The sequence below is a fragment of the Chitinilyticum litopenaei DSM 21440 genome (assembly GCF_000428145.1).
Lineage (GTDB): Bacteria > Pseudomonadota > Gammaproteobacteria > Burkholderiales > Chitinibacteraceae > Chitinilyticum > Chitinilyticum litopenaei.
This window is the reverse complement of the sequence record NZ_ATZJ01000033.1, coordinates 1-48,347: the sequence shown is the minus strand read 5'-3', so window position 1 is coordinate 48,347 and position 48,347 is coordinate 1. Positions and strand designations below refer to the sequence as shown.

General features: G+C 65.2%; 43 protein-coding genes, 1 tRNA gene and 1 riboswitch. Of the genes, 8 read left to right on the top strand and 36 right to left on the bottom strand.

From position 1 onward, the window contains the following. Positions 1 to 380 precede the first annotated feature (380 nt). Positions 381 to 2,342, bottom strand: coding sequence for a diguanylate cyclase domain-containing protein (locus C515_RS22620; protein WP_081686937.1), 1,962 nt, complete (start codon positions 2,340 to 2,342; stop codon positions 381 to 383). A gap of 156 nt (positions 2,343 to 2,498) precedes the next feature. Between C515_RS22620 and C515_RS22615 the strand changes: the two genes are divergently transcribed. Together C515_RS22615 and C515_RS0112525 are read left to right on the top strand one after the other, a co-directional pair. Next, positions 2,499 to 3,110: a hypothetical protein gene (locus tag C515_RS22615; protein ID WP_028455819.1), complete on the top strand. Its 612-nt coding sequence runs from the start codon at positions 2,499 to 2,501 to the stop codon at positions 3,108 to 3,110. A gap of 59 nt (positions 3,111 to 3,169) precedes the next feature. Continuing rightward, complete coding sequence (locus C515_RS0112525) at positions 3,170 to 4,066, top strand: TraB/GumN family protein (protein WP_028455818.1); 897 nt, start codon at positions 3,170 to 3,172, stop codon at positions 4,064 to 4,066. Positions 4,067 to 4,349: 283 nt separating this feature from the next. Here the strand turns inward: C515_RS0112525 and C515_RS0112520 are convergent, their stop codons facing one another. Continuing rightward, positions 4,350 to 4,817 (bottom strand): copper chaperone PCu(A)C, encoded by a 468-nt coding sequence (locus C515_RS0112520; RefSeq protein ID WP_028455817.1) that lies wholly within the window; start codon positions 4,815 to 4,817, stop codon positions 4,350 to 4,352. Positions 4,818 to 4,942: 125 nt separating this feature from the next. Continuing rightward, the gene (locus C515_RS0112515) at positions 4,943 to 5,326 is read right to left on the bottom strand and encodes a DUF2946 family protein (RefSeq protein WP_028455816.1); all 384 of its coding nucleotides are present in this window, start codon (positions 5,324 to 5,326) and stop codon (positions 4,943 to 4,945) included. 228 nt (positions 5,327 to 5,554) lie between these two features. Between C515_RS0112515 and C515_RS0112510 the strand changes: the two genes are divergently transcribed. Beyond that, positions 5,555 to 6,592 (top strand): aldo/keto reductase, encoded by a 1,038-nt coding sequence (locus tag C515_RS0112510; RefSeq protein WP_028455815.1) that lies wholly within the window; start codon positions 5,555 to 5,557, stop codon positions 6,590 to 6,592. Between the two features lie 112 nt (positions 6,593 to 6,704). Here the strand turns inward: C515_RS0112510 and C515_RS0112505 are convergent, their stop codons facing one another. Together C515_RS0112505 and C515_RS0112500 are read right to left on the bottom strand one after the other, a co-directional pair. After that, positions 6,705 to 7,463, bottom strand: a complete 759-nt coding sequence (locus tag C515_RS0112505; RefSeq protein ID WP_028455814.1) for an ABC transporter ATP-binding protein — start codon at positions 7,461 to 7,463, stop codon at positions 6,705 to 6,707. Then, positions 7,457 to 8,461 carry a FecCD family ABC transporter permease gene (locus tag C515_RS0112500; RefSeq protein WP_051304902.1) on the bottom strand — a complete coding sequence of 335 codons (1,005 nt, stop codon included), beginning with the start codon at positions 8,459 to 8,461 and terminating at the stop codon, positions 7,457 to 7,459. The genes C515_RS0112505 and C515_RS0112500 overlap by 7 nt, the downstream gene beginning before the upstream one ends. Positions 8,462 to 8,514: 53 nt before the next feature. Between C515_RS0112500 and C515_RS0112495 the strand changes: the two genes are divergently transcribed. Next, positions 8,515 to 11,427 carry an HD domain-containing phosphohydrolase gene (locus tag C515_RS0112495; protein ID WP_028455812.1) on the top strand — a complete coding sequence of 971 codons (2,913 nt, stop codon included), beginning with the start codon at positions 8,515 to 8,517 and terminating at the stop codon, positions 11,425 to 11,427. 73 nt (positions 11,428 to 11,500) lie between these two features. Here the strand turns inward: C515_RS0112495 and C515_RS0112490 are convergent, their stop codons facing one another. From C515_RS0112490 to C515_RS0112370, 23 genes are all read right to left on the bottom strand, one after another. After that, positions 11,501 to 11,914, bottom strand: a complete 414-nt coding sequence (locus C515_RS0112490; protein WP_028455811.1) for a hypothetical protein — start codon at positions 11,912 to 11,914, stop codon at positions 11,501 to 11,503. Positions 11,915 to 12,051: 137 nt separating this feature from the next. After that, positions 12,052 to 13,290, bottom strand: coding sequence for a beta-ketoacyl-ACP synthase (locus tag C515_RS0112485; protein WP_373277255.1), 1,239 nt, complete (start codon positions 13,288 to 13,290; stop codon positions 12,052 to 12,054). A 57-nt stretch (positions 13,291 to 13,347) separates the two neighbouring features. Continuing rightward, positions 13,348 to 14,079 carry a 3-oxoacyl-ACP reductase FabG gene (gene fabG, locus C515_RS0112480; RefSeq protein WP_028455809.1) on the bottom strand — a complete coding sequence of 244 codons (732 nt, stop codon included), beginning with the start codon at positions 14,077 to 14,079 and terminating at the stop codon, positions 13,348 to 13,350. Continuing rightward, positions 14,076 to 14,534 (bottom strand): hotdog family protein, encoded by a 459-nt coding sequence (locus tag C515_RS0112475; RefSeq protein ID WP_028455808.1) that lies wholly within the window; start codon positions 14,532 to 14,534, stop codon positions 14,076 to 14,078. Before C515_RS0112475 ends, fabG begins: the two co-directional genes overlap by 4 nt. Next, positions 14,534 to 15,715: a beta-ketoacyl-[acyl-carrier-protein] synthase family protein gene (locus C515_RS0112470; RefSeq protein WP_028455807.1), complete on the bottom strand. Its 1,182-nt coding sequence runs from the start codon at positions 15,713 to 15,715 to the stop codon at positions 14,534 to 14,536. Before C515_RS0112470 ends, C515_RS0112475 begins: the two co-directional genes overlap by 1 nt. Beyond that, entirely contained in the window at positions 15,712 to 16,218 is a 507-nt protein-coding gene (locus C515_RS0112465; RefSeq protein WP_028455806.1) for a DUF3261 domain-containing protein, read from the bottom strand. Before C515_RS0112465 ends, C515_RS0112470 begins: the two co-directional genes overlap by 4 nt. Beyond that, the gene (locus C515_RS0112460) at positions 16,215 to 18,563 is read right to left on the bottom strand and encodes an MMPL family transporter (RefSeq protein ID WP_028455805.1); all 2,349 of its coding nucleotides are present in this window, start codon (positions 18,561 to 18,563) and stop codon (positions 16,215 to 16,217) included. The genes C515_RS0112465 and C515_RS0112460 overlap by 4 nt, the downstream gene beginning before the upstream one ends. Continuing rightward, positions 18,560 to 19,168: an outer membrane lipoprotein carrier protein LolA gene (locus C515_RS22610; RefSeq protein ID WP_051304901.1), complete on the bottom strand. Its 609-nt coding sequence runs from the start codon at positions 19,166 to 19,168 to the stop codon at positions 18,560 to 18,562. The genes C515_RS0112460 and C515_RS22610 overlap by 4 nt, the downstream gene beginning before the upstream one ends. Next, on the bottom strand, positions 19,165 to 19,608 hold the full coding sequence (locus tag C515_RS0112445) for an acyl-CoA thioesterase (protein WP_051304900.1): 444 nt from the start codon (positions 19,606 to 19,608) through the stop codon (positions 19,165 to 19,167). Before C515_RS0112445 ends, C515_RS22610 begins: the two co-directional genes overlap by 4 nt. Next, a complete protein-coding gene (locus C515_RS0112440; protein ID WP_028455802.1) occupies positions 19,593 to 21,176 on the bottom strand; it encodes an HAL/PAL/TAL family ammonia-lyase in 1,584 nt (527 codons plus the stop codon). Before C515_RS0112440 ends, C515_RS0112445 begins: the two co-directional genes overlap by 16 nt. Next, positions 21,169 to 22,101 (bottom strand): lysophospholipid acyltransferase family protein, encoded by a 933-nt coding sequence (locus C515_RS0112435; protein WP_028455801.1) that lies wholly within the window; start codon positions 22,099 to 22,101, stop codon positions 21,169 to 21,171. The genes C515_RS0112440 and C515_RS0112435 overlap by 8 nt, the downstream gene beginning before the upstream one ends. Then, the gene (locus tag C515_RS20890) at positions 22,098 to 22,877 is read right to left on the bottom strand and encodes a glycosyltransferase family 2 protein (RefSeq protein WP_043649380.1); all 780 of its coding nucleotides are present in this window, start codon (positions 22,875 to 22,877) and stop codon (positions 22,098 to 22,100) included. The genes C515_RS0112435 and C515_RS20890 overlap by 4 nt, the downstream gene beginning before the upstream one ends. Next, positions 22,874 to 24,514, bottom strand: a complete 1,641-nt coding sequence (locus C515_RS0112425) for an ApeI family dehydratase (protein ID WP_028455800.1) — start codon at positions 24,512 to 24,514, stop codon at positions 22,874 to 22,876. Before C515_RS0112425 ends, C515_RS20890 begins: the two co-directional genes overlap by 4 nt. Next, a complete protein-coding gene (locus C515_RS0112420) occupies positions 24,511 to 25,065 on the bottom strand; it encodes a COG4648 family protein (protein ID WP_028455799.1) in 555 nt (184 codons plus the stop codon). Before C515_RS0112420 ends, C515_RS0112425 begins: the two co-directional genes overlap by 4 nt. 6 nt (positions 25,066 to 25,071) lie before the next feature. Next, a complete protein-coding gene (locus C515_RS0112415) occupies positions 25,072 to 25,314 on the bottom strand; it encodes an acyl carrier protein (protein WP_028455798.1) in 243 nt (80 codons plus the stop codon). An 87-nt stretch (positions 25,315 to 25,401) separates the two neighbouring features. Next, positions 25,402 to 25,671, bottom strand: a complete 270-nt coding sequence (locus C515_RS0112410; RefSeq protein ID WP_028455797.1) for a phosphopantetheine-binding protein — start codon at positions 25,669 to 25,671, stop codon at positions 25,402 to 25,404. Next, the gene (locus C515_RS0112405; RefSeq protein ID WP_028455796.1) at positions 25,664 to 26,425 is read right to left on the bottom strand and encodes a lysophospholipid acyltransferase family protein; all 762 of its coding nucleotides are present in this window, start codon (positions 26,423 to 26,425) and stop codon (positions 25,664 to 25,666) included. Before C515_RS0112405 ends, C515_RS0112410 begins: the two co-directional genes overlap by 8 nt. Then, on the bottom strand, positions 26,422 to 27,063 hold the full coding sequence (locus C515_RS20885; RefSeq protein WP_281170865.1) for a beta-ketoacyl synthase chain length factor: 642 nt from the start codon (positions 27,061 to 27,063) through the stop codon (positions 26,422 to 26,424). Before C515_RS20885 ends, C515_RS0112405 begins: the two co-directional genes overlap by 4 nt. 176 nt (positions 27,064 to 27,239) lie before the next feature. Further along, the gene (locus tag C515_RS0112390) at positions 27,240 to 28,304 is read right to left on the bottom strand and encodes a class I SAM-dependent methyltransferase (RefSeq protein WP_028455795.1); all 1,065 of its coding nucleotides are present in this window, start codon (positions 28,302 to 28,304) and stop codon (positions 27,240 to 27,242) included. 109 nt (positions 28,305 to 28,413) lie between these two features. Beyond that, positions 28,414 to 28,489, bottom strand: a tRNA-Thr gene (locus C515_RS0112385). Positions 28,490 to 28,508: 19 nt separating this feature from the next. Then, positions 28,509 to 29,081 (bottom strand): hypothetical protein, encoded by a 573-nt coding sequence (locus tag C515_RS0112380; RefSeq protein ID WP_028455794.1) that lies wholly within the window; start codon positions 29,079 to 29,081, stop codon positions 28,509 to 28,511. Further along, positions 29,065 to 31,701, bottom strand: coding sequence for a carbohydrate-binding protein (locus C515_RS22605; RefSeq protein WP_051304898.1), 2,637 nt, complete (start codon positions 31,699 to 31,701; stop codon positions 29,065 to 29,067). Before C515_RS22605 ends, C515_RS0112380 begins: the two co-directional genes overlap by 17 nt. A gap of 285 nt (positions 31,702 to 31,986) precedes the next feature. Beyond that, complete coding sequence (locus C515_RS0112370) at positions 31,987 to 32,865, bottom strand: LysR substrate-binding domain-containing protein (protein WP_043649374.1); 879 nt, start codon at positions 32,863 to 32,865, stop codon at positions 31,987 to 31,989. A gap of 105 nt (positions 32,866 to 32,970) precedes the next feature. On the opposite strand from C515_RS0112370, the gene C515_RS20875 reads away from it, so the two are divergent. Beyond that, positions 32,971 to 33,384 (top strand): HPF/RaiA family ribosome-associated protein, encoded by a 414-nt coding sequence (locus C515_RS20875; RefSeq protein ID WP_051304897.1) that lies wholly within the window; start codon positions 32,971 to 32,973, stop codon positions 33,382 to 33,384. A gap of 93 nt (positions 33,385 to 33,477) precedes the next feature. Here C515_RS20875 and C515_RS0112360 read toward each other — a convergent pair whose 3' ends face one another. From C515_RS0112360 to C515_RS22600, 6 genes are all read right to left on the bottom strand, one after another. Next, positions 33,478 to 34,371: a cobalamin-binding protein gene (locus C515_RS0112360; protein WP_245575032.1), complete on the bottom strand. Its 894-nt coding sequence runs from the start codon at positions 34,369 to 34,371 to the stop codon at positions 33,478 to 33,480. Beyond that, complete coding sequence (locus C515_RS0112355) at positions 34,346 to 34,789, bottom strand: YiiD C-terminal domain-containing protein (protein WP_211234049.1); 444 nt, start codon at positions 34,787 to 34,789, stop codon at positions 34,346 to 34,348. Before C515_RS0112355 ends, C515_RS0112360 begins: the two co-directional genes overlap by 26 nt. Further along, positions 34,786 to 35,388, bottom strand: a complete 603-nt coding sequence (gene cobO, locus C515_RS0112350) for a cob(I)yrinic acid a,c-diamide adenosyltransferase (RefSeq protein WP_028455790.1) — start codon at positions 35,386 to 35,388, stop codon at positions 34,786 to 34,788. The genes C515_RS0112355 and cobO overlap by 4 nt, the downstream gene beginning before the upstream one ends. A 255-nt stretch (positions 35,389 to 35,643) precedes the next feature. After that, entirely contained in the window at positions 35,644 to 37,638 is a 1,995-nt protein-coding gene (locus C515_RS0112345) for a TonB-dependent receptor (RefSeq protein ID WP_028455789.1), read from the bottom strand. 136 nt (positions 37,639 to 37,774) lie between these two features. Beyond that, a riboswitch (cobalamin riboswitch) is annotated at positions 37,775 to 37,984 on the bottom strand. A 125-nt stretch (positions 37,985 to 38,109) separates the two neighbouring features. Beyond that, positions 38,110 to 40,632 (bottom strand): beta-N-acetylhexosaminidase, encoded by a 2,523-nt coding sequence (locus tag C515_RS0112340; protein WP_028455788.1) that lies wholly within the window; start codon positions 40,630 to 40,632, stop codon positions 38,110 to 38,112. 264 nt (positions 40,633 to 40,896) lie between these two features. Then, a complete protein-coding gene (locus C515_RS22600; protein WP_158380819.1) occupies positions 40,897 to 41,625 on the bottom strand; it encodes a substrate-binding periplasmic protein in 729 nt (242 codons plus the stop codon). A gap of 35 nt (positions 41,626 to 41,660) precedes the next feature. On the opposite strand from C515_RS22600, the gene purL reads away from it, so the two are divergent. The 3 genes from purL to C515_RS0112320 all read left to right on the top strand — a co-directional run bounded on the left by purL (position 41,661) and on the right by C515_RS0112320 (position 46,959). After that, positions 41,661 to 45,611: a phosphoribosylformylglycinamidine synthase gene (purL, locus tag C515_RS0112330; protein ID WP_028455787.1), complete on the top strand. Its 3,951-nt coding sequence runs from the start codon at positions 41,661 to 41,663 to the stop codon at positions 45,609 to 45,611. 143 nt (positions 45,612 to 45,754) lie between these two features. Beyond that, positions 45,755 to 46,234, top strand: coding sequence for a hypothetical protein (locus tag C515_RS0112325; RefSeq protein ID WP_028455786.1), 480 nt, complete (start codon positions 45,755 to 45,757; stop codon positions 46,232 to 46,234). Continuing rightward, entirely contained in the window at positions 46,231 to 46,959 is a 729-nt protein-coding gene (locus tag C515_RS0112320) for an N-acetylmuramoyl-L-alanine amidase family protein (protein WP_028455785.1), read from the top strand. The genes C515_RS0112325 and C515_RS0112320 overlap by 4 nt, the downstream gene beginning before the upstream one ends. Before the next feature lie 79 nt (positions 46,960 to 47,038). Here the strand turns inward: C515_RS0112320 and C515_RS0112315 are convergent, their stop codons facing one another. Then, positions 47,039 to 48,058 (bottom strand): porin, encoded by a 1,020-nt coding sequence (locus tag C515_RS0112315; protein WP_158380818.1) that lies wholly within the window; start codon positions 48,056 to 48,058, stop codon positions 47,039 to 47,041. A 41-nt stretch (positions 48,059 to 48,099) separates the two neighbouring features. Next, positions 48,100 to 48,347 (bottom strand): transposase (locus C515_RS20865; protein ID WP_043649277.1); only part of this gene is annotated, 248 nt, incomplete at its 5' end.

Sequence of the window (48,347 nt, the reverse complement as noted above, 5' to 3'; positions counted from 1 at the left end):
TCAATCTGAGCCAGGATCAAACTCTTTCGTTTAATCACTGTTACTACTTAATTGCGCTCGCTTGCTTAAAACTCAGAATCAACAAGTGTGTACTTGTTACTTCTGTCTTTAAGTGCGAGTGCTGGTCAAACCAAGCACTCACACTCATCGGCTGTAGATTGTTAAAGATCGTTGCCCTGACGCTGCAAACTTCGCTAAACTTGTCGTTTCGCTTCGTTTCTTTCGCTGCGTCAGCAGCAGAGAGGCCGAACTATACGGCCCGAACCCGAACCCGTCAACACCCCGCCACAGAAAATCACCAGACAGTTCGATAAGTGCTTGATATTCAACAAGCGCAATCAGCGCCAAAACTCCAGAACACGCACTAGTGTCGTACAGCGTCAACCCCTGGCCCATTGAACGGCACGATTCTTGCCGCTGCGCTTGGCCTGGTACATCGCGGCATCCGCCTCGCGCAGCAGCTGGCCCGCATCGGCAGATGCATCCGTCGGGCTGACGGTGATGCCGATGCTGGCGCCAATCTGCGCTTGGCCCTGATCCAAATCGACGGGCTCAGCCAGCGTGGCCAGCACGCTTTCGGCCACCCGGTGAGCGGCGCGTTCCCCCGGCAGATCGGTCAGCAGGATCACGAATTCATCTCCTCCCAGCCGGGCCAGCGTGTCATTGCCCCGAATGCAGTGCTCGAGCCGTTGCGCCACGTGCCTGAGCAGTGCATCACCGGCTTCATGACCCAGACTGTCATTGACGGCCTTGAAGCCATCAAGATCAATGAAGAGAACCGCGCAAGTATGCTCGGGTGATGCCTCCAGCTCCGACTCCAGCCTGGCCTGGAAGGTACGGCGGTTGGGCAGACCGGTCAGTGCATCGTGTTCGGCCTGAAAACGCAAGCGTAACTCCTGCTGGCGGCGCTGGCTGATGTCGCGCAGAAACGCGCTATATATCATTTGCCCGTCGCTGCGGATGCAGCTCAGTGTCACCTCCACCGGCAGCAGCTTGCCACTAGCGGTTTGCAGCAACAGTTCGCTGCGCGTAACGGCATCGGGCTCACTGGCAGCCTGAGCGGCGAGCAAATCGGCAAAGGCAGCCTGTTGTCCGGATGGCAGTACGGTTTGCGCCAGCGGCCACCCCAGCATTTCAGCGGCCGACCAGCCAAAGACCAGGGCCGCCTGGCGGTTCCAGTCGGTGATCAGCCCCGCCGCATTGAGGCCGACAAAGGCTTCACCGGAACTGTCGATAATCAGCCGCGTGCGCGCCTCGCTGGCGCGCAGGATGTCTTCCGAGCGACGGCGGCGCTCGACCTCCAGCGCCAGCGCCTCCAGCGCTCGCGTGCGCTCGGCCAACAGACGCTGGTTGGTGTCGAATTGCTGCTGGCGACTGAAGGCTGCGCCAATGAGGCCGGACATCAGCTGCAGCGTTTGCAGGTCGGCAGTGCCAAACGCATGCGGCTGCCGGGACAGGATTTTCAGTACGCCCACCAGCCGGCCGCAGTCAACCAAGGGCGTGACCACCATGCTCGCCGCGCCGACCTTGGCGCACGCCACGCTATCCACGCGCGGATCAATGCTGGTATCCGGGCAATCGAGCATGCGTCGCTCTTGCACGCACAGCCCGGAGAGACTGCCTGCGCGCCGGATGCGCAAGCCGAGATAAGGGCGCACCGTGCCGCTGGCAGCGCGATAGACCATTTCATCGCCATCGACCATTTCCACAACGGCGCCGGTTGCCGGGGTCAACTTCAGCATGCGCTCGACCACGATCAGCATGAAGCCCTCGAGCTCCAGCTCGGCCTGGGCCAGATGCGATTGCGTGGTAATGATTTCGCCCAGATGCCGCGTCTGCAGTTCAAGCTGGGTCAGCACGGCGCTGCGCTCCTGCAAAACCCCCAGCAAATGCTCGTTGAGCCGGGCCATCAAGTCGTTCCATTCGCCGCCGCCCTCGTGCGCTGGCAGGCTCTGCTCCAGGTTGACGCTGGTGCCAAACCACTGGACTAGCCGGCCCTGCGCGTCGTACATGGCAACAGCATGGTGCAGATGGGGCACCCAGGCCCCTGTTGCCGCATGGCGCATGCGCGCAAGCGCCTCGAAGTCATGACCGGCCAGCGCCTGCTGCCAGGCTTCGGCCCAGCGCCCCAGATCATCGGGATGCAGGCTCTCGGTGAACCCGGCAGCACCAGACTCAGTCGCATGCGCCTGACAGAACGCCTGCCACACCCCGTTGGCATAGGCGATGCGCCCGTCCGGCGTGGCCGTCCATACCATTTGCGGCATCAGATCGGCGAGAGACTGAAACTGTCGGTCGGCACCGGCCAGGTCCGGAACACCGGGAGGGAGTGATGAAGACATGGTCTAGCCTTGCAAGAAATTGAACAGAAAGAGAGGCAACAACTACATGCCGGCCTGGCAGCAAAACCGACACACCTGCCGAGACTATTATCCTTGTCGCCATCCTGTCATCTGTAAAGCTTACACTGCAGCCCTGACCGCATGAGGGGACAGGCCATGACTGCACTTGATCAAGCCGCCGCACTGGTTCATCGCGTGTATTGCAAAACCGCCAAGGGCCAGCAGGAAATCTCGGAACGCCGCTTTGGCCTGCCGGCCCGTCTGCGGCGCGTGCTCATCCTGATTGATGGCAGCAAGTCGGTCGGCGCACTGGCTGCGCTACTGGTCGGACTGGAGATCATTCCGGCCATCCACGAACTGGAACAGGCCGGTTTTGTCAGCCCGGCCCCCGGCGGCCCGCACAGCCAGCATGACCGTCAGGCCGCTGCCGCAGCGACGCCCGTCACCCATGTGGCGGCAGCCCCGGCTGCCGCCGCACGCCCGGAGCCTGCGGCGGCGCCACCTCCCCCCGTAGCACACGCCCCCATTCCGCAAATCACGCTCAGTGCACACCGCATCCGCATGATCCGCATGCTCATGGAAGAAAGCTGCCAGCTCTATCTGGGCATCTTCGGCAAGGACCTGCTGCCGGAAATCCGGGCGATCGACGATGAAAAAAGCCTGCGCGGCACGCTGGCGCGCTGGCAGATCGCCATGCGCGAATCCCGACAGAGCGACGAACAGGCGCTGGCTCTGGTGGATGAAATCCGCACGCTGCTGCGCGCCTGAGGCGGCAGGCGCCTGCAGCGCCCTGCTATACTGTGGCCCTCTTTGAGGAGGACCCGAACATGTTGCACCGACTGCGTCCGTGGCTGCTGGCCACGGCCACCCTGCTGGCCCCCACCCTGCTGTTTGCCGTGCCGCCCAGCAAGACCGAGCAGACCTTGCTGTGGAAAATCGAAAAGAAAGGCGTGGCGCCGACCTGGGTCTACGGTGTGGCCTACGTCAGCGACACGCATGCCGTGGATTTCTCGCCGGCCATGAAAAAGGCCTTCATGGACAGCAAGCAGATCGGCACCGAGGTCAAGCAGGACTTCAACAGCATGATGGAAATGGGCAAGCGCATCCTCACGGCCGAGCCCAGCCTGCAGGGCAAGCTCGACGCCAAACACTACCAGCAGCTGGTCAGGGAAATGGACGCGCGCGGCTACCCCGAGGTCGCCACGGCCAAGATGAAGCCCTGGGGCGCGATCATGCTGCTGCAGATTCCGAAAAAGCAGACCGGCCAGATTCCGATGGACCTGCTGTTTTCCAAGATGGCGATCGAAAGCCAGAAGGATTATTTCGGCCTGGAACCCATCGACGCGCAACTGAAGCGCTTCGAGAGCATTCCCGAGGCCAAGCAGATTCCGCTGCTCTACGCCATCCTCGACCAGCAGGAACAGCTGGCCAAGAACGAACAGGCCTACATGGCCGGCTACCTGAAGCAGGACATCGCCCAGCTGCCGAAACTCGCCGAGGCGGTTCTGCCGACGCTGCCGGCAACGGAACAGGCCTGGTATGCGGCGTGGAAAAACCAGCAGCTGGCTGGCCGCAATGCCCAGCTGGCCGAGGCCATCGGCAAGCAGGCCAAACAGGGTGGCAGCTTTATCGGCGTTGGCGCACAGTATCTGTCCGGCGAAGCTGGCGTGCTGGCCAGGTTGAAGAAGGCCGGCTACAAGGTCACACCGGCCGCGCCGAAGTAAGTCCGGCCAAGCCACAAACAAGGGCAGCCCGCGGGCTGCCCTTGTTGTTGGTCACGATCACCGGCGAGGCCTGGGCACGCTTGCCAGAGGGCTTACGCTGACCATCTGACAGCAGCCATATACATCACCCCTCATCAAGCCACAGCCCTTTGCAGAAAAGGGTTGCATGCCCATACCCACAAGACCAGCTTCTGATGGACTAGTCAGGCTCGCGGCACACGGCGGAATCCGGCCTGTGCTTGCACCGTCATCGGGATGCCTGCAGGCAAGCACCCAGCGCGACTCAGTGATGCTCATGCTTGGCGGCAGCCGCCGGCTGGGCCGTCAGCGCATCCACCTGCACCTGCACTTCGGCGCGCCCGCCCTTGGCAAACGTCAGCACCAGCGGGAAACGCTCGCCTTCCTTGAGTTGCCGCTTCAGGCCGATCAGCATGATGTGATAACCGCCCGGGACGAGTTCCACCGTCTTGCCGGCTGGCAACTCCAGGGCCGGCAGCGGACGCATTTTCATGACATTGCCTTCCATTTTCATTTCATGCACTTCCACCTTGTCGGCCACCGGGCTGGCGACGCCGAGCAGCTGGTCGCCCTTGGCGCTGGTCAGCGTGAGGAAGGCACCGGCATTCCTGGCGGTCGCAACGGTCGCGCGCGCCCAGGGGTGGTCGATCCTGACGTCACCGGCGGTAAATTCATGCGCCTGGGCGGTCAGCGCGGCCAACAGCGCCGCAGCGCCGAGCAGAGATTTGAACATGATGACTCCTTGCCAGATTGGACTGGTCAGCAATAAGGGGATGAGACTGGCCACGCGGGCAGCCAGCCGACAGACAGGGAAAACAGGGCACGCCGCTCGCGGTCCGCCCGACGCTGGCGCAAGGCTCAGCAGGACAGGGCAGGCGGGGCGCGCCCGGGCGGCAGCCAGGCGACAGGAAGCGGGATAAAAAAGCCTGGCGCGCCGGCCGGCTGGAGCAGTCCGGCCATCTCGGGGCACGCAGGCAAGCCAGCAGGCGCCGGAGGCGGCGCCAGAATCTGGCCGGCGCTCGCCACACAAAGCGGGCAGCGCAGCATGACGAGCGTCTGTTCCCGTCCGTCCTGCGGCGCAGCCACCAGGTCGGCATTGCCGGCCACGCTGCAGACCGCCAGCACCGGCAAGCCGCTCGCGCCAAGGCGAGCAGCGGCATGCGCGTAGGGCAGCAGCAGGTGCAGACACAGCGCCAGCAGGGCAAGCCAGCAGCGTGCGGCATGGCGGCGGGAAGAAGACATCAGAGCCTATCGTCACGGAAAAGTTTGGCGCTGCGATTCTAGCCGAGTTTCATCGGTGCCGCAGCCATCCTCAGCCCTGCCGAGAAAAACCGGGTATATCAATCAAGATCAACACCGTTAATGGCTCTGCCCATATACAGCATACCGTATCAAAATAATCTGCGGATTTGCGACAAACGGCAGGGGCTCTGGCAAGATGCCAGTCCGACTTGCCGCAAGGAAAACGCCATGGATTACCGCACCCTGCCCCACACCGATCTGTCCGTTTCCACGCTGTGCCTGGGGACGATGACCTTCGGCGAGCAGAACGACGCGGCCAGCGCCCACGCCCAGCTCGACCTGGCGCTCGACGCCGGCATCAATTTCATCGACACCGCCGAGATGTACCCGGTGCCGGCGCGCGCCGAGACGCAGGGCGCCACCGAAACCATCGTCGGCGACTGGCTCGCAGGCCAGCAGCGCGACAAGCTGGTCATTGCAACCAAGGTCGCCGGCCCCAATCGCGGCATGGACTGGCTGCGCGGCGGCCCGCAATTCACCCGTGCGCAGATTCACGCCGCCTGCGATGCGAGCCTGGCAAGGCTCAAGACCGACTACATCGACCTCTACCAGCTGCACTGGCCGGCGCGCCATGTGCCGATGTTCGGGCAGACCTATTACGAGCCGGAGCAGGAATACCCGGATGCCCCCGGGCTGGCCGACACGCTGGCAGTGCTGGGCGAACTGGTCGCCGCCGGCAAGGTGCGCCACGTTGGCGTGTCGAACGAAACGCCGTGGGGCGTGATGGAATGCAAGCGCCTGGCGCGCGAGCTGGGCGTGCCGGTGATCAGCACGATCCAGAATGTCTACAACCTGATCAACCGCGGCTATGAACAGGGCCTGGCCGAGGTCTGCCACCGCGAGGACGTCGCACTGCTGGTGTACAGCCCGCTGGCCTTTGGCCTGTTGTCCGGCAAGTACGTAAGCAACCCGCACGCCGACGGGCGCATGACGCGCTTTGCCAATTTCGGCCTGCGCTACCTCAAGCCGCACGTCGGCGAGGCGGTGGCCGCCTACGCGGCGCTGGCGCAGGAATACGATCTGAGCCCGGCGCAGCTGGCGCTGGCGTGGGTGAAAAGCCGCTGGTTCGTTACCAGCACCATCCTTGGCGCGACCAGCACCGAGCAGCTGCAGGAAAACCTCTCAGCTCAGGATGTGGTGCTGACGGACGAGCTGCTCGCTGCCATCGAGGCCATCCACCGCCGCTGCCCGAGCCCGGCGCTATAAAAAACAAAGAGTATTGCCCTGCAGCCATTACCAAAAAACGGCTGCAGGGCAATACCCATAAAAGACCACAGAGCGGGTACGAAACGGCCGCAGAAGGGCCCCTGCCCGCCGCTCAAGCCGGCACGAACCAGCGTCCACCGTCGGCCTGCAGTGCGCGCACCGGGTGGTGGTACAGCGCGCCGAGATTCTCGGTGCTCAGCACGTCCGCCACCGGGCCGGCCAGCCAGCGGCCGTCGCCGAACAGCAGCAGCGCATGCGTGGCAAAACCGCGCGCATGATTGGGATCGTGGCTGACCAGCACCACGGCGCGCCCGCCGGCGACTTCTTCGGCCAGCACCTGCAGTGCCTGCTGCTGATGGCGCAGATCCAGCTGCGACAGCGGTTCGTCCAGCAAGAGGCAGTCGGCCTGCTGCACCAGCGCGGTAGCCATGGCGACGCGGCGGCGCTCGCCGCCGGACAGCGTCGCCAGATCGCGGCCGGCCAGCCCGGCCAGGTCCAGTCGCGCCAGCTGCTGCAGCGCCAGCGCATGATCAGCCGCACTCTCCCACTGCCAGTGCGTGCGATAGGGATAGCGGCCGGACAACACGCGCTCCAGCACGCTTTGCGGAAAGGCCTGCTCATCCTGCTGCGTTTGCCAGGCCAGCTGGCGCGCGCGCTGGCGGCGCGGCACGGCGGGCAGTCGCACGCCATCCAGGCGTACCTCGCCGGCGACCGGCAGATGCCAGCCGGCCAGCGCGGCGAGCAGCGTGCTTTTGCCGCTGCCGTTCTCGCCCAGAATCAGCCAGCCCTCACCGGGCGCGATCGCCAGCTCCAGCCCCGCCAGCAGGCCGCGTTCCCCCTGTTGCAGGGCAAGCCCGTGCGCGCTCAGCATGCCCGCCCCGCGCGCTGCTGCAGCAGCCACAGAAAGACTGGCACACCCATCAGCCCCATGACCGCCCCAACGGGTAGCTGCTGCGGCGCCAGGGCGGTGCGCGCCAGCAGATCGGCCAGCAGCAGCACCAGTCCGCCCCCCAGCGCGGCGGCCGGCAACAGCACGCGCAAATCCTGCCCCAGCCACAGGCGCAGGGCATGCGGCACGATCAGGCCCACGAAACCGATCATGCCGGCAGTGGTCACCGCGGCGGCGGTCGCCAGCGCGGCCAGACCGTAGACGATCCAACGCAGGGTATGCACACTCAAGCCCAATGAATACGAGTGCTGCAGACCCATACCCAGGATGTTTAGCGCAGGCGCCAGCCACAGCGCCAGACCGAGCACGCCAGCCAGCGCCAGTGCGGCCGACTGCCAGCCAGCCCCGGCCAGATCGCCCAGCAGCCAGAACACCATGCCGCGCAGCAGGCCGTCCGGGGCCAGGCTCAGCAGCAGCGAGCTCACCGCGCCGCAAAAGGCCGCCACAGCCACGCCAGTGAGCAAGAGCCGCGCCTGGGTCGTCGAATGGTCGCGCCCGGCCAGCGCGAACACCACGACAATGCTGGTCAGCGCGCCCAGGCCTGCCGCCAGATTGACCAGCAGGGCACCCGCGCCGAGCCACAGCGCCAGCAGCGCGCCGACGCTGGCGCCGCCCGAGGTGCCAAGGATGTAGGGATCGGCGAGCGGATTGCGCAGCAGCAGTTGCTGCAGGCAGCCGGCCAGCGCCAGCAGGGCACCCACCGCCAGCGCGGCCAGCGCGCGGGGCAGGCGCAAATCGACAATGACCGCCAGCAGCGCCCGGCGCTCTTCGTCCGCCCCCTGCAGCGCGGACAGCCCCAGCCCGCTGCTGCCGATGGTGAGGCTTGCCGCCACAGCCAGCAACAGCAGCAGCCCGAGCAAGAGCAGGCGCCTGATTCTGACCGGCAAAGCAAGATTGCCTGTAGCATTCTGGGCTGTCATGCAAGGCATTCCTTGCCTAGCATTAACCGTCGCAGGAATTCGTGAGCCCGGACATGACCATTCCGCCCCGCAAGCCGCATCCCATTCCGCTGTATATCCATATTTCCTACCTGTTCATCGGTTTGCTGCTGATTTACGCGATCGCCACCGGCTGGTACCAGTTCCGGCAAACCTCGCAATTACTGACCGACAATGCCAAGGGCCGCTTCGAGCAAATCGCGCGGCTGACTGCCAGCGAGGTGCAAAGCGCCTACTTTCCGGCGCTGACCACGGCGCAACTGCTGGCCAAGCAACGGCTGATGTACGCGGAAACGGTCGAGCAGCGGCTCGACAGCCTCGGCTTCCTCGTCACCGCGATCGAACGCCAGCCGGCAGTCAGCAGCCTGTACATGGGCTATGACAATGGCGACTTTTTCATGCTGCGCCCCTACCGCGACGAGCCGGTCTTCCGCGACATGTTCAAACCGCCCGCAGGCACGCGCTGGATTGTACAGAGCATTGCCAGCCAGGGTGAGCAGCGTGTCGGCGAATACCTGTTTTTCGACGCCAGCCTCACCCAGCTCGACCGCCGCCCAGCTGCCGAATACCGCTACGATCCGCGCCAGCGCAGCTGGTTTCAGGGCGCCACGGCCAGGACGTCGCCACTGGTGACGCCCCCCTACTATTTCTTTACCAGCAAGGCCGTCGGCGTCACTTTCGCCATGCGCACCGACAATCATGCCGGTGTGGCCGGTGTGGACATCGAGCTGCACGCCCTGGGCAAGCTGCTCCAGGAATTGCGCATGACACCGAACTCCAGCCTGGCCCTGCTTGGCCCCTCGGGCAGCATTCTGGCGTCGCATCTGGGCGAGGCGCAGATCGCCCGCGCAGCCGATGGCAAGGTGCGGCTGAAAACACTGGCCGAGAGCGGCGCCGCCGAACTGCGCGCCCTGCACCCGCAGACGGCCATGCCGGCCAATCAGTCCTTCGCCTTTCACAGCGACGGCGGCAACTGGCTGGCCATGCGCACGGAAATGCCCTTGCTGGACGGCCATACGCTGCAGCTGCTGATGGCCACGCCGGAAGCTGAACTGCTGGCCGAGGCGATCCGCATCCGCAATCGCGGCATCATCATCATGCTGATCAGCATCACGCTGGGCCTGCTGCAGGCGCTGTGGTTCGCCCGGCTGGCGGCACACCCGCTGGACGCACTGTCGGGCGAGGTGCAGAAGATCGAGCGCTTCCAGTTCGAAGAGCGGATCGAGCTGAAAAGCCACATCACCGAAGTGGCCCGACTTGGCAATGCGCTGGGCAGCATGAAGGACACGATACGCCGTTTCATGGAGCTCTCGCAGGCGCTGGCCAGCGAAACCAACTTCAGCCGCCTGGTCTCGCTGCTGCTGAGCGAAATGCAGGCCACCACCCAGGCTGCCGGCGGCGCCATCTACCTGCTCAAGGCCGACCATGCCACGCTGGAAGGGGCCGGCGCACGCTGGGATGGCCAGGAGCTGGTACTGGCGCAGGAAATCCGGCTCGATGCCGATCACCTGCTGGCGGCTGAGCTGCAGCGCAACCATCACACCACCACACTGTCCGCCAGTGACTTGGCGCAGGCCTTCCCCTGGCTGCCGCCGCTCGACGACCCGCACACCCTGCTGACGCTGCCGCTGAAGAGCCGCGACGGCGAGCTGCTGGGCGTGCTGGCCCTGCTGGTGGACGAGCACCAGCATCCGCTGGGCCCGGACCTGCTGGCCTTTGCCGAAGCGTTGTCGACCACGGCCGCCACCGCGCTGTACACGCAGCGGCTGATCAACGAACAGAAAATCCTGCTGGAAGCCTTCATCCAGCTGATCGCCGGAGCGATTGACGCGAAGAGCCCCTATACCGGCGGCCACTGCCAGCGCGTGCCCGAACTGACCAAAATGCTGGCCAGGGCAGCCTGCCGCCAGAGTGAAGGCCCCTTTGCCGATTTCCGCCTCAGCGAAGAACAGTGGGAAGAACTGCATATCGCGGCCTGGCTGCACGATTGCGGCAAGGTCACCACGCCCGAGTATGTGGTGGACAAGGCCACCAAGCTGGAAACGCTGTACGACCGCATCCACGAAGTGCGCATGCGCTTTGAAGTGCTCAAGCGCGACGCCGAAATCGCCTGCCTCAAGGCCATCGCCGCCGGCGGCGACGCCGCCACGCTGCAAGCCAGCCTGGACAGCACGCTGGCGGCGCTGGATGAGGAATTCGCCTTTATCGCCACCTGCAACGAAGGCGGCGAATTCATGGCGCCGGAAAAAGTGGACAGGCTCAGGGCCATCGCCGCGCGCACCTGGCAGCGCACGCTCTCCGACCGCATCGGCATCTCGCACGAGGAAAAGGAACGCAAGGCCACCACACCGGAACCCGCACTGCCAGTCACGGAGACGCTGCTGGCCGACAAGCCCGAACACATCATCGCGCGCGGCAACAGCGACTACCTGCAGCCGGGCAACCCCTGGGGATTCCGCGTTGACGTGCCCGAGCACCTCTACAATCGCGGCGAGCTCTACAACCTGGCGGTCGGGCGCGGCACGCTGTCGGAAGAAGAGCGCTTCAAGATCAACGAGCACATCATCCAGACCATCATCATGCTGGAAAAGCTGCCCTTCCCGCGCCACCTGCAGCACGTACCGGAGATTGCCGGCGGCCACCACGAAAAAATGGACGGCAAGGGCTACCCGAAACGCCTGACCCGTGCCGAGATGAGCGCACCGGCGCGCATGATGGCCATCGCCGACATCTTCGAAGCGCTGACCGCCATCGACCGCCCCTACAAAAAGGGCAAGACACTGTCGGAAGCCATCAAGATCATGGGCTTCATGAAAAAAGACCAGCACATCGACCCGGAGCTGTTCGAACTCTTCCTGCGCGAAGGCGTGTACCTGGAATATGCCCGCCGTTACATGCGCCCGGAACAGATCGACGAGGTGGACATCGTCAGCTTGCTCGGCCAGTAAGCACCCACCAATGCATAGGGCCGGCAACTGCCGGCCCTTGTTCATGCACTGCTGACTGCAAATGCGGCGGAGTTTATTGCTGCAGCTGGCGGTTCACGATTTCCTTGCCCAGATTGGTGATCCAGCGGTTGTAGTTCGGATGAATTTCGGCGGCACCGTCTACCACCTCGTAGTTCATGTTGAAGCTGTCAACGTAGCTGATCTGGAATCCCGCAGCGTCATAAGCAACGGCGATGGTAACGATATGCCTGCCATTCCCCTTGTCATAGCGCAGCGTGATCTTGCCCGGTTCGTCGCTGACTGCCTGCCAGCCAAAGCGGCTGCCCCCCTGCAGAATGGCGTTACGGGCGCGCACAATACTGGGAGTGGTATTTTCACTCTTCAGGAACTCGGTGCGGGCCGGCTGTTCCATCAACGCCTGACGGGCCAGCACCGGCGCGCTGCCCAGTGCGAGAAGCAGGCCGAGAACGGTCAGGATTTTCTTCATTGCTGACTCCATTGCTTGGGTAGATTAAAAGCCATACGCCGCAAGCTTGCCGGCACACGAAGCAAAGTGCAAGCCAGTAATGCCACTTGCTGACGATATCGCAAGCCAGGCCATCCGGCTGCAAAACGGCGACGTGTTCAGGACTCAGCGCGACGGAAGATCAGCGAGGTATTGATGCCGCCAAAGGCAAAGTTGTTGCTCATCGCATGGCGGCAATCAAGCCTGCGCCCGGCCACCGGCAGGTAGTCGAGCGCGCCGCAGGCCGGGTCGACGTGGTCGAGGTTGACGTTCCCCGCATACCAGCCGCCCTTCATCATCTCGATGGTCAGCCAGGCTTCGAGCGCACCGCAGGCGCCCAGTGTGTGGCCGAAATAGCCCTTGAGCGAGCTGACCGGAACATCGCCGCCAAACACGCGCCAGGTCGCCTGCGATTCGGCGATGTCGCCCTGCTCGGTCGCCGTCCCGTGCGCGTTGACATAGCCGATGTCAGCAGCGGAGAGGCCGGCGTCGGTCAGCGCCATGCGCATCGCGGTCTCCATCATCACCGTATCGGGCTTGGTGACGTGCGCGCCGTCGGAATTGCAGGCGAAGCCGACAATCTCGGCATGAATGGTCGCGCCGCGCGCCAGCGCGTGTTCGTAGTCTTCCAGGATCAGCGCGCCGGCGCCTTCGCCGATCACCAGTCCGTCGCGGTCGGTATCAAAAGGGCGAGGCGTCAGATGCGGCGTGTCGTTTTTCGTGCTGGTCGCGTAAAGCGTGTCGAAAACCATTGCCTCGGTCGGGCACAATTCCTCGGCGCCGCCGGCGATCATCAGCGTTTGCAGGCCGAACTTGATTGCCTCGTAGGCATAGCCGATTCCCTGGCTTCCCGACGTACAGGCGCTCGACGTGGGGATCACCCGGCCCTTCAGGCCGAAATACACGCCGATGTTCACCGCCGAGGTGTGCGACATCATGCGCAGATAGGAATTAGCGTTCAGCCCGTTGACGTCCTTTTCGATCAGCGCATGGCCGAATTCGCGGATCGACTCCGTGCTGCCTATCGACGAGCCGAAGGCCACGCCCATGCGACCGTCGCGGATCAGCTCATCGCCCAGCAGCCCCGCCGAAGCCAGCGCGGCCTCGGCCGCCGCGACAGAAAGCTGCGCCACGCGGCCCATCGAACGCGTGTGCTTGCGGGTGAAATGCGCGGGCATGACAAAATCGGGAATCGGTCCGGCCAACAGGGTATTGAGATCCCGGTACTGCGCCCAGGCCTCCATTCGGCGGATTCCCGTCCTGCCCGCTGCCATCGCACCGGAAACCGTTTCCCAGTCCGAACCCAGAGAAGAAATGCCGGCCATGCCGGTTACCACCACGCGCTTCATTATCACCAACCCACCATCCCTGACCCACGACCAGCCAACTGGCCCCAGCCCTTTTCACTGCCATGCTCAGCACAAGCCGCCGTTCACGCTGATGACCTGCCTTGTCGTATACGCCGCGCCATCGCTCACCAGATAGGACACGGCCGCCGCCACCTCGTCGGGCGTGCCGGCGCGCTGCATCGGAATCATTTTGCGGATTTCGTCCAGCGCCGGCAGATTTTCCGTCATGTCCGTCTCGATCAGGCCGGGTGCCACGCAATTGACGGTGATCCGCCGGCTGGCCAGCTCCAGCGCCAGCGCCTTGCAGGCGCCGATCAGCCCGGCCTTGGATGCGCTGTAATTGACCTGGCCGCGATTGCCGATCAGGCCGGAAACCGACGCGATCGCGACGATGCGGCCCGGACTGCGGCGGCGCACCATGGGCATGGTCAGCGGGTGGACGACATTATAAAAGCCGCCGAGGTTGGTCTGCAGCACGATATCCCAGTCGCCGTCCTCCATCGCCGGAAACGCGGCGTCGCGCGTGATGCCGGCATTGACGACGACGCCATACGGAGCACCGTGCTCCGCCACATCGGCTTCGAGCGCCGCGCGCGCGGCGTCGCGGTCACTCACATCGAAAGCAATCAGCCTGGCCTTTCTGCCTTGCGCGATGATATCCGCCTGCAGTGCGCGCGCCGCCTCTGCATTGCGGCGGTAATGCAGCAGCAGGTCAAAACCGTCGGCGGCGAGCCGCAGCGCGATCGCGCGGCCCAGGCCGCCGCTCGCGCCTGTCACCAGTATCGTTTCGTTCTTCATTGCTCTTCCTGTTGCCCAGCCAGAAAAGCCTGCGGATCGGCGGGCTGGAAACCGTTGATCTTTGCCGTCGCGAACACCGCCGTTTCGCACTCGATGCGGGCCTCGTAAACGGCCATGCCGTTCTCGCCACGTATCGCCTCGACGACGTTCACGCTCAGCACTTGCCCGGGGCGAAACACCGGAACCGCGCACGCATACTGCCTTGTTCCCAGCAGAAAGCCGATCTTCGGCGGCAGGCCGGCGTCGCGCCGCAGGCAACCGTCGAGCGCGGCGACGGCCTGCGCCATGTATTCGATGCCAACCCAGGCCGGAACGCCGCCGTGCTCCGGGTCGTTGAAGAGCCCCTCGGCCGGCACGGTCAGTTCGGCAGTGAGCCGCTCGGCGTCATAGCCGACGATGCGATCGAGCAGAATCATCGGCGCGGCGTGCGGCAGCACCTCGGCAAGGGAATGCATCAGGACGCGGCTCCATCGCGGCGTTTGAGAATGAGGCTGACATTGTTGCCGCCAAAGGCAAAGGAATTGCTCATCGCCGCGCGCACCGCATAAACCTCTCCCTGACGCGGCCAGTTCAGTGCCGGCAGCGTTTCGTCGGCACAGCCGTCGTTGACCTGAACCGGCAAGGCCGTGTGCGGATTTTGCAGCAAGAGCCAGCAAAACGCAGCCTCGATGGCGCCAGCGGCACCCAGCGTGTGCCCGGTCAGCGCCTTGGTCGACGAGGCCGGCGGCAGCGCCTCACCGAAGACCGCGGCAACGGCACGGCTTTCCATTGCGTCGTTCAGCGGCGTCGCCGTGCCGTGCAGGTTCAGGTAGGTGATGTCGGCCGGATCAAGCCTTGCATCCTGCAGCGCAGCCCGCATCGCGGCGATCGCGCCCAGCCCGTCCGGGTGCGGCGCCGAAATGTGATGCGCGTCGCTGCTGCTGCCTGCGCCGGCCAGGCCGACAGCCGCCGGCTCGCGGCTCATCACGAACAGCGCCGCGCCCTCGCCGATGCTGATGCCGTCGCGATTGGCGCTGAAGGGATTGCACGGCGTGGCGCTGACCGACTCCAGCGCGGCAAAGCCGTTGAGCGTCAGCCGGCACAGGCTGTCGACGGCGCCGCAGAGCACCGCGTCGGCGATTCCGAGCCTGAGCAGGCGTCGCGCGGCAATCAGCGCGCGCGCACCGGACGAGCATGCCGTCGAAATGACGTAGGCCGGCCCTTTGAGGCCGTGGAGTTCGGCCAGAAAGCGCGCCGGGTCGGCCATTTCCTGGCGCAGATAGCTGTAGCCGTCGGGAATGCGCCCCTGTTGCAGTTCGGGCATCGCCGCTTCGCTCTCGGCGACGCCCGAAGTGCTCGAACCGAGGACGACGGCGACGCGCGCGGCGCCAAGCCGTACGACCAGCTCGCGGATTTCCGCGTCGATCTGCCGGCTGGCGGCCAGCAGCAGGCGATTGTTGCGGCTTTCGAACTGCGCGAGTTCACGGGGAAGCTCGGGCAACTCGGTCGCCACCGCGCCGACCTGTGCCGGCCTGTCCAGCCAGCCTTGCGGCGCAGGCTGCAAGGCGACGCGCGCGGCGATGAGCCCCGCCAGATTCTCGCGCTGCCCGCACCCCAGCGGCGTGACGATTCCCAGTGCGTTCAGATAGGCCATCATTCCGGCAACACCTCGACGCTCAGGCGATAGGCAGGCCGGATCAACACGATGCGCCCGGTTTCGCGAACGAGCTTCGCCTCTTCCCTGCCCCGGTAAAACCAGGCGCTTTGCCCGTCCGGCAGCGCCATCCTTTTCCAGCCCGGCCTGGCCGTCACGGCCTCGGGCCGGGCGAGCATTTCCACATGCACCATTTCGATGTCCGCCCAGACCGCTTCCAGCGGCATCGCCGCCGGCCACAGCGGGCCGGCCTCGGCGTCCAGCTGCGCACCGTGGCGGCGCATCGCGAAAAGTCGCTGGCCGGTCGGCGTGATCGCCACGACGCGCAGCGTGTCGCCGTCGCTTTCCAGGCGGGCGGTAAACGCGAATTCGCGATCGCCGGCCACAAGCGTCACCAGCTCGCTTTGCGCGAGCACGCCCAGCTGGGCAACGGGAACCATGGGCGCCGGCGGCGGCGTGGCGCACGCGGCCAGCAGCATAGCGAGCAGCATCAGCCATCGTTTCATCGCGCCTCCTCCGCCCTGTCGCCTGGCCTGGCCAGCGGCGCAAGGACAAAGGCGAGCGAAATGCCGAACAGCAGCATCAGCCCGAAGGAGCGCGCGGCCGGCAGGCTGGACATTGCCAGCAGCCCGAAAGACAGCAGCGTCGTGCTCGAATCGAGCGCCACGCCAAGCATGGCCTGGCGGCTGTCCTCGCCGGACTCGCGGAAAAAGATCGCGTAATCGATCCCCAGCGCCAGCACCAGCAGCAGCGCGAACGCCGAAAAAATATTGAGCGCCAGCCCCAGCCAGCCAAACAGCGCCAGCGCGCCGCTTGCGGCGAGCACGGCCGGCAGCAGCACGAGCGCCGCGCCGCGCCAGCCGTGCCTGGGCGCGAGGATCATCAACATGACGACGAGAGCCGCCGCGCTCAAGCCCAGCGCCAGATTGCGCGAAGCAGCCATCAGCTGGGAGACCTCGGCGCTGCGGTCGACCCAGCTCACCCCCGCCAGCCCGGCCGATTCCGGCAAGGCGGCGAGCTCAGCGCGATCGCGGATTCCGGACAAGAGCACCAGCGACGCCTCCCTGTTTCCCACCCTGCCCAGCCACAGCACGCGGTCGGCGCGGCCCAGCGGGCTGGCGAGCCAGTCTTCCGGGCTCACCGCGGTGGCCAGCCGCAAGGCTTGCGCATCGGCGGCGATGGCCGCCGGCGGCACGCCCAGCTCATCCAGCCAGCGACGATAGGCGGGCTGCGCCAGCAGCGACTGCCACTGCGCGATGCGCTCGCGCTGCGTCGCCGTGTCGGGCAACAGCTCGGACAGGCCGCGAGCGCCGCCAAGCTGGCCGGATTGCCGCACGGTGCGCAGCGCCGCCAGCAAGGCATTCTCCCTTTGCAGGACTTCGTCGGCGCTCGCGCCTTCGACCAGGTAGAACTGGCTTTCCGGCGCGCGGGCAAACAGCGACTTGATCCGCGCATCGTCGGCGGCCAGGCGCGCGTCCTGGCTGTAAAAGCTGCGGATGTCGTCGCTGGCGCCCAGTTGCCAGAGCCCGGCAAGCACCAAGGCCGCAAGCGGCAACAGCGTCCAGCGCAATGCCTTGGCAGGTATAGCCTCATAAGGCCTCATGAAAAAAGCAGCCAGCGACATACCCCTGGTTGCCGGCGTGTAATGCCGCAGGATGGCCGGGAATGCCATCAGCACGGTCAGGAAGGCGGCCAAGAGGCCGAAGGACGAAAACACCGCCACCTCGCGCAGGCCCGGAAACGGCGCCAGCGCCAGCGCCAGATAACCGGTCACGCTGGTCAGCATGCCGTAGAACAGCGCGGGCCTGAGCTGGCGCACCGCCCGCGACATCGTCCAGTGCTCATCCGCGCCCAGGCTGTCGGCAAAGCAATGCGTGCCATAGTCGATGGCCACGCCGATCAGGCTGGCGCCGAACACCAGCGTCAGCACATGGATGCTGCCCATGATCTGCACGGTCGCCAGCGTGGCGGCCAGCGTGGCGATGGCCAGCGGCAACAGGCACAGCGCGATCGCGCTGAAGCGCCGGAAGGCCAGCCACATCAGCAGGATGGCGCCCAGCCAGGAACCGATGCCGATGCGGCTGATTTCGCCCTTGGCCTGCTTGGCTGCGGCGTCGGCGTGCAGCGCGATGCTGCTCGCCAGCACCTGGGCGTCGGGCCCCGCCGCCGTGCGCGCCGCGGCGATCGCCGCCGCAACCGGCGCCGGCCCGTCGCCGTGGTCGACAAAGGCGCCGCTGCGGTTGCGCGCCTCGAGCACGGCCCAGGCCTTGCCTTCACCATGCACGACGGCAATGCCCTGCTCGATATCGACGCCGGCCTCGCTGCGCCGCGCGAGCAGGTCGCCGGACAAGAACAGCGGATCGCGCGCGAGCAGCGCCGCACGCGGCCCGCCCAATGGGCCGAACAACTGGGCGGCGGCGTCGCCCAGCCCCGCGTCCAGATCGCTCTCGAGCGCGGCGAGCCGTTGCGGGTCGGCCAGTGCGTAGCGGAAAGCCAGCGCGCTCTTGAGGCCGTCAGCGAGATCGCGCTGCAGCGTCACGGCGCTGAAGGCGCCGCTGTCATTAAGCGCCCGGGCTGCACGGCGCGCAGCGGCGATGGCGCGATCCTTGTCGCTCGCGCCGACGAGCAGCACGCTGCGCTCGCCCAGCTGGCGATCGAGATGGCGGATCGCGGCCTGCGCGACCGGGTTGCGCTCGGTTTGCGGCAAGAGCGCCAGCAGGTCGGTCTGCAGCGGCAGGCCGCGCTGCGCGATCAGCCCCAGCCATGCAACTATTAGCAGCACGCCGGCCAGCCAGATCGCGAACAGCCGGTTCTCGGATGGCCGATTTTCGGTCGGGCTTGACGCGTTCATTTCAGCGCAAACCTGCTTTCTTCATCGGCGCTCAGCGCGCCCGCCTCGCGCACCTTGCTGAAGGTGTAGACGGTGCGGTCGCCGTTCTTCTCGGCGATGTCCAGCCGCTCGATCGCGCGCGACCCGGACAGCGTCAGCGTGCTGGCGAAACTGGCGAACAGCCCGCCCCGGGGGGTAAGCACCAGCTGCCAGCTCGCGCCGCTGACATTGCCGGCAATCATGAAATCCTGCTCCAGCGCCTTCCAGTCGTTGCCGACCAGCGCCATGAAAATCCGCGAGACCGCGCTGTACGCCGGCTGGGTCTGCGCATCGACCTTCAGCACCGTCTTGCCCCTGACCTGCTGCACCAGCGTGGTCGCGGTGATCGTCGCATCCGAGGCGTACGGCTGCTCGATGCGCCACAGGAGACCGCGCTCCTTCAGGTAAACGAACTGCCCGCTCGCGCGCAAGGGCTTGCTGAGGCTGGCGATGCGCTTTTCCTGGCTGAATTCGCCGCGCTGCGCGTCGCGCAGGCCGGTCCGCTCGCGCACCTCGTCGATCAGCCCGGCGTGCGCGGCGCCAACAAAGAAAACACTGGCAAGGACAAGAAAAGCGATGCGTGTCATGGCTTGGGCAACCCCAGTTTCTCGAAAAGCACGTCCGGCGAGACAAAGCACATCTCGCGCGTCGCGATGCTGACCGCGACCTGCGTCGTCGTCGCCTTGGTCAGCAAGGCGCCAGTCGCGGCGTCGTGGATGCGGTAAGCGATCTTCAGGCGGTTTTCCCACTCGACGATGGTCGCGCTCACGCGCAGGCGCTGGCCAAACGCGGTCGGGCGCGAATAGCGGATCGCCAGATCGATCACCGGCCAGGCATAGCCCGACTCGCGCATTCCCGGATAGTCGTAGCCGAAGCTCCCGAGCAAGGCGCTGCGCGCCAGCTCGAAATACTTGACGTAATGGCCGTGCCAGACGATGTCCATCGGGTCGATGTCGTGAAAGGCTGGAGTGAGCTCGATGCTGTGCGTCAGCCGCGCATCCTGGCCGGTGTTCAGGCTGGCTTGCATGTCGCCCCCGGCACGCTGAAGCCCCGGGCCTGGATGGCCGCGATCACGGCACGCAGGTCGCCATCCAGCGCGCGGTCCTCGCTCAAAGGCTCGGACAAGGCGCGCACTTCCTGCATCAGCGCGGCGACGCCGGCGGACAGCGGCGCGGCACTCGCTTCGCCCGCGTCCTGCCCGGACACCCGCAGGCGCAGCTCGACCCCTTGCACGGCGGCAAGCGCGTGCGCGGCGACGACCTGCTCGGTCAGCTGCAGCACCCGCAAGGCATCGCGCGCGGCGATGGTTCCCATGCTCACCTTGTCCTGGTTGTGGCATTCGGTCGAGCGGCTGAACACGCTCGCCGGCATCGTCAGCTTCAGCGCCTCCGCCGCCCAGGCCGACGCGCCGATCTGCACGGCCTTGAAGCCGTGGTTGATCGCGGCGCGCTCGCCACTCGCCCCGGACAGATTGCTCGGCAGGCCGTGGTTGTAGCGCGTGTCAACCATCAGCGCGAGCTGCCTGTCCATCAGGTCGGCCAGGTTGGCGACGCAGTTCTTCAGGCTGTCCATCGCAAAGGCAATGTGCCCGCCGTAGAAATGCCCGCCGTGCAGCACATGCTCACCCTCTCCATCAATGATCGGGTTGTCGTTGGCGCTGTTCAGTTCGTTCTCGATGAAAGACCGCAGCATCGGCAGCGCGTCGGCGAGCACGCCGATCACGTGCGGCGCGCAGCGTATCGAGTAGCGGTCCTGCAGGCGCAGTCCTTCGCGCGGCGCTTCGCCGGCCTGCAGGTCGTCGTGCACCCACGCGGCGACCGCGTTCTGCCCCGGATGCGGCTTGACCGAGAACAGCCGGGCGTCGAAGTGGTAGCTGTTGCCGTCGGTCGCCAGCGACGCGAGCGCGGTCAGGCGCGAGCACAATTTGACAAGGTATTCGGCGCGGCTGTAGGCAATGCACGCCAGCGCCGTCATCACCGCCGTGCCGTTCATCAGTGCCAGGCCTTCCTTGGGCGCCAGCGTCAGCGGCGCGACGCCCAGCTCGGGCAAGGCTTTCTCTGCAGGGTATAGCTCGCCAGCCCTGTAGACATAACGCTCACCGGCCAATACCGCAGCCACGTATGACAAGGGTGTCAGGTCGCCGCTCGCTCCGACCGAGCCTTCTTCCGGAATGAGCGGGACCAGATCCTCGTTGATCAGCATTGCGAGCCGCTCAAGCAGCAGCCAGCGCACGCCCGAATAGCCCTGTGCGAGCGACAGCAGCCGCGCCGCCAGGATGGCGCGGCCGGTGTAGGCGTCGAAGAAGGCGCCAAGCCCGCAGCCATGGTAGGTGTAGAGATGCCGGGGCAATTCGCCGACCAGCTGCCGGGGAATGCCCACCGTGCACGAGTCGCCGTAGCCGGTCGTCACGCCGTAGATTTCGCCGTGCTCGGCCAGCAGTGCGTCGAGAAAATCGCTGCCGGCGTTCACGCGGCGGCGAAAGCCCGCGTCGTCCGCCAGCGCCACGCCGGCGCCGCCGGCGACCGCCAGGATGTCTTCAATGGTAAGACGGTCTGCGCCGAATTCGATACAGTCGCGCCCGGAAGGCTTAGTCATCGCACGATGCCCAGAAAGGATAGAAATTGAACCACTGCAAGGGTGCGCGCTGGCAATGCAGCGCGAGCCGGTCGGCAAAGCGCTGCGCCGACGCGCTCATCCAAGCATCGCGCTCGTGGCGCGCGATGCGCCGCGGCTCGGACAGCGGTTCGAAAAAAAGGCGGAAGCCGCCCGGCTCGCGCGTGCACAGCGCCAGCACCAGCGGGCAATTCATCAGCAAGGCCAGCAGGTGCGGCCCTTGCGGCAGGCGCGCGCGAGCGCCGAGAAAATCCACGTCCAGCGTGCGCGCGCGGCGCTCGAAGCCGGCCGGGACCCGGTCGGCCGCGATCACCAGCCATTCGCCGTCGGCGACACGCTGCGCCAGGTCGGCGGCCAGCCCCGCGTCGAGTTCGTCGACCTGCAGAAGCCTGATCCGCGCCGCGCCGCCCTGCTCGCCCAGCAGGCGGTTGAACGAGGCCGCGTGGCGAGTGTGGACGAGGATGGTCAGCCTCAGCGCGGGAATGTCGTGGGCAAAGGCCTGCATGGCCTCGGTATTGCCCAGGTGGGCGGTAAGCATGATTCCGCCCTCGCCCGCAGCCAGCCGCGCCAGCATGGCGTCACGGCCTTCGCTGCCGGCCAGCGGAACGGCCCGCCCCGACCAAACGTGCAGCTTGTCGAGCAGGGTTTCGGCAAAGGCGAGGTAATGCCGCCAGGCCAGCCGGTAGCCGGGAACGAGCTTGAGCTGTGGCGCGCTGGCGGCCAGCCTGTGCAGGTAGTCGAGCGAGGCCTGGCGCTGCACGCGGCCAAAGGCGAAGAACCACGCGAGCACCGGCGTGAGGCACACCAGAAAGGCGCGCCGCCCGCCCAGCGCGTACACGGCCAGCAGCAGCTTCATGCCGGAATAGGCAAGGCGCCCGCCGCGCTCTTTCTGCCGCGCCCAGCTCATCGCGTTTTCCTTGCGATCGTTCGCCGGATGTTTCGCCGGATATTTCTCCAGACCAGGCGCGGGCTGCGCCAGAGCATGCCGAAGAAAAGTCGTGCGTGCATGCCTGAAATCAGCGCGTTGTCGCGCCACAGCGCGAAATGCGAAACGCCATCGAGCGGGTAGCTGACGGCGGTGGGCAACTGGCGCACCGGCACGCCGGCCCAGTGCAGCCTCACCATGATCTCGGGGTCGAAATCCATGCGCTGCCCAAGCCGGCAGCGCGCCAGCAACGCCAGCGTGCTCGCCAGCGGGTAGACGCGAAAACCGCACATCGAATCGCGGATGTCCAGCGACAGCGTGTTGATCCAGATCCACACATGGGTCAGGTAGCGGCCGTAGAGCCGCCCCTTGGGAACGGAATCATCATACACGGGCGCGCCGGAAACCAGCGCCTGCGGCTCGGCGCGCGCGGCCTCAAGAAAACGCGGGATATCACGGGTATCGTGCTGGCCGTCAGCGTCGATCTGGACTGCATGCGTATACCCAAGCTCACCAGCCAGGCGCAGCGCCGTGCATACCGCGCCGCCCTTGCCCTGATTGCTGGGATGCCGGTGCAGAGTGACCCAGCCGGAATTCGCATCGGCGAGCGCGACCAGCGCCTGCCGGCAGGATTCGGCGCTGCCGTCGTCGACGAGAATGCACGGCAGCGCGTGCGCCTCGATTTGCCCGAGCACGCGGGCAATCGCGTGTTCATGGTTGTAGACCGGGACGACGATGCAGGGGCGGAAATCGCTCATGGCGCGAACACCAAGCGGCCCGAGGAATGGTTTCCGCGCCCGGAGCGGTAGGTAAACGATAGCCTGCCCTTGCCGGCATCCCAGTTCAGCTCCAGCTCGACCTCGTCGCCGGGGCGGATGACCTGCTGGAACTTGACCGCCTCCATGCGCTGAAAGGTCTTGCCCATGGCGAAGCAGCGGCTGGCCAGACCAGCCGCCCAATGGATCTGCGTGACACCGGGCAGAATCGGCGCTTGCGGAAAATGCCCTTCGAAAAACGGGATGTCGGCAGCGACGGCCAAGCGCAATACCGCACGATCGTCGCCAAGCTCCTGACTCAAAACCAGCGGCTCGCGCCTGTCCCGCGCATCGGCAAACAGCGCTTGCAGCGCGGCCTGTGCCACCTTGCCCTGCGCGTTTCGCGGCAGCGCGTCGACAAAGCGCCAGCGCCGCGGAATCGCCAGCGCATCGAGCGCACCGGCCAGTTGCTGTCGCAAGTGCCTGCCGAATGCCGATGCGCCCATCTCGGCCAGCGCGGCACGGCCCGCATCGCTGGCGACCACCACCGCGCAGACCTGCTGGCGGCCATCGCCGGTTTCGGCGTAGACCGCCGCATCGACCAGCTCATCCAGAGCCAGCAAGGCCTGCTCGATACCTGCCAGCGCGATGCGCCGCCCTTCAATCTTCACGATGCGGTCCAGCCTGCCCAGCAGCGCAAAACGGCCATCGCCGTCAAAGCGCACAGCGTCGTCCATACTCTCCCAGCCTGTGTGCCCCAGGTGCGGCGATTGCACACGCAAGGCACCATCCTCGCTTGCTCGAACCAGCACGCCCGGCAGCGCCAGCCAGTCCTCGGGCTGTTCCCGCCAGGCCACGCCGCCGGTTTCCGACGAGCCGAAGATTTCCGTTACCGGCACGCCGGCCAGCGCATTAAGCCTGCGCGAGCAATCCGCCGGCAAGGCGCCGGCCGAGCAAAACAGCGCGGCCAGCCTGCCGTGCAATTCGTGCCAGGGCAGCGCGTCGCCAATGCGCTTGTAATGTGCCGGCGTAGCGACCCAGGCGACGCGAGGGGCCAGCCGGCTTTGCGCGGCCAGCTGCTCGGGAAAGAACGCCGTTTCGGCCATGAAGGGGCGGCCCGCGAACAGCGGCCAGAGCACGCGAAACAGCAGGCCGTAGAGATGCAGTGGGCTGACACAGCCAAGCATCAGCGCGTCGCCCAGGCGCGCGCCAAAGAGCGCCTCCAGCGCCAGCGTTTCGGCATGCAGCTGCCGCAGCGTCTTGGCGATCGCCTTGGGCGCACCGGTCGAACCGGAGGTATACACCAGCACGCGGTTTTGCATGTCCAGCGGCTGCAAGGGGGCCGCTTCGCCAGCGGCCAGCTCGGGCAGGCAGAATGGCGCTGCGGCCGAATCGCCGAGCAGCGGCATCGTCACGGCGCCGCCCAGATGCACACGCTTGCCGGCCTGCCAGGCGGCGAAGAGCCCGACGGCAAACCAGTAAGCATTTTCCGTCTGCAGCGCCAGATCATCGTCGCGGCACTGCCTCAGCGCCGTGCAGACACCGGCAACATCGCGGGCAAAACGGCGATTGTCCACCCAGCCGTCCACGCCCAGCGCCAGCGGGTATGGCTCGTGAAGACGTTCAAGCCAGCGATTCATGCCACACCGGCGCGCACAAGCAGGCGCTTGCGCAACAGCCATTCGCCAGTCAGCAGCGCGCTCATCAGCACGTAGGCGATCAGGCCGTTGTACAGCGTCCAGTGTTCCCAGCTCGCATGGCGCGCCGTCCACAGCGCGGCGAGGCCATTGGCGACAAAGAACGCGCACCAGACCTGCGTGAGCCTGCGCGTGTAGCGCACGCCTTCGGCGGGCAGTTCGGGGTCGGACAGGCGAGCCAGCCGCTCGATCAGCGTCGGCGGATAAAGCAGGCTGGTGGCAAACAGGATCAGCATGGCGGCATTGACGGCGACCGGGTAATAACGCAGCGATTCGACGCTGCCGCGCAGCAGCAGCAGGCCGGCGAACAGCAGCAGCAGTAGCGCCTGCAACCAGGCGCCGGAACGCTTGCCCGCACTCAGCGCGCGCAGCACGGCCATCAGCGCCAGCAGCCCGGCGAACGCCACGGGGCCCGTGCGGCCGAGCAGCACATACACAAGCAGCGGATAGGCCAGGCAAAGCAGCAGGCCGGCCAAGGCAAGGGCCTTGCGCAAGACGGCTTACTGCTGCAGCTTCAGCACGGCGTCGACAACGTCGCCGACGGTACGCACCTGCTTGAAGTCTTCGGGGCTGATCTTCTTGCCAACCAGCGAGCGGATCTCAGCGGCAAGATCGACGGCGTCGATGCTGTCGATTTCAAGATCGTCGTAGAGCCGTGCCTCGGGCGTGATGCGCTCGGGCGCGATCTCGAAAAGATCGGCGAGAATGCGCGCGATCTCGTTGTAAGCGGTTTGCTTGTCCATAGTCCTTAGCACTTGTTCATGATCGTTTCACCGCAAGCGCAGCCCGCGGCGAGCAACTACAGCGGCCTGTCACGGGGCGATCGCTTGTCATGCCTGGCCGGCACGCTGGGCCTGCACCAGTTCGGCCAGCGCACGGATCGAGGCGAAGTGGCGGCGGTTTTCGGCTGCATCGCTTTGCAACTTGATGCCATAGCGTTTTTGCAGGCCGACGCCCAGTTCGAGCGCATCGATCGAATCCAGGCCCAAACCGTCGCCAAACAGTGGCGCATCGCTGTCGATGTCGTCCGCGCCGACATCCTCCAGATTCAGGGTTTCGATGACGAACAGCTTGATTTCGGAGATGAGTGCGTTATCCACGCTCGAGTTCCTGCATGTAAAAGTCGACGAGGTCGTTGTTCAGCCGGCGCGCTGCGAGCGGGCCGCTGCTGGCACGGCGGTATGGGTCAAGCTCGATGTCGCCGCCGACGCGCATGGTCATGACAAAGCGGCGAGGCGGGATTTTGTACCACTTCACCTGCTTGGTCAAAGTGGTGGGGGAAACGGTAATCACTACCGGAGTCAGTATCCGCGCCGCCTTGACGGCAAGAGTCGCCGCGCCGCGCTGAAAGACCGGACGGCAACCCGGTGTGCTGCGCGTACCCTCGGGGAAAACGATCAGGCAATCGCCGCGCCGCAATGCGGCAACGCCGTCCTCGACCATTTGCGCGCTGTCGCGATTGGGAATGAAACCTGCCGCGCTCACCGGGCCGATCATGCACGGATTGCGCCACAGGCTGCTCTTGACGATGCAGTTGGGCTCGCGGATGTGCGCCATCATGAAGACGACATCGAGCAGGGACGGATGGTTGGCGACGATCAGCTGGCCAGGGCGCCCCAGGCGCTCCTGCCCTTCGACCTTCCACTCCATTATCCCCAGCCAGCGCATCCAGTGCATGAACAGCAAAAAGGTGCCGTGCACGAGCCGGCGCGCGCGCGCCTGCCGCTGCTCGGCAGGAATGAAACGGTTCAGCAGGGGAAAACACAGACCGAGCAGCGAGCCGCCCAGGCCAAATGAGCCAAAGGCAATTGCCGTGCCGCACAGACGGCCCAGCCAGTCGATGCGCGCCCTCATACCCTCTCCCATTGCCAGGCCATGTTTTCTCCGGCCAGGCACAAGGTGGCGCTCTCACCCAGCCACCAGCTTTGCCAGGCCAGCACCGGGTCACGACACGCATCACCGCGTTCCGACAGGGCATGCAGCCGCAGGTTCGGGTTGCCGCTCTCCAGCAGCAGGCCCAGCGCATAGGGCTCGCCCGGTTCATCGGCGAAGGCAGCAAATTCCGGCGGAAGGGTTTCGTCGGCGACGATCACGAGAACGGGGGTACGAGGGTCGTAAGCCAGCATGCCCTGCGCTTCCAGCAGGGCCATGGGCAGCGTATCGCGACCGGCGGCAACCGCGCTGGTCTCGCCGGTCTGCCCCTGCAGGATCGACCACAGGCCGGGCAAGGCATTGTGCACCGAGTGGCTGAAGGCAGCAGGTGAAAGCGGCTGTTCCTCGGCCAGGGCGGCGAGCATGGCGGCAGTGCTGCGGATTTCGCCGTGACGCGAGCCGAATACACAGCGACAGGCCGGCGCGTCGGGCTGCAGCTGGCCGGCCACTTGCATGGCCATGCGCGCCAGTGGCGACAGGCGTCGCCTGCTCATCGCCGCAACGGACGGCAAGGGCGGCGGACCATCGAGCTCCGGTCGCCAGCAGGCGCTGCCAGCCACCCGCAACGGGAGCGACCACTGGGATTGTGCGAAAGAATACACGGTAGGGGCCACGGCTGGGCAAGCGCGGAAAGACACGCACCAGCGTCAGAATCAGATAAAACGGCTGTAATTTTGCCACAGGTTGTCAGCAAAAACCATGACGGCGAACTGGGCGGCATCCACTGCACTGGCGCTCATTTCTCGAAGCGCAACAGCGAATGCGACAGACCCAGCCCGTCATGGACGCCGACCAGCTTCAGGCCGGCCTTTTCCGCACACTCGCCGTACTCGCTGGCGCGGTAGATCTTGCTGTTGCCGCTGGCCATTGCGGTGAAGTACGGCGAGGTATTGATCAGGCAGAACGCGGCGATGTCGAACTGCTGCCTGTCCCAAAAGGTATCGAGGATGTAGAGCCTGCCGCCGTCGGCCAGCGCATCGGCGGCTCGCGCCAGGATGCGGGCAATTTCGGCCAGCGAGAAACAGGACAGGAACTGGCTCATCCAGATCGCATCATGTCCGCCGGGCAGCCTCAGCCCCTCGTCGAGCAGGTTGCGCGGCGCCAGCGTCACCCTGTCCAGCAAGCCTTGCTCGGCCAGATTGCGCTGCGCGGCATCAAGCTGGATGGGCAGATCGACAAGCGTCAGCTCGACATCCGGGTGATGCTCGAGACACAGCCGCGCGAATTTCCCGGTGTTCGCGCCGACGTCCATCAGGCGGCGCGGCGGCGCGGCAAACAGCAGCGGCAAGGCTTCGGGAAAGGCCGAGTCGGAATAATGGTGGTCGAAGTCGAACCACGACGTCCGGGCCGGCTCGGGCAGATCGGACAAGCCCTCGTAGATGCTCGACCAATCGCCCAGATGCTTCAGCCCCAGTGGTGTTTGCTCGTCGAGACACGCCTCGAGATCGAACAGCCCCTGCCAGCACACATCCTGCACCCAGTTAAAATTGATTTGCGTGAGCCGGTCGTTGACGAGCATGTAGCCGGTTTTTTCCAGCACCCAGCAGTCGTTGTCCAGCGCCACCACGCCGGCGGACAGGCAGCTTTCCAGCAGCACGTCCAGCGCATAGGTGCTCAGGCCCGATTGATCCTGCAACTGCCCGGACGTCATCGGCCCTTGCGCCAGCGTGGCCAGCAGGCCCTTTTTCCACGCAATGCGCACGCACTGAAAAACGACGGGGCCAAAAGCAATTTTCTGCGCTTCGAAGCGAGCAGCAAAGGCCGAGCAATCCTGGGCGAATCGGCGATCTTTCAGTTTCACGACTTATCAACCCATCACGTTCACGCATCGTGTGGGCGGTGACCGCCTTGCCCGATGCACCTATTAGAAAGCAAAAGAGGCCGGCTGACGCCGGCCTCTTGCCCATTTCTGGTGCCGTTGAGGTGAATCGAACACCCGACCTACTGATTACGAATCAGTTGCTCTACCGACTGAGCTACAACGGCGCACAGGCATTATTACACCTCAAATGCCGGGTTTTCTGCAATCCCGGCGTTGGCTGCGCCAGAGCAACAGATCGATCTCCGGTTCGCTTTCGATGTCGTCCGCGGCCGGGACGCGCACATCCAGGATGCGCAGGCAAAGCGCCCGGCCCTGATGACGGGCGAGCCTGCCGCCGACGGGAACGGTCTGCGGGTGGCCGCCGGCATCGGCCAGCATGGGGCGATCCTGCCAGAACAGCGTCCAGCCTTCGGGCAGACTGGCGCCCGGATGCAGGCCGGCGGCCAGCAGCAGCCAGTCGCGCCCGTCGCGCTGCAGGTAGAGACGCGTTTGCGGGCCAGCCGGGTGGGCTTCACGCTGCGCACGGGCGCTGAGACGGCGTACGTCGACCCCGTTCGCCAGGCCGGCGTTTTCGATGCTCAGCGTGTGATCGCCCAACTCGAACTGCAGCAGCGGCTCCTGCTGCTGCCAGTTGCTGACCGGGCCGGAGATGACCGTATCCAGCGGCAAGGGTCCGATGCGCAAGGGGGCGGCCTGGCTGGTCATGGCGAGCGCGCCCGCTGCAAGCGCGACAGCGCAGTTAGTCAGCACGGACATGCGGCGAAGCCCTCCTCAATTCGTCGAAGAATTCGGCCGGTGGTGCCTCTTCTTCTGACACTTCAAACCGGTCATGCATGAAGGCGCGCGAGTGCTGGGGCGGGCGGGCCTGCGTGCTGGGCTGGCTGCGCAGCATGGCCACACCGGCTGCGCCCTGGCTGGTGCGCGCAAAGCGCATCGTCAGGCTGGTCCAGTCGTCGTAATCCTGCAGATAGCCCATGACGCCGTCGCCATTGAGATCCAGCGCGTAGGCCGCCGTATTGAGCGCCTTGCTGTTGTTCCAGTCGGCGTAGGCGCCGCCTGCTGCACCGCGGCCGATATTGTCGGACTCGAGCAGGCTGTTTTCGTTCAGCCGCGCGCCGCTGCCATCGGAATAGTCGATGCGGAAGGTATTGCCGCAGGGGCTACCTTCGATGCTGCAGCTGGACAGATACCCCTTGCTGGCCAGATAGCGCTGCGCCGGGCCACTGCCATTGCCGCTGTCACCCATGCCACGCAGCTGGTAGAGGTAATTCATGATGCTGTAGTAGTTCGGCTTGTTGTTGGCGTTCTCGAAGCCGCCGTGACGCAGGCCGAGGTTGTGCCCCAGCTCGTGCATGATGGTACCGGCCTGGTAGTTGATCAGCCGGTAGCGGTTGCTGGCCGTGCTGCTGTTCAGCCCCCACTTGCCCAGCGACACGATCAGGTCGTTGCCGCCGATTTCGGCCACGCCCGACGAACCCGAGCTGCCGTCGGCGTTGCGGCTGCTGCCCATCAGCAGGTAGTGGAAAATCTGGCGGCGGCGCACGTCCATGCTGCTGGCCTTGTAATCGGCCAGCGCCGCGCAACCGGCTGGCGGGCTGAGGTCGACGCAGGCCGAGAACGCGACCTGCCGGCCACCGCCCAGATTGAAATTCACCGGGCTGAAGGTGCCGGAATACAGGCTGCCGGCGTCGAAGATCACGTCGATATTGCGCCGCGCAAAGGCATCGGCCACCGCCTGCAAGGCTTCGCGTTGCGGGATCACGCCCTCGTCGCTGCTTTGCATGTGATCGACCTGGATGAGGATGGCCGGGCGCCCGGCGCGCACGCCCATGCCATAAAGATCCAAACCCGCGTAAGTACCACCGGCGACCTTGGCGCTGCTCGGAATGCCGTCGCCGTCGCTGTCGGTCGCGCTGGCCGGCACGTCATTGCGCCCGCCCGGCGTCGAGAAGGCGACGCTTTGCCAGTCGGCCGCGCTGTTGCTGTCGCTGGTCTGCGTGAAGTAGCGCACCAGTGCATAGCCGTAAGTGGCCGGAATCGCCACGGCATTTGCCCCGCTCCACGCGCCTGCGCTCAGCGGCTGTTCGCTGCTGCCGCCAAAGCGCACGAAGTCGAGCGTCTGGCCGTTGCGCACCAGCTCGATGGCGCCGGATGCGCTGGTCCAGCGCGGGTAATTGCTGCTCTGGCCCAGATAAACAATTTGCGCGTTCGCGATCTGGCCGCGCGCGCCGGTGGCCGCCGCGGCGACAAGGAAGGCACCGGGCGGCAGGCTGCCGCTGCCCAGCGCAAACTCGCTGACGCTGCCGGCGCTGCCGCGGATGCGGGCGCGGATGTCGGCGAGGCTGACCGCGCTGCTGCCGGCGTTGCGGATTTCAAACCAGCTGCCGCTGCCATTCGGGTCGCTGGCGACCTCACTGATCTGCAGCCCCGCACCGGCAACGGGTGTCGGTGTGGCCGTCGGGGTTGGCGTGGCTGTGGGTGTTGCGCTTGGCGTCGGGGTCGTGCTTGGTTTTGCCGTCGGGGTTGCGGTAGCCGTTGGCGTCGCAGTGACGACCGGGGTCGCACTGGGCTTGGCAGTCGGCACGGCGGTCGCGGTGGCCGCAAGACTGGGAGTAACGCTCACACCACAGACGCCCAGATCTTTCCAGACGCCGTAGTCGCCGGTTGTTCCGGGCTCTTCGCCACGCGTCCACCATTTGGCCTCATAACTGCGCCCGCCGTGGCTGACGCGCTGGCCGCCGGTATAAGCCGTCGTGGCAAGCCAGGCCGTGGCGCAAGCCGTAGCCACAGCAGGAGCGCCAGTCGGGCTGGCCGTCGGCAGCGGGGTTGCGGTCGGGGTCGGGGTCAGCAAGGGGGTCGCGGTGGCGCTTGGTCGCACAGTCGGCACCGGCGTCGGTGAAGGCGTTGCCGTGACGAGCGGTGTGGCGATGCTGCCGCTTGCGCAAGTACCCAGCTCGAGCCAGACACCCCATTGCCCGGTACTGCCAGGCACGTCGCCGCGAGTCCACCAGCGGGCCTCGTAATTGCGGCCCTGGTGGCTGACCCGGTTACCGGCGACATAGGTATTGCCTGCCTGCCAGGCCGCGAGGCAGGCCGAATCGCCGGCAAGCCCTGCACTGGTCTGGCCATCGGCAGCGGCGCCACTCAGCGGCCGCCATAGCGATGGCGCGGCCGCCGGATTCCAGCCCGCGCCACTGTATGCGGAGTGCGCAAGCAGCGCGGCATAGCGCTGCCCGGCGAAAACCACCTCATCGCCACGGTGGTAGGTTCTGTTTTCCTCCCAGCCAGGCGCGGCCCAGGCGCTGCCGGCCAGGCTGCTGATGCCGGTCAGGAGCAGGCCGGCCGTACGAATCGTCAATGGTTTGCGCAACGTCATTCCCCAAATTGCTTGCCTGACGGGCGCCAGACCGAAACCGGAGGCTGGCGCGGTGACGCGGCGCGTCCAGGTCGAAACCCGTTTTCGCACCGCGCTTTGCCATGTGCCCCGGCGTGTTTCCAGATCGGGCTGTCGCCGCTGTTCCAGGCGCTGTCGTGATTGTTGTGCGGGCGATACTACTATGCCGCTGTCCTTTTCTTACAGATCAACGGATCAGTGGTTGCTGATTGACTGATGAAGTGCAGCGGCCGCGCGACACTGCCCGTCACCGGCACAAAGTCGCGATCAGCCCCCCTGACGCAAGACGACGCGCACGGCTGGGTGCTCCTGCTTGCGCGGCGTGGTAACCGCGTAAAAGGTTTCCTCGATGCCTTCGAGCAGCCCCAGCCCGCGCAGGGCGCCGTCGCTGGCCAGTTCGTCGGGCGCAAAGGCCGGGGCGGCGAACATGCCGAGGCCACGGCGCGCAAAGGCCTGCAGCAAGGCCATGTCGTCGAACTCGCCGACCACGTTCGGCTGCACGCCCTGCGCGGCAAACCACTGATCCAGCTTGCTGCGCAGCATGTTGCCGCGCGCCGGCAGCAGGAAGGGCGCGCCGCCCAGCCAGTTTTCCCCCCAGCGATCCGCCAGCAGCGGCGTGGCAAAAATCCACACCGGACAGGTCGCCAGTTCGACGCACAGGAACTGCTGGGCAGAGGCCGCGCCCAGCGGCCGGTCGGTCAGCACGAGATCGAGCTGGTGCAGCGCCAGATCGGCCAGCAGCGGGTCGCTGTCACCCTCGCGGCAGGTCAGTTTCAGCGTTTGCGGCAGGGCCAGCGCCGGACCGAGCAGCTGGCAGCTGACGGTCTTGGGCAAGACGTCGGAAATGCCGACATTGAGCCGCAAGCTGGGGCCGCGCCCTTCCTCGTGCAGGCAGTCCAGCAGCTCCTCGCCCAGCAGGAAGATCTGGTCGGCGTAGCGCAGCACATCGCGGCCGCAATCGGTCAGCGCCAGCCCCCGCCCTTCCGGCGCAAACAGTGCGCGTCCCAGGGCCTGCTCAAGCTGGCTGACCTGGTGGCTGACCGTCTGGGCGCGCAGCCCCAGCTTGGCCGCAGCGCCGGTGATGCTGCCCTCGCGGGCCACATGCCAGAAATATCGGAGGTGGTGGAAGTTGAGGCGGAAGTTCACGAAATCAATCCGATTTTATTGGATGGTTGCGCAGACTTTATCCGATTTATTCGATTGCTGCAGTACGGTTACGATGGGCCTGTCCTTACACGAAGGAGCAACACCATGAAGCCGCAAATCATTGTCAAGAACCTGAAAATTGACCAGCACACCCATCGCTATGTGATGAACCGGCTCCGTCTCGCGCTTGACCGCCTGCTGCTGAAAGTGGGTGGCATCACGGTGCGACTGACCGATGTGAACGGCCCGCGCGGCGGCATCGACAAGACCTGCCAGATCAACCTGACCGTGCCCGGCCACAAACCCATCGTGGTGACCGAGCGTTCGGTCGACCTGCTTGCCGCCATTGACCGCGCAACGCACGTGGCCGCCCGCAGCCTCAGCCGCATGATGAAACGTGACGAACGCCTGCTGCGCCGCCGCAAGGGTGCAGCCGCCCTGCCCGCCGCCGCAGCCGAAACGGCCGCGGATCTGGAGCTGGACCTGGAACTCGATGACGGCCTGGCCAGCCCGGCCTGACCGCCACATTCGATCCATCGCAAACCCGGCCGGGAGTGGCGCAAGCCCTCCCGGTTTTTGCTGGCCGCCGCAGCGCAGCGCCCTCGCGACGCATCACCCCGCCCGCCGCGCCTGATCCACGGCCTTGCACAGCGCTTCGGCACCATCGACCAGTCTTGGTCCCATGCGCACCAGAATGTCGGGCGGCAGCACATGCAGCTGGCCCCGGCGTACCGCCGGGATGTCGCGCCACTTGCGCCAGTGCGCCAGCGGCGCGCCTTCCTCGCCGCCGCTGGTAATGATGGCCTGCGGGCGCGCGGCAATCACCGCCTCCTCGTCCACCGTCGGCGTCAGCGACGCCAGGCCGGCAAACACGTTCACCGCGCCGCAGCGTCGCAGTGCATCACTGATGAACTGCTCGCGGTTGATCGTCATCAGCGGCCGCTGCCAGACCTGATAAAACACCCGCACCGGCGTGCGCGCGGCGTAGGTCTGTTCCAGCGCAGCCAGGCGGCGCACATAGGCATCAGCCTGCTTTTTCGCCTCGGCCTCATGGCCACTCAACTGGCCAAGCCGCACCATCAAGCCGGGTATATCCTGCAAACCCTTTGCCTCATTGACAAAGACGGGGATACCCATCGCCTTGATTTGCTCGACCTGGCGCTGCGGATTGCCACTGGCCCAGGCCAGCACCAGATCGGGCTTGAGCGCACGGATGCGCTCCAGATCAAAGCCGTGGTAGCCGCCCACCCGCTCGATCTTGCGCGCCGGCGGCGGGTAATCGCTGTAATCGACGGCGCCGACCAGCTGCGCGCCCGCACCGACGGCGAACACGTTTTCAGTCAGGCTGGGCGCGAGGCTGATGATGCGCTGGGCGGGCCGGGCCAGCGTGATGGTCTGGCCCAGATCGTCGCGCACGCTGATGGCGGCAGCGGCATCCAGCATCGCCAGCACCCCGAGCAGCGCCAGCAGGCCGCGCCGCTCAGGAATGAATGACATAATCGCCATGGAAAACGACCGCCTCCCCTGCCGTACCGCGCATGGTCACCGGCAGGCTGATGCGCGCCTTGCCATGCCGCGCGAAGATCCGCAAAAAGCGCGCAAACGCCGCCTCGTCGGGTACGTGGCACTCGGCCTGCAGCGTGTCGGTCACCGGCTGCCGGTAGCGGATCTGCGCCTCCTGAATGACAATGTGCGCCTGCAGGCCGGCGGCCTTGAGTCGCACCGCGATCATGCCCCAGCCGGCCAGCACGGCCAGCGCATAAAGGCTGCCGCCAAAGGCCGTGGCCTTGTGATTGATGTTCGGCGCCAGCGGCGCCGCCAGACAAACCCGTGCGGGCGCGGCCTGCGTTACGGTCAGCCCCAGCGCACGGGTCAGCGGAATCTCCTCGTGCAGCAGCTGCTCGAGGGCCTGCGCCGCGCTCACCACTCCAGCCCTTTCTGCGCGCGGATGCCGGCGTTGAAGGCGTGCTTGCTGTTCTCGATTTCCGAAACGGTATCGGCGATCTCGCACAGCTCGGCGATCGCGCCGCGCCCGGTAACCACCACATGCTGCATCTCCGGGCGGCTTTCCAGATCGGCCAGCACGCGGGCCTTGTCCAGATAGCCGTAGGACAGGCAGTAGGTCAGCTCGTCGAGCACGACCAGTTCATACGAAGCATCGGCGAGCATGCGGCTGGCAATGGCCCAGGCCTCTTCCGCCTTGCGCGTGTCGCCTTCGCGGTTCTGCGTATCCCAGGTAAAGCCGTCGCCCATCACATGCCACTCGCAATGCTGGCCGAACAAGGCTTCTTCGCCGGTGTCGGTGCGGCTCTTGATGAACTGCACCACGCCGACCTTCATGCCATGGCCGATGGCGCGCGCCACCATGCCAAAGGCCGAGGAGGACTTGCCCTTGCCGTTGCCGGTCAGCACCAGCAGCACGCCGGTGTCGAGGTCGGCCTCGGCGATGCGAGCATCGATATGGGCCTTCTTGCGTGCCATGCGCGCCGCGTGGCGCTGCTGGCGCAGCGTGTCGTCATTCATTTCCAGTCTCCTTGCGATGCGCGGCGTGGCGCATGCTCAACATCACTTCGCCCGATTAGGTAGTCATACAGCGCGTCAAACAGGGCCGATCTGCAAGCGTCCTTTCCGCAGCGCATTGCGTACGGCACCACTGTGCGCAATCCAAACAACAGGGTATATCCCTGCAGCCAATACAGCATAAAGGCCACAAGAACATACCCAGCAACACATCATGAACACCCCTCAGACCGGGTCAAGACCCGGCCTGACCGGCGCTCAGAACTGCACGTTCAAGCTGGCGCGCACGCTGCGGCCGGCCTCCGGGTACAGCAGGTAGCTGCCGGCAGCACCGGTCGCATCGCTGCGAATGCCATAGCTGGCGTAGGCTTCGTCAAACAGATTGTGCACCGCGAATGCGGCGGACACCTGCTTGCTGAAGCGGTAGTCCAGCTTCACGTTGACCAGCGTGTACGCCGACAGTTGCGTGGCAAACTGGTTGGCCTGGTCATTGTCGAGGCGCTGCCGGCCGACGTATTGCAGATCGGCGGACACGCCCAGCGCCGCGGTCGGCGTCCAGCGGACGCCGGCATTGGCCAGCCACTGCGGCGTCATCGGCACGCGCTTGCCGGCCAGCTCGACGCCGCCGGCCTGTCCGGCGCGGAAGGTCGCATCCTGCCAGCTGACATTGCCGCTGAAGCGCCACTGGCTGTCCAGCTGCCAGCTGCCGTCGAGCTCGATGCCCTGGCGGCGCGTCGGGTCCAGATTCACATTGCTGCCCCAGCCGCCGCCGGCCAGCTTGTTGAAGTGGATTTCATCGTCCAGATCGTAGCGATAGATCGCCAGCCGCGCGGCGGCGGCCGGAGTCTGCCATTGCAGGCCGATTTCCTTGTCCAGCGAGGTCTGCGGGCGCAGCGCTTCAGTCAGATAGGCCAGCTCGTCGGCATTGGGCAGGCGGAAGCTCTTGCCGGCGCGCGCATAGGCCGACCACTCCTTCGCGAACGCATGGCGCACGCCGGCTTCCCAGGCATTCAGCGCGGTATCGGTGTCGTGGTCGCCGCCACCGCCGCCCAGGTCACGGATCTGCTCGTCAACCCACTGGCGGCGCGCGCCCAGCGTCAGCGTCGTTTGCGGCTGCACGGTGAAGATGCCCTGGGCAAACACGCCGTGGTGGCGCTGCTCGGCGCGCACCGCCGGCTGCGGCGTGACGCCCGCGCGGCCATCCATGCGGCTGTCGAGCAGGTCCACCCCGGCGATCAGCTGATGACCACCGGCCAGGCGCTGCTCGTAGCGCAGGCTGGCGGTGCTTTCTTCCAGCGCACGCTCGTCCCACCAGTCGCCCCACTGGCTGCGGTAGAGCGCAAGGTTGTCCTTGTCGCGGCGGGCGGCATCCAGCAGCAGCAGGCCGTGCGCGCCGACATCCTGGCTGATGCTCAGGCCCAGCGTGTGGCTGTCGGTGTCCATGAAATTGTCCGGCGAGGCGGTGCCGCGCCGGTCATCGCGCACCTCGTCCAGCCCCGTGGCCGGATCAACGCGGCGGCCACCGGGCAGGCGCAGATTCTGGTCGCTGAAGCGGGCGAAGGCGCGCACGCTGCCGCTGTCGTGCATGAAGGTCAGCCCGGCGCCGCCGGCATCGATGCGCTCGGCGTTGTTGTCGCGGTAATGGTCGGCGTTGAGCGACTGCACGAAGGCATCCAGGGCAAAGCGCTCGCTGGCCGCGCGCACGCTGCCGTTCACTTCGCGGTAGGCATCGCTGCCGACGTTGAGACTGGCTTCGCCAGCCACGCTGCTGGCTTGCGCCTTGCGCGTGATGATGTTGATCACACCGCCAGTGGTGCCGCCACCGTAGGCCACCGCGCCGGAGCCGCGCACGATCTCGATGCGCTCGATCGCCGCCAGCGGCAGGCCGGCGAGATTCGGCGCGGCCAGGTCATTGGTGTTCTGGCGCACGCCGTCAACGAGAATCAGCGTATTGCTGGAGGCACTGACACCAAAACCGCGCAGGTCAATGGCCGCGCCATGTTCGGAACCGGAGCTGCTGAAGCGGCGGATGCCGGCCTCGGCGGCAAGCAGGTCGGCAATCGTCGTCGCGGTGCTGGCGGCAATCTCGCCGGCGGTGATGACGGACGTGCTGACCGGCAAGCGTTCGGTTGCGGTCGGCACGCGCGCGGCGGTGACGACGACTTCGTCGAGCACGGTGGCGTCGGCCAGACAGGCCTGGGCAACAAACAGCGAAGAAACAAGGAGGTATGTGCGGGTAAGGCTGGTATTCATTTGGCTTCCTGTCGATACACCCCATGTGTATCGAAGCTTGCGCGCGACAGGAAGCACAACAGCCCGGCCATGGTCGGCCCTGGTGTTCTGCTGCGATCACCCTGCCGCAGTGATGAACCCTGCCCGCGCAGCGCGCGGCAGGACGTCATCCAGGCCGGTATCCGGGCTGACCAGACTTGATGCGTCGCCTTCCCGCCGAATCTCGGCAGTGGCCCGAAACCGCGTTGCGCGGCTTCGCTGACGCACCCACACTGGCTTACCGTTGCAGGGGCAGCACAGGTTTTGCACCTGTTTCCCGTTTAACCCGGCCAAAAACGGCCCGGGCACCATGGACGGCGCGAACTATACCGCAATCCGGCTTCGCCCACTTGTCACGGCATGCAAGCACGATAAAAGCAAAACGCGCAGCCAAGGCTGCGCGTCGAGGTATATCACTGAGGCCCTTTCGCAGAAAGGGCCTCAAGGCAATACCTAGCCTACCACTACGGTGCGGCTCTTGCGGTTGTCGCTGGCGAAGGTCGCCAGCTTGACCTTGCCGGCCACATCGACGGGCGCGATGTAGCGCGGCGAACTGGCCACCGGCTCGCTGCCATCCAGCGTGTAGCGGATGGTCAGGCCCGGCGCCGAGACATTGGCAAACAGCTTGCCGTTCTCGATCTTCGCGCCCGGCAGCGGGATGCGATAGCCATAGCCGCCGAGGAAGCCATCCAGACGCGCCAGCTCGCGCTGACCCAGGCGGTTGGCAAACTCGTTCCAGTCCGCATCCATCTTCGCCTGGCGCGCGGCCGCGTCAGCCATCGCCGTCCAGCCCGGATCGGCCGCCCAGGCGCGCTCGGCCAGGGCAATCACGCGCGGCATCGCCAGGTATTCGAGGCGGCCGGCATCGCGGACGTTTTCCGCCCACAACTGCCCCTGGATGCCGAGGATATTCTTTACACCCTCTTCGGTCAGGCGCACCTTCATGTCCAGCGCCTCGCGATCAAGCGGGTGGCCGAACAGGTTCACCGTGGCGGTGGTGAAGATGTCCAGCGGGCAGAATTCGTAGGCATAGCGCGTTTCGATGAACCCGCCCCAGTAGTAGCCAGGCTCGGCCGGGTCCTTGGCGTAGGCCAGATCGAAGTAGAGGTTGGTCACGTTCGACAGCACGGTCTTGTAACCGGCATTGGCCAGCTGGTAGGCGTAGTCTTCCTGGCCCCAGCCCCAGACGTTGTTCCAGACATAGGGCTGGAAGTTGGCATTGAGGAACTTCGGATTCGGCACATGGTGGGTGGCGCCGTCATGCGTTTCCTTGACCAGCGCGATCTCTTCCCAGCCACCAAACGTCAGGCCATGCTTTTTCAGCATGCCGCGATAGCGTTCCATGAAGTAGTCGAGCAGATCCTGGATGGTGCTCAGGCCATGCTCTTTCATGAAGGCCTGGCAGATCGGCGAGCCTTCCCAGGCGCCGTGCGGCACTTCGTCGCCGCCGGTGTGCATGGTGGTGAAGGCCACGCCGGCTTCCTTGTACATCGCATGCACTTCGTCGAGCACCTTCTCGATGAAGGCATAGGCCGAATCCAGGCCAATGCAGATCACGTTGTCGTGCCAGAGCTGCACCGATTCGTACTTCGAGGCATCGTTGAAGTCGTTGAGCAGGTATTGCTTCGCTTCCGCCTCGCGGCCCTCGGCCATCAGGCGCTGGTAGCGCGCTTCCATGGCCTTGATGGCCGAGCGGGCGTGCCCCGGAACGTCGATTTCCGGCACCACTTCGATATGGCGGGCAGCGGCAAAGCGCAGGATGTCGATGTAATCCTCGCGGCTGTAGAAGCCCGTGCCGCTGGAATCCTTCACCTCGGCGCCCGAGCCGAAGCAGGGCACCAGATTGTCGGTTTCGTCGGCGGTGTAGCCGCGCTTGCTGCCGATGTCGGTGAGCTCCGGCAGGCCCGGGATTTCCAGGCGCCAGCCTTCATCGTCGGTGAGGTGGAAATGGAATTTGTTGAGCTTGTAGAGCGCCATGCAGTCGAGCAGGCGCAGCACCGATTCCTTGCTGGAGAAGTTGCGGCCCACATCGAGATGCATGCCGCGATAAGCAAAGCGCGGGGCATCAACCACCCGGCCACAGGGCACGGCGACTTCGGCTTGCGGGTTGAGCCAGGCGGCCACCGGCAGCAGCTGGCGCAGGCTCTGGATGCCGTTGAAGACGCCGTGCGCGGTATTGCCGGTAATGACGATGCCGGCCGGGGTAATGGCAAGTTCATACGCTTCGGCGGCAATCGCGTTGGCCTGGGCCACCTTGCCCAGCTTCAGGGCAATGGCCGGACGGCCGGAAACCTCGATGGCCGCACGCTGCAGTTCGGCGCCGGTCACGTCTTTCAGGCTGGCGCGCAGGAAGGCCGCTTCGCTGGCCAGCTCCGGGCCATGCACGATCAGTGTTTCGGCATGAATCAGGAATTCGCCGGCGGTGAACGCGGCTTCCAGCGGTGTCGGCGTGATCTTGCCCACCTTGTCGGCGGCAAGCTGGCTGAGCCCCGCATTCTCGGCGTAGCGGCTCTCGGCCGACCACTTTTGCGGCGTCTTGTCATTGGCATTGCGGTCACGCGCAGCATCACTGGCAAAGGCCAGGATCTGCGGATCGCCGATCGCCTCGGCACGCGCATTCGCCGTGCCTTCGCCATAAACGATGTAAAAGCCCAGCGGCGCATCAGTGTGCGAAATCGTCCAGAACATGCCCTCGTAGGCAATCAGGCGGGTGTCACCGCTGGCGAGCCGGCCGAACTCGGGCGTCGGCTTCATCCGCCACAGGTCGCCGTTGACCTGCTCAATCAGCACACCGCCGGTCACGGTTTCCGGCTTGATCTTGCGGCAGGTATTGAAGTAAACCGTCCAGCCCTCGCCGGCGAACGCCTGGTCAGACAGGTTGGTGAGCTTGAGCTCGGCGAGGAAGTTGTCGCCATTGTGGCCGTTGGCCAGGCACTGCCAGGTGAATTGCAGATGTGAACCGGCGGGTTGTGTCATTGTGATTAGCTCCGCAAGGATGAATCGACGGGGGTAGCGCCCCTTCCCTCTCTACTTGTCATGTCTTGCCGTTCCGGCGGCGGCCGCGCGGTGCGCACCGGCAGGAAGCGGGTCATCATGCCCCGCCCGGTTTGCATGCGCGCGGCGGGACAGGCTGTAAAGGTATAGCGCGCGATGCATGGCACCACAAGTAGCGCACTCACCTTACCGAGCGGATGCGACAATTACTTTTCCGCACTTGTGCTTGTACCGGCCACCGCCGGCCTACCGGGCAAAGTAGCGCTGCTGCAGCCGGGCGAACGCCTGGCGCAAGGCGCGCAGCTTGGCTGGCTGCATCTGCGTGCTGGCACCGATGTAGTAGTCGCTTTGCGCATCCAGCACGAGCACCTCGACCAGTTCGTCGCTGCCACCGGCCAGCTGGCGCAGATTGAAGTGGGCCGAAGCATCCAGCGCCAGCAGCAGATCAATGCGCCCGCCGCGCAGTTTTTTCATGTTCATCAAATCGTCATTGCCCGCCTCCAGTTCGTGCTCGAAACGGAATCCGGCCGCCAGCATCTGCCGGGTTGCCGCGGATTCGCGCACCACACCGATGCGGTAGCGCCGGGCGTCGGCCAGCGCATGCACGCGGATGTCGTTACGGCTCGCCAGCCGGTAGAGCGCCACGCGCCGCTTGGCGATCGGGCCCAGCCACGCGAACTGCGCCTCGCGCTCGGGCAGGCGCACCAGGGTAAACAACAGGCTGTCGGGCGTCTGGCGGGCCGTCTGATAGGCACGCAACCAGGGCATGAGCCGGATGTCGATGCTCAGCCCGCTTTCCTGGGCAAGCTTTTGCACCAGCTCGACGGTGAAGCCTGCAGGCGGCCCTTCGCTGAGATAATTCAAGGGCGGCAGGTTCTCGGTATAGGCGGTAAGGTCGGCGGCGCGCACAGGCAGGCCAAGCGCGATCAGCCCCACAGCAAGCCAGCGGATTAACGGGTTTTTCGGTATGATCACGTCTTTGTTTCTCTTGCTGATTCCGGACTTCCGACATGGCTGAAGTGCTCAAACTGCGCGGCGGCACCGCGCTCTCCCCGTTCCGCATCGACAAACTCGCCGGCGCACTGGCCGCGCACGGGCTTGCGCTGCAGTTGTACGCCGAATACTGGCACTTCGTCGAACTGGCCGCCCCCCTGTCGGACAGCGAGCTGGCCACCCTGGAGCGCATCCTCAGCTATGGCGAACCCGCGCAGGCCGACAAGGCCGCGGGCAGCACGCTGGTGGTACTGCCGCGACTGGGCACGATCTCGCCGTGGTCGTCGAAAGCCACCGACATCGCCCTGCACTGCGGCCTGGAAGGCAAGGTGCTGCGCATCGAACGCGGCATGGTGGTCTACGCCGGCAAGGATGGTCAATTGCTGTCTTCCGCAGAGAAGAACATTCTGTTGCCGCTGGTTTACGACCGCATGACCGAGCAGGTCTTCGATTCGCTGGATGCCGGCGCCGAACTCTTCCGGCATTTCGAACCCAAGCCGCTGCTGAGCATCGACATTCTGGGTGGCGGCAAGACCGCGCTCGTGAAGGCCAACGGCGAATTCGGCCTGGCGCTGTCGGATGACGAAATCGATTATCTGGTCGAGAACTACCAGAAGCTCGGCCGCAACCCCACCGACGTCGAGCTGACCATGTTCGCGCAGGCCAACTCCGAGCACTGCCGCCACAAGATCTTCAACGCCAACTTCATCATCGACGGCGAAAAGCAGGATTACAGCCTCTTTGGCATGATCCGTGAAACGCACAAGGCCGCACCGCAAGGCACCGTCGTTGCCTACTCCGACAACGCGTCGGTGATCGAAGGCGCGCCAATCAACCGCTTCTACCCCACGCCGGGCTCGAACGAGTACGCCGGCCACCAGGAAAACACCCATATCCTGATGAAAGTGGAAACGCACAATCACCCGACCGCCATCTCGCCTTTCCCGGGCGCAGCGACCGGCAACGGCGGCGAAATCCGCGACGAAGGCGCCACCGGCCGCGGCTCCAAGCCCAAGGCGGGTCTGACCGGCTTTACCGTTTCCAACCTGAACATTCCCGGCGCTGTCCAGCCCTGGGAAGAGCCGACTTACGGCAAGCCCGAGCGCATTGCCGATGCCCTGGCCATCATGATCGAAGGCCCGATCGGCGGCGCCGCGTTCAACAATGAATTCGGTCGCCCCAACCTCACCGGCTACTTCCGCACCTTCGAGGAAACCGTCAATGGCGAGCGCCGCGGCTATCACAAGCCCATCATGATCGCCGGCGGCCTGGGCAATATCCGCGACATCCACGTCGGCAAGAACGCGCTGCCCGATGGTGCCCTGCTGATCCAGCTCGGCGGCCCGGGCATGCTGATCGGCATGGGCGGCGGCGCGGCCTCGTCAATGGCCACCGGCGCGAATGCGGCCGATCTCGACTTTGATTCGGTGCAGCGCGGCAATCCGGAAATCGAGCGCCGCGCTCAGGAAGTGATTGACCGCTGCTGGCAGCTGGGCGAGAAGAACCCGGTCGAATCGATTCACGACGTCGGCGCCGGCGGCATTTCCAACGCCTTCCCCGAGCTGGTCAACGACGCCGGCATGGGCGCGGTGTTCGACCTGCGCAAGGTGCACATCGAAGAGCGCGGCATGGCCCCGAAGGAAATCTGGTCCAACGAATCGCAGGAGCGCTATGTGCTGGCGATCAAGCCGGAAGCACTGCTGACCTTCGAAGCGATCGCCGAGCGCGAGCGCTGCCCCTTCGCCGTGATCGGCCGCGTGACCACCGAGCGCCAGCTGGTGGTGGAAGACCCGCACTTCGGCAACAAGCCCGTCGACATGCCGATGGACGTGCTGCTGGGCAAACCGCCGAAGATGACGCGCGACGTGCAGCGCCTGAAACCAGAACTGCCGGTGTTCGACTCGTCGACGCTGGATCTGAAGGAGTCGGTCTACCGCGTCCTGCAACTGCCTGCCGTTGCCGACAAGAAATTCCTGATCACCATCGGCGACCGCACCGTGGGCGGCTACACCGCGCGCGACCAGTTTGTCGGCCCCTGGCAGGTACCGGTTGCCGATGTCGCCGTCACCGCCATGGCGTATGACACCAATCTTGGCGAAGCCATGGCCATGGGTGAGCGTACGCCGCTGGCGCTGATTTCCGCGCCGGCGTCCGGCCGCATGGCGGTGGGTGAAGCACTGACCAATATCGCCGCAGCGCCGATTGCCAAGCTGGGCGACGTCAAGCTTTCCGCCAACTGGATGGCCGCAGCCGGCCATCCGGGTGAAGACGCCAATCTGTACGACACCGTCGAGGCCGTGGGCCTGGAACTGTGCCGGGAGCTGGGCATCAGCATCCCGGTTGGCAAGGACTCACTGTCGATGAAGACCGTCTGGGAAGACCAGGGCGAGAAAAAGGCCGTGGTCGCACCGCTGTCGCTGATCATCTCCGCCTTTGCTCCCGTGACCGATGTGCGCAAGACGCTGACGCCGCAACTGGCCAACGACAGCGACACCGATCTGCTGCTGATCGACCTCGGCTGTGGCAAGTGCCGTCTGGGCGCTTCCGCACTGGCACAGGTGAACAAGCAGGTTGGCAACTGGGCGCCGGATGTCGTCAGCGTGTCGCACCTGAAGGCGTTCTTCAATACCGTGCAGGCACTCAATGCCGACGGCAAGCTGCTGGCCTACCATGACCGCGGCGATGGCGGCCTGATCGCCACCATCACCGAGATGATGTTCGCCAGCCATGTGGGCGTTACGCTGGAAATCGACGAGCTGTGCATCGACCGTCGCCGCCAGCAGCGTGCGCAGGGCGAGCTGACGCCGGAAGACGTGGCGCGCGCCGAAAACGGCCGTGTGATGGGCGTGCTGTTCAATGAAGAGCTGGGTGCCGTCCTGCAGGTGAAACGCAGCGACACCGCCGCCGTGATTGCCGCGTTCATGAATGCCGGCCTCGCCAGCGAGCTGCACGTGATCGGCCACATCAACAGCGATGACAAGCTGAAAATCAAGAAACGCAACCGCGTGCTGCTCGACGAAGCCCGCGTCGAGCTGCACAAGGCCTGGTCCTTCACCAGCTGGCAACTCCAGCGCCTGCGCGACAACCCGGCCTGCGCCGACAGTGAGTATGCACTGCTGGCCGACAAGAATGACAAGGGCCTGTTTGCCAAGCTGAGCTTTGACCCGAGCGATGACGTCGCCGCCCCCTTTATCGCTACCGGAGCCAAGCCGCGCATCGCCATCCTGCGCGAGCAGGGCGTGAACGGCCATGTGGAAATGGGCGCCGCCTTCACCCGCGCCGGCTTTGCCGCAACGGACGTGCACATGAGCGACATCATCGCCGGCCGCGTGCAGCTTGCTGATTTCAAGGGCCTGGCGGCCTGCGGCGGCTTCTCCTACGGTGACGTACTGGGCGCCGGCGAGGGCTGGGCGAAGAGCATCCTGTTCAACCCGCAGGCGCGCGAACAGTTCGAAGCATTCTTTGGCCGCAGCGACACCTTCGGTCTGGGCGTGTGCAACGGCTGCCAGATGATGGCCAACCTGTCGGGCATCATCCCGGGGGCGGAAAACTGGCCGAAGTTCACCCGCAACCAGTCCGAGCAATTTGAAGCCCGCTTTGTGATGGTCGAGCTGCCGCAATCACCGTCGCTGTTCTTCGGCGGTATGACCGGCAGCCAGTTCCCGGTCGTGGTCAGCCACGGCGAGGGCTTTGCCAACTTCAGCCAGCAGGGCGATATCGGCAAGGCCATTGTCGCGATGCGCTATGTCGACAGCCACGGCAAGAGCACGCAAACCTACCCGCTCAACCCGAATGGCAGCCCGCAAGGCATTGCCGGCGTCACCACCGCCGATGGCCGCTTCAGCATCATGATGCCGCACCCGGAGCGCGTGTTCCGCACGGTACAGAACAGCTGGCACCCGGAGAGCTGGGGCGAGGACGGCGGCTGGCTGCGCATGTTCCGCAATGCGCGCAAGTGGCTGGGCTAAGCACCGAACGGTGGAACTGCTGGTCTTTTAGCCACTCAGAGAAAGGCCGCCGCGTGCGGCCTTTCTCATACCTGTCAACCCATAACACCGCAACCCAACACCCTGTTTGGCTGCAGCCCCATACCCCCAACAAGGAGATCACTTTGAGCTTTTATCTGCGCCCCGATCAGGTTCCCGAACTACAGGGACTGAGCAAGATGGAACAGCGCATCCTGCTGCGCGGCACTTTTCTGAAGGAACGCGCGATGTCTACCGTCGTGCTGCTGCTGGTGATCATCGGCAGCATCCAGTTCGGCATCAATCCGCTGATCGAGCAGCTGCTGCCGACGGTGCGCACCGACAGCATGCTCTACGCCGGCATCCTGATCGCCTGGTTCCTGCTGCTGATGACTGTGCGCGACATCGTGATGATGAATGTGCTGCGCCCGAAGTTTGCCGCCAAGCGCGCCGAACAGACCGCCGAGCGCATCACGCGCGCCGAACAGGGCCAGGGTGAAACAACCGGCAGCACGAACTTGCGGGACCTGCTGCAGGAACGACTGGCAGACCGGGACAGCGCCGGCCAAAGCAGCACAGAATCCGCGTCCAGCCAGGCGCAGAAGCAGCACAAGCCGGATCAATGAACAAGCCCCGCCAAGCCGGCACCGCAGCCCTTTGCAGGCTCGCCCTGGCGGCAGCCAGCCTCAGCTGTGCCAGCGCGCCGGGCCAGGCTGCGCGCATTGCACTGGACGTCGGGCACAACCTGGAAAAACCCGGCGCCATCAGCGCCTTTGGCGAAACCGAATTCAGCTACAACCAGGCGCTGGCGCGGGTGATTGCCAGCACGCTGGAAGGCGCTGGGCACGACGTCACACTGATCGGCGACGACGGCATGATGCTGGAGCTGAAGCCGCGCGCCGAGGCGGCTGCCGGCTTTGATCTGTTTGTCTCCGTGCATCATGACTCGATGAAGCAGGAGTATCTGGAAGAGTGGCTGGTCAACGGCCAGCCGCGCTGGATGAGCGAGCGTTTTCAGGGGCATTCGCTCTTCGTGTATCCCGACGGTCCGCAGTATGCGCAAAGCCTGCATTGCGCCAGCGCGCTGGCGCGCCAGCTGCAGAAACGCGGCCTCACGCCCACCCTGCATCACGCCGACGGCATCGCCGGTGAAAACCGGCCACTGCTCGACCGGGAGCTGGGCATCTACGCCGCCAATTTCGCCGTGTTGCGCCACAACACGGTGCCAGCCATCCTTTTCGAAGCGGGCGTGATCCTGCACCCCGAAGAAGCCAAGACACTGAAGCTCCTCGACACGCGCAAGAAAATCGCGAGTGCGCTGGCCGACAGCCTGCACTGCCTGCGCCCCTGAAATGCGCATTTCTTTCGACCAGGCGGCATGAATGACAAGGGCGGCAACCGCCGCCCCTTATGCCTCACACCAGCAACGGTCAGAAGCCGGTCCAGACGCCCACCATGAAGTAATTCACATCGCCGTAAACATCCTTCGAGCGATCCTGGTAACGCACATAGCCAACGGTATTCTTGGAGAGGCTGTAGCCGTATTCGATCGACCAGATATTGCCATCCACATCACCACCACCGGCATTTTCACCTTCGGCATACTGGTAGGCACCCTTCACGAAATGCTTGCCCCAACCGTATGTCGCGCCGACGATGAACTCGGAGCCGTCATAATCAGTTCCCGAAGCACTTTCATGGGTATAGGCCTCATACAGCGCACGCAGGTTCAGGCCAAAATCGGTGGCATAAGTCGCGCCCACATACCACTGCTCCTCATTCGAGCCCACGGTGTTGATCTCTTCACCGAACAGATAACCCGCATTCACGGTAAGACCGCCGGTGCTGAATGCCGCCGAGAGATCGGTAATGCTGGAATCGCCCAGCTTGCCCACTGCCGTGGCCGAATTCACATCCCAGGAATGCTGCAGGCCAAAGCTGAAACCGCTAAAGGACGGCGATTGGTAGTTAACCGAGTTCGCAGAAAGGTAATTGGCAGTCAGCTTGCCGCCTGCCGCCGTCGAATACCAGTTGTTTTCCGCCAGTTGCCAGAAGCCACCCTGACCATAAGGCCAGTCGAGCACCAGATAGCTGTTCAGAAACTGGCGACCCACCTTGAAGGAACCCCAGTCACCCGCAAAACCGACCCACGCTTCACGGCCACCCCAGACATTCTGGTTGAGCACATTGGCACCGCTGGCCGCCGGATTGCCGGTATTCAGCTTTTGGGAAACCTTCCAGATCAGCTTGCCGCCCATATCCAGCTTGTCGGCACCATTGAAATCGAGTTGCAAACCACGGTCGAGCACGGTTTGTCCGGTGCCGGTTCCGGCAAGATTCTTGCCGGTCATGATGTTCATTTCCATCGAACCGGTAATGGAGACTTCGGCTTGGGCCGACGCAGAAAACGCTGCGGCAAGGGCAGCAGCAACCAGAGCACGTTTAAACATATTCATGACTCCTCGATATCTAGAAGGAAAGCAAAACCTGATTAGCAAGCCCTCTCAGCTTTCTTACGTAGCCACAATTCTGTCTTTGGGCCGCAAGCCACTACCGCCAGTAGTAAGCGTTCAGGCAAGGCATCCAGCCGGAAGCGGCGGTTGAAACGGTAGGCGATGGCGGCCAGGTAACGATCAGCGTACTTGCCGAAGGCAAACGCATGGTAAGCGCCCGAGAGCGTCATCTTGACATTCCCGAGCACGGTGTTGATCCAGTAAAACTCCGGCAAGTCCTTCGGTT

Bases quoted from the DNA above. Each gene is read 5' to 3' on its own strand.
- C515_RS20875 (WP_051304897.1), top strand. From the start codon at position 32,971: ATGAAGCCGCAAATCATTGTCAAGAACCTGAAAATTGACCAGCACACC.
- C515_RS0112495 (WP_028455812.1), top strand. From the start codon at position 8,515: ATGACCATTCCGCCCCGCAAGCCGCATCCCATTCCGCTGTATATCCAT.
- C515_RS0112320 (WP_028455785.1), top strand. From the start codon at position 46,231: ATGAACAAGCCCCGCCAAGCCGGCACCGCAGCCCTTTGCAGGCTCGCC.
- C515_RS0112525 (WP_028455818.1), top strand. From the start codon at position 3,170: ATGTTGCACCGACTGCGTCCGTGGCTGCTGGCCACGGCCACCCTGCTG.
- purL (WP_028455787.1), top strand. From the start codon at position 41,661: ATGGCTGAAGTGCTCAAACTGCGCGGCGGCACCGCGCTCTCCCCGTTC.
- fabG (WP_028455809.1), bottom strand. From the start codon at position 14,079: ATGAAGAACGAAACGATACTGGTGACAGGCGCGAGCGGCGGCCTGGGC.
- C515_RS0112490 (WP_028455811.1), bottom strand. From the start codon at position 11,914: ATGAAGAAAATCCTGACCGTTCTCGGCCTGCTTCTCGCACTGGGCAGC.
- C515_RS22605 (WP_051304898.1), bottom strand. From the start codon at position 31,701: ATGACGTTGCGCAAACCATTGACGATTCGTACGGCCGGCCTGCTCCTG.
- C515_RS22620 (WP_081686937.1), bottom strand. From the start codon at position 2,342: ATGTCTTCATCACTCCCTCCCGGTGTTCCGGACCTGGCCGGTGCCGAC.
- C515_RS0112475 (WP_028455808.1), bottom strand. From the start codon at position 14,534: ATGCATTCCCTTGCCGAGGTGCTGCCGCACGCCGCGCCGATGATTCTG.
- C515_RS0112460 (WP_028455805.1), bottom strand. From the start codon at position 18,563: ATGAACGCGTCAAGCCCGACCGAAAATCGGCCATCCGAGAACCGGCTG.
- C515_RS0112360 (WP_245575032.1), bottom strand. From the start codon at position 34,371: ATGGCGATTATGTCATTCATTCCTGAGCGGCGCGGCCTGCTGGCGCTG.
- C515_RS0112505 (WP_028455814.1), bottom strand. From the start codon at position 7,463: ATGCTGAGCGCGCACGGGCTTGCCCTGCAACAGGGGGAACGCGGCCTG.
- C515_RS22610 (WP_051304901.1), bottom strand. From the start codon at position 19,168: ATGACACGCATCGCTTTTCTTGTCCTTGCCAGTGTTTTCTTTGTTGGC.
- C515_RS0112345 (WP_028455789.1), bottom strand. From the start codon at position 37,638: ATGAATACCAGCCTTACCCGCACATACCTCCTTGTTTCTTCGCTGTTT.
- C515_RS0112425 (WP_028455800.1), bottom strand. From the start codon at position 24,514: ATGAATCGCTGGCTTGAACGTCTTCACGAGCCATACCCGCTGGCGCTG.
- C515_RS0112520 (WP_028455817.1), bottom strand. From the start codon at position 4,817: ATGTTCAAATCTCTGCTCGGCGCTGCGGCGCTGTTGGCCGCGCTGACC.
- C515_RS0112405 (WP_028455796.1), bottom strand. From the start codon at position 26,425: ATGAGGGCGCGCATCGACTGGCTGGGCCGTCTGTGCGGCACGGCAATT.
- C515_RS0112435 (WP_028455801.1), bottom strand. From the start codon at position 22,101: ATGAGCTGGGCGCGGCAGAAAGAGCGCGGCGGGCGCCTTGCCTATTCC.
- C515_RS0112315 (WP_158380818.1), bottom strand. From the start codon at position 48,058: ATGTTTAAACGTGCTCTGGTTGCTGCTGCCCTTGCCGCAGCGTTTTCT.
- cobO (WP_028455790.1), bottom strand. From the start codon at position 35,388: ATGAATGACGACACGCTGCGCCAGCAGCGCCACGCGGCGCGCATGGCA.
- C515_RS0112440 (WP_028455802.1), bottom strand. From the start codon at position 21,176: ATGACTAAGCCTTCCGGGCGCGACTGTATCGAATTCGGCGCAGACCGT.
- C515_RS0112500 (WP_051304902.1), bottom strand. From the start codon at position 8,461: ATGACAGCCCAGAATGCTACAGGCAATCTTGCTTTGCCGGTCAGAATC.
- C515_RS0112415 (WP_028455798.1), bottom strand. From the start codon at position 25,314: ATGGACAAGCAAACCGCTTACAACGAGATCGCGCGCATTCTCGCCGAT.
- C515_RS0112465 (WP_028455806.1), bottom strand. From the start codon at position 16,218: ATGAAACGATGGCTGATGCTGCTCGCTATGCTGCTGGCCGCGTGCGCC.
- C515_RS0112510 (WP_028455815.1), top strand. From the start codon at position 5,555: ATGGATTACCGCACCCTGCCCCACACCGATCTGTCCGTTTCCACGCTG.
- C515_RS0112380 (WP_028455794.1), bottom strand. From the start codon at position 29,081: ATGTCCGTGCTGACTAACTGCGCTGTCGCGCTTGCAGCGGGCGCGCTC.
- C515_RS0112515 (WP_028455816.1), bottom strand. From the start codon at position 5,326: ATGTCTTCTTCCCGCCGCCATGCCGCACGCTGCTGGCTTGCCCTGCTG.
- C515_RS0112470 (WP_028455807.1), bottom strand. From the start codon at position 15,715: ATGATGGCCTATCTGAACGCACTGGGAATCGTCACGCCGCTGGGGTGC.
- C515_RS0112340 (WP_028455788.1), bottom strand. From the start codon at position 40,632: ATGACACAACCCGCCGGTTCACATCTGCAATTCACCTGGCAGTGCCTG.
- C515_RS0112445 (WP_051304900.1), bottom strand. From the start codon at position 19,608: ATGCAAGCCAGCCTGAACACCGGCCAGGATGCGCGGCTGACGCACAGC.
- C515_RS22615 (WP_028455819.1), top strand. From the start codon at position 2,499: ATGACTGCACTTGATCAAGCCGCCGCACTGGTTCATCGCGTGTATTGC.
- C515_RS20890 (WP_043649380.1), bottom strand. From the start codon at position 22,877: ATGAGCGATTTCCGCCCCTGCATCGTCGTCCCGGTCTACAACCATGAA.